This is a genomic window from Lysobacter sp. 1R34A (genome assembly GCF_051217035.1).
Lineage (GTDB): Bacteria > Pseudomonadota > Gammaproteobacteria > Xanthomonadales > Xanthomonadaceae > Lysobacter.
Map to the genome: position 1 here is coordinate 1 of NZ_JBPKJP010000002.1, position 57325 is coordinate 57325.

The following is a 57325-nucleotide window of genomic DNA, read 5'->3' on the forward strand; positions in this document are numbered from 1 at the left end:
GCGCGCGGTCGGCAGGGTGGCGCCGGCGCCGACCGCCGGCGGCAGCCCGCGCACGCCGCCGCTGGTCCAGGATTCCGACGGGAAGGCAATGCCGTCCAGGACCCTGTCCTGCTCCGGCTTGCCGGTGCCCGACAGCAACTGCGAGGTCGCCACCCGCGGTTTGTCGGCCAGGCCGACGATCGCGAGCTTCGGAACCAATGTGCGTGCGGCGCTGCCCTTGGTCGCCAGGAACACGGCGTCGACGCCGCCTTCCTTGGCCACGAACGGCGCCAGATCGGCGGTGCCTTCGCCGATGGTATCGGTGACCTGGGCGCCGCGCGCGGCCAGGCGTTCCTTGAGCGCGGCGATCGCGCGGCGCTGGCCTTCGTCGCCGCCGCCGATGGCGAGCACGCGCGCGACCTTGCGCTCGAGCAGGTAGTCGGCCGCGGCGATCCCTTCGTCCTCGGGCGTCAGCGAGAAGCTGACGTTGCCGCTGGGCGGAGCGACGTTGCCGCGGTTGAGCGCGAGCACCGGCACCGGCAGGGCGGTCTTGCCGAACAGGGCGCTGACTTCGTCGCGGCCGAGCGGGCCGATCACGAAGTCGTGGCCCGCGGCGGCGGCCTTGTCGTAGGCGGCGAGGGTGCCGCCGGCGGTGCCGGAGGTGTCGTAGAACGCGATCTCGGGACGGCGCCGGCTTTCGCCGTAGTAGCCGGCGAGCAGGCCGTCGCGCACCGGCGCCGACGCGGTCGCGAGCGCGCCGGTCAGCGGCAGCAACACCGCCAGCTTGACCGGCGGGCGGTAACCGTCGCTGTCGGCCGGCGGGCGCTGGCCGGCGGCGCTGAAGCTCCAGTTCGAGGTCTGGTCGAACGGACGCGGCAAGGGCAGGCCGCGCTGCATCAGCTGGCGGCCGAGGTAGTTGTAGAGCGGATCGCCTACCGGCACGGCATCGGCTTCGCGCGCGAGCGCGGCGTTGTCGAGTTGCGACAGCAGGCGTTCGATCTGTTGCTCGTTCTGGGTCCGCGCCGCGCCGCTGAGGCTGGCGTTGTTGCGGGCGAGGTGAGCCGCCTGGGCGATCAGCGGATTGGCCGCATTGATCGCGGCGACCGGACGGGTTTCGACCGTGGCGCAGCCGCCGAGCAGGGCGGTTGCGGCCAGAAGGCTGAACATCCATGTCATCGCGGGCCGGTTTTGCTTTGAATTCATCGGCTTGCATCCGCCGTCCAGCGGCGTTCCTGTGGGACCGGTTAGGATTCTACCCGCCCTTACCCTAAGCGTACGATGCAGACCTTCGGCACCCTTCATATTGTGGCAACCCCGATCGGCAACCTCGGCGACCTGTCGCCGCGCGCGCTCGAGACCTTGCGTACGGTCGCGGCGATCTGCGCCGAGGACACGCGCCACACCCGACAGCTGCTGGCGCACTTCGGCCTGGAACGGCCGCTGCTGGCGCTGCACCAGCACAACGAGGAACAGCAGGCGGCGCAGTTGGTGGCGCGCCTGCAGGCCGGCGATTCGCTGGCCCTGGTGTCCGATGCCGGCACGCCGCTGGTGAGCGATCCGGGCTTTCGCCTGGTGCGCGCCGCGCGCGCCGCCGGCATCCGGGTCTCGCCGGTGCCCGGCGCCTGCGCCGCGATCGCCGCGCTCAGCGTCGCCGGCCTGGCCTCGGATCGGTTCAGTTTCGAGGGTTTCCTGCCGGCCAAGAGCTCGGCTCGGCGCGAGCGCCTGACCCGGCTCGCCGCCGAGCCGCAGACCTTGTTGTTCTACGAGTCCTCGCACCGGATCGAGGACACCCTCGACGACATGGTCAACAGCTTCGGCTTCGAACGCCCGGCGGTGCTGGCGCGCGAGCTGACCAAGCTGTTCGAGACCGTGCTCGACGGCTCGCTCGGCGAGCTCGCCGCGCGGGTCAAGGCCGACCCGAACCAGCGCAAGGGCGAGTTCGTGGTGATCGTCCAGGGCGCCGGCGACGATGCCGACGCCAGGGTCGTCGAAGGCCTGCGCCTGTACGCCAAGTTGAAGGAGCATCTGCCGCCGTCGACCGCGGCCAAGCTGGCGGCGGAGCTCAGCGGCGCGCCGCGCAAGGCCTTGTACGGCAGCGGCGACTAAGGCGCCGATCCGTCCCGGGCGGCCGCGCGCTGGCGCTCGAGCGCGGCGACCAGCGCCTCGATCAGTTCTGCACCGGCCACGACCTGGAAGTTCCAGATGTCTTCGGAGACGAAGATCGGCCGGCCGTTGAGCCGCAGCACCCGTTCGCCGCCGTCGATGCCGAAGTTGCGTTCCAGCTCGGTCTCGCTGGCGCGGATCGCGCGGTAGGCCGGCCAGAACGCCTCGCGCAGTTCGCTTTCGCTCCACGAGGGCAGGCGCTCGGCCAGATCCTGGGCGCCGGCCAGCCCATGCCGGCGCAGCATGCCCAGGGGGTAGAGCGGGTAATGGTCTTCCGGGTCGTCGTGGTGCATGAGCTCGGCGCTCCTTTGCCCTGGATGAGTCCTTTCCGCCGGTTCGGCCCCTGCGCGTGCGACAATGCCGGCGCGGAGTCGGCCAGGCAGTCGCGTCATCGGATCGCAAGATCCGGTGCCGAGGAAAGTCCGGGCTCCACAGGGCACGGTGCCAGGTAACGCCTGGGCGGCGCAAGCCGACGGAAAGTGCAACAGAGAGTAGACCGCCGAACGGCCCGCAAGGGTGCGTGGTAAGGGTGAAACGGTGCGGTAAGAGCGCACCGCGAGTCTGGCAACAGACCGGCACGGCAAACCCCACCGGGAGCAAAACCAAATAGGGAGACTATGTCGCGGCCCGCGATGTCTCCGGGTAGGTTGCTTGAGCGTAACGGCGACGTTGCGCCTAGAGGAATGACTGTCCACGACAGAACCCGGCTTATCGGCCGGCTTCGCGCTTTTCCAGGCTGCGCCTGGAAAGTCCTAAAATTTGCGTTGCAAATTTCGGGCCCCGCTATGCGCTTCCAAATCCCCGCCCCGGCGGGGCGGCGTTCTTCGGGCAATGCCCTGAGAACCCCAAAGTTTGCTGCGCAAACTTCGGGCCCTGCTATGTACGTCCAAATCCCCGCCCCGTTGGGGCGCCCCCTTTACTAAAGGGGGCTCTCGATTGGGCTTTGGTTTGGGCTGGTTGCTTTGCTCGGTGCCCGCGTCGGCGATCGGGATGATCGCTGCGGTTTGTCTTCCTCTCCCGCTGGCGGGGGAGGTCGGGTGAGGGCGGGCTAGGGCTCGGCTGGCAGCCGCTTCCGGGTCCTGTTCTTCGGGCCCGGCGCTTGGCGGGTGATCGGCTTGCTGGCGCGATTTGGCCTCGATCCCCGGCACCGACCCTTTGGGCTGAACGGGTGCCGCAGGGCAGCAGCCATTGGCCGCCCATTCGCATGCGGATGTTCCGATAGTTGCGGCCGATCATGCCGGCAAATCCCGAGCTTCTGCGCTGATCGGCACGGCTTGCCGCTGCGCAACAAGACTTTAACAACTGTGACGGCCATCGCGCGAGGGTCACTTTGTGACGTGCTGAGTCTCAAAATGTGAGACGAAACAAAGGTTAGTGGATAAGTCTTGAATAAGACTCTGAAGTTTGCCGCAAGCCATTGATGTGCTTGGTGAAATTCGGCCCGGAAAGTTGTTGACAACCTTGTGCACCCTGCTAATGTGGACATCCGAGGGAAAACCTGGGTTTTTGTGGGTTTTCGAGGCCAGCCGTCCAGCCGGGCGGGTGAACTGAGGTGACCCGTCCGGTAGAGACGGGAACCACATAGGTGCGCAATGTTCCAGGGCGAAACCGCCATCACGATCGATGACAAGGGACGGCTGGCGGTACCCACCGCCTACCGCGACGTCGTCGCGCGCGAATGCGGCAACCGCCTGGTCATCACCTACAACCCGTTCGAGTCGGGTTCGCTCTATCTGTATCCGCTGTCGATCTGGGAACGCGTCCGCGACCAGGTCAACAAGCTGCCCAAGGCCAAAAAGGTCAACCGCAACATGCAGCTCAAGCTGGTCGGCGCGGCCGCCTTCGTCGAACTCGACGGCAACGGCCGCATCACCCTGCCGGGCAGCCATCGCGCCGCGGTCGGCATCGAGAAGAAAGCCGTCTTGCTGGGCATGGGCGACAAATTCGAGTTATGGAGCGAGCAGGCGCATCACGCGCAGATCCGTCAGACGATCACCGACGACGATCTGAGCGACGAGCTGCTCGACCTGCAGCTATGACGGGCGGTGGCATGGAACGCACGCACGCGCGATCCGGCCACCTTCCCGTGATGTACCGGCAGGTGCTGGATGGCCTGCGGGTGCTCGGGAACGGTGCCTATCTCGACGGCACGTTCGGACGCGGCGGGCATGCCCGCGGCGTGCTGGAGCTTTTGCAAGCGCGAGGCCGGCTGCTGGTGATGGACAAGGACCCGGAAGCGATCGCCGTGGCCGAACGCGAGTTCGGTGGCGACCCGCGCGTGTCGATCTATCGCGGCAGCTTCGCCGACCTGGCCCATTGGGACGAAACCGCCGGCGGCCTAGACGGCGTGCTGTTGGACTTGGGCGTGTCCTCGCCGCAGCTCGACGTCGCCGAGCGCGGTTTCAGCTTCGGCAAGGACGGCCCGCTCGACATGCGCATGGATCCCGACAGCGGCCAGAGCGCGGCGCAGTGGCTGGCCTCGGCCTCGGAGAAAGAGATCGCCGAGGTGCTGTGGACCTACGGCGAAGAGCGCCAGAGCCGCAAGATCGCCCGCACCATCGTCGCGCGCCGCAGCGAGCAGCCCTTGCTGCGTACCGGCCAGTTGGCCGACCTGATCGCCTCGGTGATGCCGCGCGGCGACAACAAGATCCATCCCGCGACCCGCAGCTTCCAGGCGATCCGCATCTTCATAAATCGCGAGCTGGCCGACCTCGAAGCCGGCCTCGACGCGGCGCTGGCCAGGCTCAAGCCCGGCGGCCGCCTGGCGGTGATCAGCTTCCACTCGCTCGAAGACCGCATCGTCAAGCAGTTCATCGCCCGCCACTCCAAGGCGCCGCCGGCCAACCGGCGCATGCCGATCGAGCTGGCGTTCACCCCGACCCTGCTGGCGATCGGCGGCGCGCAGAAGGCCTTCGACGAAGAAACCGCGAGCAACCCGCGCGCGCGCAGCGCGGTGCTGCGCGTGGCCGAGAAACTGGGACTCGGGACTCGGGACTCGGGACTCGGCCAGGAGCCGGGACTCGGGTTTCGGGACTCGGGACTCGGTCAAAAGCCGGATCTCGGGACTCAAGGCTCCGGATTCGCTCACGCGAGGACGGCCCCCGTGCCCCCGAAGCCGAAGCACCTTCATCAGTTAGAGGTCCAAGCGCCTTACCCAGTCCCGAGTCCCGAGTTCCGAGTCCCGGCTCTTGTGCGAGTCCCGAGTCCCGAAACCCGAGTCCCGACCATATGATGCGCCTGCTGCTCGCCCTGCTGATCGTCGCCAACGTGGTCTCGGCCCTGTTGGTGGTGTTCGCGCGCCATGAGCATCGCCAGTTGTTCGTGCAACTCAACAAGCTCCAGCGCGAGCGCGACGAACTCAACATCGAGTTCGGCCGCCTGCAGCTGGAACAGGCCACCTGGGCGGAGAGCAACCGCATCGACCAGGTCGCGCGCGAGCGCATCGGGATGAAGTTCCCGGAAGGCGCCGAAACCGTGGTGATCCGGCCATGAACGGTCGCAAGCCGCATCGCCCCACCCGCAGCGGGCCGCTCGATCGCGTGCTCGGCGAGCGCGGCCGCGGCGGCGGATTCGACCGCCTGGTCGAGGGCATCGGCGAGCGCTTCGCGCGCGCCCGCGAAGACCGCGGCTCGCGCGGCAACAAGCCGCGCGGTCGCGTCGCCCAGTTCAACCTGCGCAACCGCCTGATCCTGGTCGGCGGCTCGCTCGGCCTGTGCGCGGTCGCCCTGGTCGGGCGCGCGCTGGACCTGCAGGTCATCAGCAACGATTTCTATCGCCAGCAGGGCGATGCGCGTTCGCTGCGCGAGATCCCGATCCCGACCTCGCGCGGCATGATCACCGACCGCAACGGCGAGCCGCTGGCGGTGTCGACCCCGGTCGAGTCGATCTGGGGCAACCCCAAGGAGCTGGCCAAGAACCCCGAGCGCCTGCCGGAGCTGGCCAAGGCGCTGGGCGTGTCGCGCGACGAGCTGACCCGCAAGCTGGCCCAGCGCGCCGGCAAGGAATTCATGTACCTCAAGCGCCGGATCAATCCGGACGAGGCGCGCAAGATCCTGGCCCACAAGGTGCCGGGGGTGTTTTCGCAGCGCGAGTTCCGCCGCTTCTACCCGCAGGGCGAGGCGATGGCGCACGTGCTGGGCTTCACCAACATCGACGACCGCGGCCAGGAAGGCCTGGAACTGGCGTTCGACCACGAACTGCGCGGCAAGCCCGGCACCAAGCGGGTGATCCGCGACGGCGCCGGCCGCATCGTCGAGAACGTCGACCTGGTGCAGTCGGCCGAGCCGGGCAAGGACCTGACCCTCACTCTCGACCGCCGCATCCAGTACCTGACCTATCGCGAACTGCGCCGGGCGCTGGTCGAAACCGGCGCCAGCAGCGCCTCGGCGGTCGTGCTCGACATCGAGACCGGCGAAGTGCTGGCGATGGCGAACCTGCCGACCTACAACCCGAACCTGCTCAGCGCCGGCAACCGCGACACCCATCGCAACCGCGCGGTCACCGACGTGGTCGAGCCGGGTTCGACGATGAAGCCGATCACCGTCGCCGCCGCGCTCAACGCCGGCGCGGTCAAGCCCACGACCCTGGTCAACACCACGCCGGGCTGGATGCCCAATGGCCGCTATCGCATCACCGACACCCACAACAACGGCGTGCTGACCGTCACCGGCGTGATCACCAAGAGCTCCAACGTCGGCGCGGCCAAGCTCGCGCTGCCGTTGCCGAACGACTACTACTACAACTTCATCCGCGGCTTCGGTTACGGCCAGAAGCCCAACAGCGGCTTCCCGGGCGAGTCCTCGGGCCTGCTCGCGCCGCCGTCGCGCTGGAGCGGCACCACCAAGGCGACCATGTCCTACGGCTACGGGCTGTCGGCGACGCCGGTGCAGATCGCCATGGCCTACGCGGCGATGGCCAACGGCGGCCGGCTGATCCAGCCGACCTTCGTCAAGGGCCAGCGCAACGAAGCGCGGCAGGTGCTGGACCCGGCGGTGGCCGGCGAAATCATGCGGATGATGCAGACCGTGACCGAGCCGGGCGGCACCGCCAAGCAGGCGGCGATCCTCGGCTATCACGTCGCCGGCAAGACCGGCACCACCCGCAAGTTCAGCGCCACCGGCGGTTACTCGCGCAAGTACGTGTCCTTGTTCGCCGGCGTGGTGCCGGTGGAGAAGCCGCGCTTCTCGATGGTGGTGGTGGTCAGCGAGCCCGACCCGACCAAGCGCGGTTACTACGGCGGCTCGGTGTCCGGACCGGTGTTCCGCAACGTCATGGACGGCGCGCTGCGCCTGATGGACGTGGCGCCCGACGACATCGAAACCTGGCTGGCGGTGCAGGCCGCGGCCGAAGCCAAGCGCCTCAAGCAGAACGGCGGCAAGCCGAGCGGCCCGGTGCTTCCGGCAGCGACCCAGACCGTCGCGTCGCCGCCGCCGATCGCCGCGGGCACGATGATCCAGGGAGGGGCGCGATGAGCCGCCTGATGTCCCTGGCCGAACTGCTGCCCGACATCGCCGGCATCCCCGGCGATCTGCGTATCACCGGCCTGGTGATGGACAGCCGCGCGGTGCGTCCCGGCAATGCCTTCGTGGCGATCGCCGGGTTCGGCGCGCACGGCCTGGGTTTCGTCGAGCAGGCGCGCGCCAACGGCGCCAGCGCGATCCTGTTCGAGCCGCCCGCGCCCGACGAACTGCCGGCTCCGGCCGATGCGATCGCCGTGCCCGGCCTGCGCGCGCGCCTGGGCGAGATGGGCGATCGTTTCCACGGCCGCGCCACCGACGCGATGACCGTGGTCGGCGTGACCGGCACCAACGGCAAGACCTCGACCGTGCAGTTGATCGCGCAGGCCTGGGCCTTGCGCGGCATCCGCTGCGGCAGCGTCGGCACTCTCGGCGCCGGCCTGTACGGCGAAATCGTCCCGACCGGTTTCACTACGCCGCTGGTGCTGCAACTGCACGAATTGCTGGCCGACATGCACGAGGCCGGCGCCAGCGCGATCGCGATGGAAGTCAGCTCGCACGCGCTCGATCAGGGCCGCGTCGCCGGCGTGCACTTCGACGTCGGCGTGTTCACCAACTTGACCCGCGACCATCTCGACTATCACGGCGACATGGCGACCTACGGCGCGGCCAAGGCGCGTCTGTTCGCCTGGCCCGGCCTCAAGGCCGCGGCGATCAACCTCGACGACGAATTCGGCCGCGAACTGATCGCCAAGCTGCCCAAGTCGGTGCGCGCGGTCGGGCTGAGCTCGCGCGATCGCGACCACGCCGTCGTCCGCGCCGAGACCCTGAGCTTCGACAATCGCGGCATCGGCTTCGACTTGGTCGTCGACGGCCAGACCCACGCAGTCGTGTCGCCGCTGCTGGGCCGCTTCAACGTCGACAACCTGCTGGCGGTGGCCGGCACCCTGTATGCGCTCGGCGACAAGCCGGCGCAGATCGCCGAAACCCTGTCGCGATTGCAGCCGATCCACGGCCGCATGAACCGCCTCGGCGGCGACGGCGTCGCGCCCCTGGTCGTGATCGACTACGCGCACACCCCCGACGCACTGGAACAGGCGCTGGCCTCGCTGCGCTCGCATGCCGGCGCGCGCCTGATCTGCGTGTTCGGCTGCGGCGGCGAACGAGATCGCGGCAAGCGCCCGCAGATGGCGGCGATCGCCGAGCACGGCGCCGACCTGGTCATCGTCACCGACGACAACCCGCGCGGCGAAGACGGCGACGTCATCGTCGCCGACATCGTCGCCGGCCTGCGAGACCCGCAGCGCGCGGTGGTCCTGCGCGACCGCCGCGCGGCGATCGACCACGCCATCGCCCAGGCCGGCGCCGACGACATCGTGCTGATCGCCGGCAAGGGCCACGAGCCTTATCAGGAGATCCATGGCGTGCGCCATGCTTTCGACGACACCGACGTAGCCCGGGCCGCGCTGGAAGCTCGCGCGCCCCACACGGGTGTGCAGGCGGCGCGGGCCCAGGGTGGGCAGGAGCGACCATGAAGAGCCTGCGACTGTCCGAAATCGCACGTATGACCGGTGGCCGCCTGCATGGCGCCGATACGGCGATCGAACTCGTCGTCACCGACACCCGCGCGCTGCCAGAACGCGGCGCGGCGCTGTTCGTCGCGCTCAAGGGCGAGCGCTTCGACGGCCACGATCACCTCGCCAAGCTCGCCGGCACCACGGTCGCCGGCGCGCTGGTCGCGCGCGAGACCGATGCGCCGGTGGCCCAGGTCGTCGCCGCCGACAGCGAACGCGCGCTCGCCGACCTCGCCGCTGCAGTGCAGGCGCAGCGCAGCGGCAACACCGTCGTCGCGATCACCGGCAGCAACGGCAAGACCAGCGTCAAGACCCTGACCGCGGCGATCCTGGAGCGCGCCGGCCGCACCTATGCGACGCCGGGCAATCGCAACAACGAGATCGGCCTGCCGTTGGCGGTGCTCGACGCGCCGGAAGACGCCCAGTTCTCGATCTACGAAATGGGCGCCGGCAAGCCCGGCGACATCGCTTACCTGGTGGGCGTGGCGCGTCCGCAGGTGGCCCTGGTCAACAACATCGCCCCGGCGCACCTGGAGCGCATGGGCAGCCTGCTCGGCATCGCCGACACCAAGGCGGCTATCTACGACGCGCTGCCCGCCGACGGCGTGGCGGTGATCAACGCCGACGACGCCTTCGCCCCGTATTTCGGCGAACGCGCGGCCGGGCGCCGGGTCATTCGCTTCGGCCTCGAGTCCAGCGCGGACGTGAGCGCCCGGGATATTCGCGTCGGCACCGACGGTTCGAGGTTCGCGCTGGTGACGCCGCAGGGTCGGGCGGATATCGCCTTGAACCTGGTCGGCCGGCACAACGTGCGCAACGCGCTCGCTGCGACCGCGCTGGCGCTGGGCGCCGGCGCCGGGTTCGACGCGGTCGTCGCCGGCCTTAACGCCGCTCAGCCGGTCGAGGGTCGCCTGATCACCCACCGTCTCGACAACGGCGCGGTGTTGATCGACGACAGCTACAACGCCAACCCCGGTTCGACCGCGGCGGCGATCGACGCGCTGGCCGAAATCGGCGGCGAGAACTGGCTGGTGCTCGGCGACATGCGCGAGATCGGCAACGACGAAATCGCCATGCACGCCGACATCGGCCGCCGCGCCAAGGCCTCCGGCATCCGCCGCCTGTACGCGCTCGGCGCGCTCAGTACCGCCGCGGCGCAGGCCTTCGGCGAGGGCGCCAGCGTGCACGCGAGCCATGCCGAGCTCGCGCAGGCGCTGGCCGCCGATCTGCGCGAAGGCGTACGGGTGTTGGTCAAGGGGTCGCACAGCAGTGCGATGGATCGGATCGTGACGGCGTTGCTGTCCGCGCAGAAGCCCGCACAGGGGAAGGGGACGACGCATGTTGCTTGAATTGACTCGCTGGCTGGAACAACTGCAGAGCCTCTTCGGTCTGTTCGGTTATCTGACCTTCCGCGGCATCCTCAGCGCGCTGACCGCGCTGGCCTTGTCGTTGTGGTGGGGGCCGGCGGTGATCCGCAAGCTCGCCCAGTACAAGGGCGGCCAGCCGATCCGCCAGGACGGCCCGCAGACGCATTTCTCCAAGGCCGGCACTCCGACCATGGGCGGGGCGCTGATCCTGGTCACGGTGCTGGCCTCGGTGCTGCTGTGGGGCGACCTGCGCAACCGTTACGTCTGGCTGGTGCTGGCGGTGATGCTGGCGTTCGGCGCGATCGGCTGGTACGACGACTGGATCAAGATCGTCCACCGCGACCCCAACGGCCTGAAATCGCGCTGGAAGTATCTGCTGCAGTCGATCTTCGGCCTGGCCGCCGGCGCCTTCCTGTACTTCACCGCCGATCCCTCGACCGCGGCCAGCACGACCTTCTACGTGCCGCTGATCAAGGCCATCGCGATCCCGCTCGGCGCCGGCCTGATCGTGGTCGCCTATTTCTGGATCGTCGGCTTCTCCAATGCGGTCAACCTGACCGACGGCCTCGACGGCCTGGCCATCATGCCGACGGTGCTGGTCGCCTGCGCACTGGGCGTGTTCGCCTATGCCTCCGGCCATGCCGAGTTCTCCAAGTACCTGCAGATCCCGCAGGTGCCCGGGGCCGGCGAGCTGGTGATCATCTGCGCGGCGATCGCCGGCGCCGGGCTCGGCTTCCTGTGGTTCAACACCTACCCGGCGATGGTGTTCATGGGCGACATCGGCGCGCTCGCGCTCGGCGCGGTGCTCGGCACCATCGCGGTGATCGTCCGTCAGGAACTGGTGCTGGTGATCATGGGCGGCGTGTTCGTCATCGAGACCCTGTCGGTGATGATCCAGGTCGCCTCGTTCAAGCTCACCGGCAAGCGCGTGTTCCGCATGGCGCCGATCCATCACCACTTCGAGCTCAAGGGCTGGCCCGAGCCGCGGGTGATCGTGCGCTTCTGGATCATCTCGGTGGTGCTGGTGCTGGTCGGTCTGGCCACGCTCAAGGTCCGTTGATGGAAAATTCCGCACGCCAGGCAACGCGACTCGACGCCATCCACGGGCGCTACGACCCGTGGTTGCTCGCCGTGTCCGCGGCGCTGGCCTGCACGGGCGTGATCATGGTCGGCTCGGCCTCGCTCGGCGTGGCCGCGACCCATGAGGTCGATCCGTTCTACTTCCTGACCCGCCACCTGATCTTCCTGTCGGTCGGCCTGGGCCTGGGCTTCTGGCTGATGCGCACCGAGCTCAAGACCATCGAGCAGCACAACCAGTGGCTGCTGCTGGTCTGCGTGGTGTTGCTGCTGCTGGTGTTCGTGCCGGTGATCGGCAAGCAGGTCAACGGCGCCAAGCGATGGATCAACCTCGGCCCGGCCAGCTTCCAGGCGGTCGAGGCGGTCAAGCTGCTCTACATCGTCTGGCTGGCGAGTTATCTGAAGCGCTTCAGCGAAGACATCTCGGCCACCTGGGGCGCGATGCTCAAGCCGATCGGCGTGGCCGTGGTGCTGGTGGCCTTGCTGCTGATGCAGCCCGACTTCGGTTCGTCTTCGCTGCTGTTGGCGATCACCGCCGGCATGCTGGTGCTCGGCGGCGTCAACATGCCGCGCATGTTCGGCCCGGTGCTGATCGGCCTGCCGGTGCTGGCGATCGTCGCCATCGCCGAGCCCTACCGCGTCACCCGCCTGACCTCGTTCCTGAATCCCTGGGTCGACCCGTTCGGCACCGGCTATCAGCTGACCAACGCGCTGATGGCGGTCGGCCGCGGCGAGTGGACCGGGGTCGGCCTCGGCGCGTCGGTGCAGAAGCTGTCCTACCTGCCCGAGGCGCATACCGACTTCATCATGGCGGTGATCGGCGAGGAATTCGGTTTCGCCGGCGTCTGCGCGGTGGTCGGCATGTACGTGCTGCTGGCCGGGCGCGCATTGTGGATCGGGCTGAAGTGCGTCGAGATGCGTCGCCACTTCTCCGGTTACGTCGCTTTCGGCATCGCCCTGTGGATGGGGCTGCAGAGCTTCGTCTCGATCGGCGTGAACCTGGGCCTGCTGCCGACCAAGGGCCTGACCCTGCCGATGATTTCCTACGGCGGCTCCAGCGTGCTGATGAGCTGCGCCGCGCTCGGCGTGCTGCTGCGCGTGTCCTACGAACTCGACCGTGCCCAGCGCCAGGTCGCCCGCCTGCGCGGCGAAGCCGGGCAGGGCGCGGCAGCGCCGGCGGCGACGCCGGCGAACGCCGGTCCCGCGCCCTCGGCCAATGCGCGCAACCACGACAACGCGCGCGGCACCAGCCGGCTGCGCCAGCGCGTGGAGCCTTCGCTCGGGAGGTCGGCATGAGCGAGCTGCGCGCGAGCGAACGCCCGGTGATGATTCTCGCCGGCGGCACCGGCGGCCACATCTTTCCCGGCCTCGCAGTGGCCAAGGCCCTGCGAGGCCGCGGCGTCCCGGTGTGCTGGCTCGGCGCCGACGGCGGCATGGAAACGCGCCTGGTGCCGCAGCACGACGTCGCCATCGACACCATCGCGATCAGCGGCGTCCGCGGCAAGGGCCTGGCCACGTTGCTGCGCGCGCCGTTCCGCCTGCTGTCGTCGGTGCGCGCGGCGCAGCGCGTGCTGCGCCAGCGCCAGCCGCGCGCGGTGGTGAGTTTCGGCGGCTACGCGGCGGGCCCCGGCGGCCTGGCCGCGCGTCTGGCCGGCGTGCCGCTGATCGTGCACGAACAAAATCGCGCCCCGGGCATGACCAACCGGGTGCTGTCGCGTTTCGCGGGCAGCGTGCTGACCGGCTTTCCGGACACTTTCGCCGGCGGCCGCGAACAAGTGGTCGGCAATCCGGTGCGCGCCGAGATCGCGGCGATCGCCGCGCCGGCGCAACGTTTCGCCGAACGCAGCGGGCCGCTGCGCCTGCTCGTGCTCGGCGGTAGCCAGGGCGCGCGTGCGCTCAACGCCGGCGTGCCCGCGGCGATCGCCGGCCTGCGCGGCCGGGTGCCCTGCGAAGTGCGGCACCAGTGCGGCGAGAAGCTGCGCGAAGACGCCGAACGCGCCTATGCCGCGGCCGGCGTGGTCGCGTCGGTCGAACCCTTCATCGCCGACATGGCCGCCGCCTACGCCTGGGCCGACCTGGTGGTGTGCCGCGCCGGCGCGCTGACCCTGGCCGAGTTGTGCGCGGCCGGAGTCGGCAGCGTGCTGGTGCCGTTCCCGCAGGCGGTCGACGACCATCAGACCAAGAACGCGCGTTTCCTGGTCGATCGCGGCGCGGCGCAACTGCTGCCGCAGGCCGGCGACCTGGCCGAGCGCCTGTCGGCGACCATCGAAATCCTGGCCGAGCGCGGCGTGCTGTTGCAGATGGCCAACGCCGCGCGTGCGCTGGCCAAGCCCGACGCCGCCGAACGCGTCGCCGACGTGGTGCTGGAGGCGGGGCGATGAACGCTTGGCTACGGGACTCGGGACTCGGGACTGAGGACTCGGCCAAGCGCCGGGTTGCTTCGGATGTATTCGTAAGAGGAGCGGAAGTGGCGGTAGCAGGTTGGCAACACATCGGCGACGTATGCGCGTTTACGCGAGTCCCGGGTCCCGAGTCCCGAGTCCTGTTGAGGAAAGCAGTATGAGCACCGCACTTCGCCGCCGCCTGCAACATACCGGCGACCTGGCCAAGGCGTTTCCGCGCGTGCACTTCGTCGGCATCGGCGGCACCGGCATGAGCGGGATCGCGGAAGTCATGTGCACCCTCGGCTATCAGGTGTCCGGCTCGGACATGGCGGACAACGCGGTGACCCGCCGGCTCGAAGCGATGGGCGTCAGCGTCCACCGCGGCCATGCCGCGGCCAACGTGCTGGGCGCCGATTGCGTGGTGGTGTCGAGCGCGATCAAGCGCGACAACCCCGAGCTGATGGAAGCGCGCGCGCAGCGCATTCCCGTGGTGCCGCGCGCCGAGATGCTGGCCGAGCTGATGCGCTTCCGCCGCGGCATCGCGGTGGCCGGTACCCACGGCAAGACCACGACCACCTCGCTGACCGCCAGCGTGCTCGCCGAAGGCGGGATCGACCCGACCTTCGTGATCGGCGGCAAACTGCTCGCCGCCGGCGCCAACGCCGGCCTCGGCGGCGGCCAGTGGCTGGTCGCCGAAGCCGACGAAAGCGACGGCAGCTTCCTGCGTCTGAACCCGCAGATCGCCATCGTCACCAACATCGACGCCGATCACCTGGAAAACTACGGCGGCGACTTCGCCAAGGTCCAGGCCGCGTTCGAGGAATTCCTGCACCGCCTGCCGTTCTACGGTCTGGCCGTGCTGTGCATTGACGACGCCAACGTCGCCCGGCTCGCCGCGGAGACCCCGCGCCACGTCATGACCTACGGGTTCGACGAGACCGCCGATGTGCGCGCCGAGGACGTGAGCCAGCGCGGCGGGGCGATGTACTTCACCCTGTGCCTGCCGGACGCCTCGCGCACCGCGGTGACCCTGGCACTGCCCGGCCGCCACAACGTGCTCAATTCGCTGGCCGCGGCATCGGTGGCCTGGCAGCTCGGCGTGCAGCCCGATGCGATCGCGCGCGCGCTGGAGAAATTCGAAGGCATCGGCCGGCGCTTCAACCTGCTCGCCGAACTGCGTACCGACAAGGGCGCGTCGGTGCAGCTGGTCGACGACTACGGCCATCACCCGAAAGAACTCGAAGCGGTGTTCGCCGCGGCGCGCGGCGGCTGGCCGGACAAGCGCCTGGTAGTGGCGTTCCAGCCGCACCGCTACAGCCGTACCCGCGACCTGTTCGACGACTTCGCCGCGGTGCTGTCCTCGGTCGATGCGCTGGTGCTGACCGAGGTCTATCCGGCCGGCGAAGCGCCGATCGCCGGCGCCGACGCCAAGTCGCTGGCGCGCGCGATCCGTGCGCGCGGCCGCATCGATCCGGTCGTGGTCAGCGGCGCCGGCGATCTCGCCGGCGTGCTGCCCGACGTCCTCAACGACGGCGATCTGTTGTTGCTGATGGGCGCCGGCGACATCGGCGCCGCTGCCCAACAGCTCGCCAGCCAGGGTTTCCAGGGAGAATCGAAGTGAGCGTGGTGAGTGTTCAATTCGCGCCGTTGCGCGTCACCGATCCGGCGGTGTTCGGCCGCGTCGCCGTGCTCATGGGCGGCACCAGCGCCGAGCGCGAAGTGTCGCTGGATTCCGGGCGCGGCGTGCTCGAAGCGCTGCGTTCGCGCGGCGTCGAGGCGTTCGCGGTCGACGGCATCCCTGCGCTGATGGACGCGATCCGCGCCGGCGGCGTCGATCGGGTGTTCAACATCCTGCACGGCAACAAGGGCGGCGGCGAAGACGGCGTGCTGCAGGGCGTGCTCGAAGCGCTCGGCGTGCCGTACACCGGTTCCGACGTGCTCGGTTCGGCGCTGGCGATGGACAAGATCCGCACCAAGCAGGTGTGGATGTCGACCGGCCTGCCGACCCCGCGCTACAAGCGCATCGCCAAGGGCGACGACGTCCATGCGGCGGCGCGCGAGATCGGCCTGCCGGTGATCATCAAGCCGTCCAGCGAAGGCTCCAGCGTCGGCGTGTCGCGCGTGCTCAAGGACGCCGACATCGACGAGGCGGTGGCGCTCGCCGCGCGCTACCCGGGCGAGATGCTGATGGAGCAGATGGTGATCGGCGACGAGCTGACCGTGGCCGTGCTGGTCAATGGCGAGGGCTATAGCGCGCTGCCGTCGATCCGGATCGTGCCCAAGGGCGAGTGGTACGACTACCACGCCAAGTACATCGCCGACGATACCCAATACCTGTGCCCGGGCCTGGACGGCGTCGACGAGGACGAAATCCGCCGGCTGGCGATGGAAGCCTTCGTCGCCGCGGGCTGCAAGGGTTGGGGCCGGGTCGATGTGATGCGCGACCGCAGCAGCGGCCAGCTGTATCTGATCGAGGTCAATACCGCCCCCGGCATGACCAGCCATTCGCTGGTGCCGAAGGCCGCGCGCCAGGTCGGCATCGAGTACGACGAACTGTGCTGGCGCGTGCTCGAGGCGACCGTGGTCGCGCCGCCCGCCGTAGGAGGTGACGCGGCGTGAACGCCATGCTCCGCCTCGTCGGTTGGTTGCTCGCGCTGGCCTTGGTCGCGCTGCCGGTCGTGGCCGTGCTCAACGGCTGGGTCGGCGCGGACCAGTGGCCGCTCAAGCGCCTGCGCGTGACCGGCGAGTTCGAGCGGGTGGATGCGGGATCGCTGCGCAAGACCTTGTTGCCGTACGCCCGGCGCGGTTTCTTCGCGGTGGACCTGGCGGCGGCGCAGGACTCGGTGGCCAGGTTGCCGTGGGTTGAGCATGCCGAAGTGCGCAAGCGCTGGCCCGACGTGCTCGAAGTCAGCGTGATCGAACACAAGCCGTTCGCGCGCTGGGGCAAGGACCAACTGCTATCCGAGCAGGGACGCCTGTTCCCGGTCGACGGCATCCAGGTGCCGGACGGCCTGCCGCAGTTCGGCGGGCCCGACGCGCGGGTCGCCGACGTGGTCGCGCTGTACAACGAATCGCGCGAGCTGTTCGCGCCGGTCGGCATGGACGTCAGGCAGGTCGAGGTGGACCAGCGCGGCAGCTGGACGCTCGGTCTGGGCAACGGCGCGCAGATCGTGGTCGGGCGCAGCGAAGCGCGCGCCCGCCTGGGCCGCTTCGTCAGGTTGTTGCCGCAGTTGTTGGCCCAGCGCGTGCAAGTGCTCGCGCGCGCCGATCTTCGTTACACCAATGGTTTTTCGCTGTCCTGGGCGCCCGTGCAGGCGCCCGAGGCGGCACCGAAACAGCAGCAAGGACAGTCATGAACCGCAAAGGCGACAAGTCGCTGATCGTAGGCCTCGACATCGGCACCTCCAAGGTGGTGGCGTTGGTGGGCGAGTACACGCCTTCGGACGGCCGGCCCGGCACTCCGATCGAAGTCATCGGCATCGGCTCGCACGAATCGCGCGGACTCAAGCGCGGCGTCGTGGTCGACATCGAATCGACGGTGCAGTCGATCCAGCGCGCGATCGAGGAAGCCGAGCTGATGGCCGGCTGCGAGATCCGCTCGGTCTACGCCTCGATCTCCGGCAACCACATCCAGTGCCGCAACTCGCAGGGCATCGCGCCGATCCGCGACGGCGAGGTCACCTACGGCGATCTCGACCGCGTGCTCGAAGCGGCCAAGGCGGTGGCGATCCCGGCCGACCAGAAGATCCTGCATGCGATCCCGCGCGACTACGTGCTCGACGATTCGCAGGAAGGGATCCGCAACCCGGTCGGCATGACCGGCGTGCGCCTGGAAGTGCACGCGCACCTGGTCGTGTGCGCGCAGTCGGCCGCGGCCAACATCAGCAAGTGCGTCCAGCGCTGCGGCCTGCAAGTCGACGACCTGATCCTCGGCGTGCTGGCTTCCAGCAACGCGGTGCTGACCAGCGACGAGCGCGAGCTCGGCGTGGTCCTGGTCGACATCGGCGCCGGCACCACCGACATCGCGGTGTTCGTGCAGGGCGCGATCGCCCACAGCGCGAGCCTGCCGATCGCCGGCGACAAGGTCACCGAAGACATCGCCCACATGCTGCGCACGCCGACCCCGGAAGCCGAGCAGATCAAGGTCCGCTATGCCTGCGCGCTGGCGCAGATGGCCACGGCCGAGGAGTCGATCCAGGTGCCGAGCGTCGGCGACCGCCCGCCGCGCCGCATGCCGCGCCACTCGCTGGCGCAGGCGGTGCAGGCGCGCTACGAGGAAATCTTCGAAATGATCCAGGCCGAACTGCGCCGCTCGGGTTTCGAGCACCACGTGCGCGCCGGCATGGTCCTGACCGGCGGCGCCTCGAAGATGGAAGGCGTGGTCGAACTGGCCGAGGAAATGCTGCAGATGCCGGTGCGCGTGGGCATCCCGCAGCACGTCACCGGTCTGGGCGAGGTGGTCGGCAACCCGGTCCATGCGACCGGCGTCGGCCTGTTGTTGATGGGCAGCCAGATAGAGAACCCGCGCCGTCCGGTGATCTCCACCGGTCGCGCCGGCAGCTTCTTCAACAAGATCAAGAACTGGTATCGCGGCGAATTCTGACCGCCGCGGGCGGGACTCGGGAGTCGGGACTCGCAGAAGGGGAAGCGTTACAGGCGGCAGGTAAGGCAGTGGCACAGCGGTAGATCGAACGAGTTGTTCACCATTAGAAAAACAAAACGTCGACGGCGAAGACGCGGAACCGGGCTCTACGAGTCCCGAGTCCCGAGCCCCGAACCCCGGCACTAATAAGAGGACGAGAACATGGCACATTTCGAACTGGTTGAAAAAATGGCCCCGAACGCGGTCATCAAGGTCGTTGGCGTGGGCGGCGGCGGCGGCAACGCCGTGGCGCACATGGTCAGCGGCAACGTCGACGGAGTGGAGTTCATCACCGCCAACACCGACGCGCAGGCGATCAAGAACTGCGGCGCCAAGCTGCAGCTGCAGCTCGGCAGCAACGTCACCAAGGGCCTGGGCGCCGGCGCGAACCCGGAGGTCGGCCGCCAGGCCGCGCTGGAAGACCGCGAACGCATCATGGACGCGCTGACCGGCGCCGACATGGTCTTCATCACCGCCGGCATGGGCGGCGGCACCGGCACCGGCGCCGCGCCGGTCGTGGCCCAGCTCGCCAAGGAGATGGGCATCCTGACCGTTGCGGTCGTCACCAAACCGTTCCCGTTCGAGGGCCGCCGCCGCATGCAGGTCGCGCTGAAGGGCATCGAGGAGCTGTCGCACCACTGCGATTCGCTGATCACGATCCCGAACGAGAAGCTGATCACCGTGCTCGGCCGCAACGCGACCATGATCCAGGCCTTCCGCGCCGCCAACGACGTGCTGCTCGGCGCCGTGCAGGGCATCGCCGACCTGATCGTGCGTCCGGGCCTGATCAACGTCGACTTCGCCGACGTGCGCACGGTCATGAGCGAGATGGGCCTGGCGATGATGGGCACCGGCGCCGCGCGCGGCGACGACCGCGCCCAGGCCGCGGCCGAATCGGCGATCCAGAACCCGCTGCTCGACGACGTCAACCTGGCCGGCGCCAACGGCATCCTGGTCAACATCACCGCCGGCCCGGACTTCACCATGGCCGAGTTCGACGAAGTCGGCCGTACCATCGAGAACTTCGCTTCCGAAGACGCGACCGTGGTCATCGGCACCGTGCTCGACCCGGACATGCAGGACGAGGTGCGGGTCACCGTGGTCGCCACCGGCCTCAACCGGGTCGCCGTCAAGCAGTCGGTGCGCGGTCACGGCCACGACCGCGAGTCGCAGCGCGCGCCGATCCAACTGGTGCGCAACGCCACCACCGGCCAGCCCGAGTTCTCGGCGATGGACGACGTCGGCCACGCGCCGATGCCGAGCTTCGGCGGCAGCCTGCGCGGCAGCTCGCGCCAGGAACCGACCGGCCCGGCCGTGGCGGACTTCGGCAGCGACAGCAGCTACCTGGACATCCCGGCGTTCCTGCGCCGCCAGGCGGATTGAGCGAGGGGGTGAGTGCGCAGGAGTGAGTAATGAGCAGGGCTGCTGCTCCCACTCACTCCTCACTCTCTGAACTCGTTGCTGCTGCACGCATCACCCAAAGGGCCGGACTCGTCCCCGGCCCGAGGCATCTTGCCCCGGCGTAAAGCGCGGGGCCTTGGGCCGGTCGGCCCACCCCTCGGGGAGCCGACCGGTCAGTTTGACGAGCGCTGTTGACAACGGCGGGACAGTGTGTCCTTTTCGTTCAGGTTCAGGCTTGCGCGTGCTAATCTTGCGCGGCTTCGTTCCACCCCCATTCTTGGGTCGGTCCCCTCGCGTCCGCAGGTTTTGCGGACCGGCGACGACACCATCACTCCACGTCCGCGGAAGTCTCCCCACGACCATGCTGCGTCAGCGCACCCTCAAAAACGTGATCCGCGCCACCGGCGTGGGCCTGCACAGCGGAGAGAAGGTCTTTCTCACCCTGCGCCCGGCGCCGACCGATACCGGCATCGTGTTCCGCCGCGTCGATCTCGACCCGGTGGTGGAGCTGCCTGCGCGCGCCGACCTGGTCACCGAGACCACCCTGTGCACCGGCCTGACCTACGGCGCCGGCAAGGTGATGACGGTCGAGCATCTGCTGTCGGCGATGGCCGGCCTCGGCATCGACAATTGCTATGTCGAACTGTCGGCGCCGGAAGTGCCGATCATGGACGGTTCGGCCGGCCCGTTCGTGTTCCTGCTGCAGTCGGCGGGCATCGCCGAGCAGGACGCGCCCAAGCGCTTCATCCGCATCAAGCATCCGGTCGAAGTGCGCGACGGCGACAAGGTCGCCCGTTTCGAGCCCTTCGACGGTTTCTGCCTCGGTTTCACCGTGGTCTTCGACCATCCGGCGATTCCGGCGGCGCAGTCGCGCGCGCAGGTCGAGTTCTCGACCGAGAACTACATCCGCGAAGTCAGCCGCGCCCGCACCTTCGGTTTCATGCGCGATCTGGAATACATGCGCGAACGCAACCTCGGCCTCGGCGGCTCGATGGACAATGCGATCGTGCTCGACGAGTTCCGCGTGCTCAACGACGATGGCCTGCGCTACACCGACGAATTCGTCCGCCACAAGATCCTCGACGCGGTCGGCGATCTTTACCTCGCCGGCCACGCCATCATCGGCGCTTACGAGGGCTACAAGTCCGGCCACGCGCTCAACAACAAGCTGGTGCGCGCCTTGCTGGCCGAACGCTCGGCCTGGGAGCAGGTCACCTACACCGGCTCGGAGCCGACGCCGGTCGCTTACGGCGAACCCGTGCCGGCCTGATCGGGGCCCGCTGCGGCCCCGGTGCGGGCCTGATCCGCTCGCGCGATAGGCCCCGCCCGAATCGAGACTCTGCCCGCTGGCGGCACTCGAAACTGAATGCGGGACCGGCATTCGGTCCGAAAAGTTAAGAACGTTAACGCGATCACACTCGTGAACGGCGCGTGACGTCTTAACGTTTTAATAACGAAACCTTTCTGAAATGCTTCCGGCTCTTTAACAAAGCCGAGGGGTAGGGCCAGTAGGATTCCCCGACCCCGGCTCTCGGACCCCCGCCGGTTTGCGTCGACGACGCGGACCGCCCCGAGTGTCAGCCGGCGTCGCTGGGCCCTGACGGATCAGGTTTCTTCAGCGATGCCAGCGCGGCTTGCAGCGCTTCCAGCGTCGCAGCCGACATGGGTTTGGCCTTTCTGACCGGCACTGCCGCCGGGACGGGAATCGTCGTCTTGACGACGAATTCGGCCGCTTCCAGCCCGATGGATCGGGCTGCGTCGAGCAGTTCCGGAGCCGCGAGCCTGAGCTTGGCGCGCCACACCGGAGCATCGACGACATACACGAGCCTGCCGCGTTCGAAGTTGGCCAACCGCGCATGCGCGGCGAGCGAAGGCGGCAGGTAGGGGCGTAACCGACGGTCCAGTTCGTCGAGCCACAAGGCTCGGCGGATCGGGTTGCCAGCGGGGTCTTCGAGCAGTGCATCCAAGGCGATGCGCGGCTTCGAAGGGCCGCGCGACGGCGGCTTGGGCTTGGAATAAGACATCGGACACATGACCTATAAAACCATCGTAGACAACACACGAGCCAGGCTGGGCGAGTTCTTCCAGCAGGCCGGACGGATCGGCTCCCGCCGACCGGCGCTCGCCATCGCATTGCTGCTCGGCACCGGCGTCAGCATCGGCGCAGGCGCGGGCATCGCCGACAACCGCATGCTACGCGCGCAGTTGGCCCAGCAGCAGGCCCAGATCACCGCGACGCGCCGCGACGCGCAGCGCGAGATCAACGCCCTCGCCGCACGCATGGGCGAACTGCAGGCCGAAGCCAACCGTCTCAACGCGCTCGGCGAGCGCCTGACCCGGATCGGCCAGCTGCAGGACGGCGAATTCGATTTCGAAAAGCCGGTCGGCGTCGGTGGCGCCGGCCCGGTGCGCGACATGGCCAAGCCCGAGCTCGATGCCGGCATGGACCTGCTGGACCGCCAGTTCAAGGCCTCCGGCGAACAGCTCTCGGTGCTCGAGTCGCTGCTGTTCAACCGCCAGATCGACATGAACGCGGTGCCTTCGCGCGCGCCGATCGCCAACAGCTACATCACCTCCGGCTTCGGCGGCCGCGCCGATCCGTTCAACGGCGGCGCCGCGTTCCACAAGGGCATCGATTTCGAGGCCGACGTCGGCGACCCGGTGCTGGCCGTGGCCGATGGCGTGGTCAGCTATTCCGGCGTGCGTTCGGGCTACGGCAACGTGATCGAGATCGACCACGGCAACGGCTACGTGACGCGTTATGCGCACAACTCCAGCCTGCTGCTCAAGGTCGGCGAGCTGGTCCGCGCCGGCCAGGAAATCGCCAAGGCCGGCTCCAGCGGCCGCTCCACCGGCGCCCACGTGCATTTCGAAGTCTGGGAAGGCGGCCGGGTGGTGAACCCGCTGAAATTCCTCAACCAGCAATCCCCGCTGAGGGGGTGAGCCAAGCCCGCTCGCGAGCCATTGGCTCGCGGGCTTGGTGAACGCCCGCCGCGCTGCGGCGGGCCGGGCGAGCAAAACCAAGCGGGAGCACCCGCTCACTGCTGGTCGATCAGCCACCGAACAGCGCCCCGCTCGCGAGCCATTGGCTCGCGGGCTTGGTGAACGCCCGCCGCGCTGCGGCGGGCCGGGCGAGCAAAACCAAGCGGGAGCACCCGCTCACTGCTGGTCGATCAGCCACCGAACAGCGCCCCGCTCGCGAGCCATTGGCTCGCGGGCTTGGTGAACGCCCGCCGCGCTGCGGCGGGCCATCCGGGCATACGGGGTGTCAGTCCTGGCCTATCCCGCCGGCCCGCGGAACGAACGATCCAGCTCTACAGCCATCTACCGCCTCAAGCGAGCCGAAGCGCCTCCCACGCCGAGCGCCTAGTCCCCGGCTGACGACCTCGTCGAGCCCGCCGCGCACCGGGCCGGCCCCGTTCAAAAGAACCCGCCAAACCGCGGAATCGGGCAAAGTCCCACATTCGACCGGCGCCTATCCCCCTTGATACCGTTCAGGTCGCCCCCCACGCTAGAATGCGTGTGGCCAAAGACCAGGCTCGATTCGATCGGGGGCGCACGGCGCCTCCGATCGCGTTTTCGGGATGCCGAAACGCAAGGAGGGGCTGGTCGTCTGGATTCCTGGGGAACTTGCCGGCGGCGGCGCGCTCTTAAACCGTCCCGCCTGTGCCACCCCGTTCGCTTTACACGGACCCGTTCATGCTCAACAGCTTGCTTACCCGCGTTTTCGGCAGCCGCAACGATCGTCTGCTGCGTCAACTGCAACGATCCGTCGTCAGGATCAATGCGCTCGAGCCGGAGATGCAGAAGCTCTCCGACGCCCAGCTGCAGGCCAAGACGCCGGAGTTCCAGAAGCGCATCGCCGACGGCGAGTCGCTCGACAAGCTGCTGCCGGAGGCGTTCGCGGTCTGCCGCGAGGCCTCCCGGCGCGTGCTCGGCATGCGTCACTACGACGTCCAGCTGATCGGCGGCATGGTCCTGCACCTGGGCAAGATCGCCGAGATGCGCACCGGCGAGGGCAAGACCCTGGTCGGCACCTTGCCGGTCTACCTCAACGCGCTCGAAGGCCAGGGCGTGCACGTGGTCACGGTCAACGACTACCTCGCACGCCGCGACTCGGCGTGGATGGGCAAGCTCTACAACTGGCTCGGCCTGAGCGTCGGCGTGGTCTATCCGGGCATGCAGCACAGCGACAAGCATGCTGCCTACGCCAGCGACATCACCTACGGCACCAACAACGAATTCGGCTTCGACTACCTGCGCGACAACATGGCGCTGTCGAAGGAAGACCGCTACCAGCGCGGCCTGCATTACGCGATCGTCGACGAAGTCGACTCGATCCTGATCGACGAGGCGCGCACGCCCCTGATCATTTCCGGGCCGGCCGACGAATCGCCGGAGCTGTACATCAAGGTCAACCGCATCGTGCCGTCGCTGATCCGCCAGGAGAAGGAAGACGGCGAGGGCGATTACTGGGTCGACGAGAAGGGCAAGCAGGTGCACCTGTCCGAAGCCGGCCAGGAGCACGCCGAAGACTTGCTGCGCAAGGCCGGCATCCTGCAGGAAGACGAAGACTCGCTGTACGCCGGCCACAACATCAGCGTGGTCCATCACCTCAATGCCGCGCTGCGCGCCCATGCGATCTACCAGCGCGACGTGGACTACATCGTCCGCGACGGCGAGGTGGTGATCGTCGACGAGTTCACCGGCCGCACCCTGCAGGGCCGGCGCTGGTCGGACGGCCTGCACCAGGCGGTCGAGGCGAAGGAAGGCGTGCCGGTCCAGCGCGAGAATCAGACGCTGGCCTCGATCACCTTCCAGAACCTGTTCCGCATGTACAAGAAGCTGGCCGGCATGACCGGTACGGCGGACACCGAGGCCTACGAATTCCAGAGCATCTATGGCCTGGAAGTGATCGTGATCCCGACCAACCGGCCGATGCAGCGCAAGGATCACTCAGACCAGGTGTTCCTCAATCGCGCCGGCAAGTACCGCGCGGTGCTCGGCGAGATCAAGGCCGCGCACGAGCGCGGCCAGCCGGTGCTGGTCGGTACCACCTCGATCGAAGTCTCGGAGATGCTGAGCCAGCAACTCACCGAGGCCGGCGTCGCCCACGAAGTGCTGAACGCCAAGCAGCACGAACGCGAAGCCAACATCATCGCCCAGGCCGGCCGGCCCGGGGCGATCACCATCGCCACCAACATGGCCGGCCGCGGCACCGACATCGTGCTCGGCGGCTCGCTCGAAGCCGAACTCGCCGACCTGGCCGCGCAGAACGGCGGCGAACCGGTCGATGAGGTGACCCACCAGCGCCTCAAGGCGGCCTGGCAGGAGCGCCACGACCAGGTCAAGGCGTCCGGCGGCCTGCACATCGTCGGCACCGAACGCCACGAGTCGCGCCGCATCGACAACCAGCTGCGCGGCCGCGCCGGCCGCCAGGGCGACCCGGGCTCTTCGCGCTTCTACCTGTCGCTCGAAGACAATCTGATGCGCATCTTCGCGGCCGACTGGGTCCAGCGCGTGATGGCGCGCATGGGCCTGAAGGAAGACGACATCATCGAAAGCCCGCTGGTGACCAAGCAGATCGCCAACGCGCAACGCAAGGTCGAGGCGCACAACTTCGACATCCGCAAGAACCTGCTCGACTTCGACGACGTCAACAACGACCAGCGCAAGGTCATCTACGGCCAGCGCGACGAGTTGCTGGAAGCCGAGAGCGTGCAGGACAACGTGGTCGGGATCCGCGGCGACGTGGTCGCCGACATGGTCCAGCGCTACGTGCCGGCCAACTCGGTCGACGAGCAGTGGGACCTGCCCGGCCTGGAGGCGACGATCGCGCAGGAGTTCAACGTGCAGGTGCCGCTGGTCGAGCTGGCGCGCACGGCCGAGGAGCTCGATGCCGAGACGGTCGCGCAGACGGTGCAGGATGCGGTCGAGGCGCACTTCACGACCCGCGAGAGCCAGGTCGGCGCCGAAACCATGCGCATGCTCGAAAAGCACATCATGCTCAACGTGCTCGACCAGAACTGGAAGGAGCATCTGGCGCGCATGGACTATCTGCGCCAGGGCATCCATCTGCGCGGCTATGCGCAGAAGCAGCCCAAGCAGGAGTACAAGAAGGAAGCCTTCGAACTGTTCTCGGAGATGCTCGACAAGGTCAAGCGCGAGGTGGTGACCATCCTGGCCCGCGTGCGCATCCAGAACGAGCAGGAAGTTGCCGAGCTGGAGGCGCTCGAACGCGCCCAGGCCGAAGCGCAGGCGCGGCAGATGCAGTTCCAGCACGCCTCCACCGGCGGTTTCGGCGCCGATGAGGAAGCCGCGCAGGTGTCCGAGGAAGCCTTCGCCAATGCCGGCCGCAACGACCCGTGCCCCTGCGGCAGCGGCAAGAAGTTCAAGCACTGCCATGGGCAGTTGGGCTGAGTCAGGCGGGACTCGGGACTCGCGGCTCGGGACTGGCAAGGCCGATTCGGCCGCGAGTTCCGAAGCGGCCGCAGCCATAGCGGCAACGGCCGTTTCCGAGTCCCGAATCCCGAGTCCCCGGTTCCGGCCTGGCTCCGAGTCCCGGCTCGTAGAGGTCGTCGCGGGGGTGATCCGCGACGCGCGCGGGCGGGTGCTGCTCGCGCGCCGCACCGAAGGCCGCGACCTGGCGGGCCTGTGGGAATTTCCGGGCGGCAAGCGCGAGCCCGGCGAGACGCCCGAGGCCGCGCTGGCCCGCGAGCTGCACGAAGAACTGGGCATCGAGGCCGAAGTCGGCGCGGCGGTGATCCGCGTGCCTCAGGCTTACCCGGACAAGCGCCTGGTCCTGGATGTGCGCGAAATCCGCCAGTGGCGCGGCACCGCGCGCGGCCGCGAAGGCCAGGCCCTGGTCTGGGTGCCGCCGCACAAGCTCGCCAGCTATGCCATGCCGCCGGCGGATCGTCCGGTCGTCGCCGCGCTGCAGCAATCCGAACACTATCTGGTCACCCCCGAGCCCGGCGAGAGCGACGCCGTCTGGCTCGACGCGCTGTCGAGCTCGCTGCAGGCCGGCGTGCGCCGCGTGCAACTGCGCCTGCGCACCGTGACGGCCGAGCGCGGCCAGCGCCTGGCCGCGGCTGCGGTGGCGCGCTGTCGCGCCGTGCAGGCGGAAGTGCTGGTCAATGGAGACGCCGCCATGGCGAACGCATTGGGTGTGGGCCTACATCTGCGCGCGGTGCAACTGCGTGAGCTGGGCCAACGGCCGGTCCCGGCCGAGGTTCCCCTGGCGGCCTCGTGCCACGACGCCGATGAGCTGCGGGCCGCCCAGGCGCTGGGCTGCGATTTCGCCGTGGTCGGCTCGGTCAAACCGACGCCGAGCCACCCCGGGATGCCGGGCATCGGCTGGGAGGCGTTCTCGGCCTTGCGCGAGTCGGTGTCGCTGCCGATCTATGCGATCGGGGGGCTGGTCCCGGCCGAGCTGGCCGAAGCGCGGCACCACGGCGCCCAGGGCATCGCCGCCATTCGGGGCCTTTGGGACGTGGGCTGAGCCCGGCGGCGCCGGTGGTCGGTCAGTCGCCGGTAGAAGTCGCAGCCAGTGCCCGATAACGCCGGTCCAGGGCCGCGACCTGGGCCGCCAGGGCTTCGATCGGGCCGTCGTTGACGATCACGTCGTCGGCGATGGCCAGCCGCTCGCCCCGGCTCGCCTGGGCCGCGATCATGCGCAGGGCCAGTTCGCCGTCGATGCGGTCCCGCTGCATCACCCGGGTCTGTTGAACATCGACCGGCACGTCGACCACCAGCACACGGTCCAGCCAGGGATAGGCGTCGCGCCCACCGCCTTCGGCGAGCAAGGGAATCGCCGCGACGGCGTAGGCGCCCGGCGCGTCCGCACACTGGGCGCGCAGCATCGAGCGCACACGCGGGTGGACGATGGCTTCGAGCCGGCGTCGTGCGCCGTCGTCGCCGAATACGAGCTTGCGCATGGCGGCGCGGTCGAGCGCGCCCTGGGCGTCGAGCACCCTCTCGCCGAACTCGGCGACCACCTCGGCCAGGCCCGCGCTGCCCGCGGCGACCGCCGCGCGCGCGGCAAGATCCGCATCGGCCACGATGACGCCGAGTGCTTCGAATCGCCGGGTGACTTCGCTCTTGCCTGAAGCCACGCCGCCGGTGACGCCGACGCAGAACGCCGCCATGGCTCAGGCGAGACCGGAGAACTGCAGGTAGGCGTGGAGCAGGGACTCGCCCCAGAAGAAGGTCAGCCAGCCGGCGATCGCGAGGTAAGGGCCGAACGGGATCGGAATGCCCATGTCGCGGCCCTTGACCGCCAGCCAGATCGAGCCGATCACCGCGCCGACCAGGGACGACAGCAGGATCGTCGGCAGCACGCCCTTGAGGCCGACCCAGGCCCCGATCGCGGCGAGCAGCTTGAAGTCGCCGTGACCCATGCCCTCATGCGGGTCTTTGACCCGCCTGACCACCACCTGGTACTGCTTGTAGACCCAGTTGACCAGCCACAGGCTCATATAGCCGGCGATCGCGCCGAGCACGGCCGGCTTGGTCTGGAAATACAGGTTGTCGCTGCTGGCGACGATGCCCAGCCACATCAACGGCAGGGTCAGCTGGTCCGGCAGCAACTGAGTCTTGAAGTCGATGCCCGACATCGCGATGAGGAAGCCGGTGAAGACCATCGCGCCGAAGCCCTGCCAGCCGAAGCCGAAGCGCCAGACGCAGGCCACCATCAGCAGCATGGTCAGCAGCTCGACCGCCGGGTACTGGATCGAAATCGGGGTCTTGCAGTTGCGGCAGCGCCCGCGCAGCACCAGGTAACTGAACACCGGAATGTTCTCGTACCAGGACAACTGGTGTTTGCAATGCGGGCAGTGCGAGCGCTCGACCACGATCCCGGGCGGGGGCGGATCGTAGACCTCCGGCAGCTCGAGGATTTCGCGCGCGTCCTTCTTCCACTGCCACATCAGCCGCTTGGGCAGGCGCAGGATGACGACGTTGAGGAAGCTACCGAGCAGCAGCCCGAAACCGGCCGCGAGGGGATACCCGAGGCCGGGGTTCTGATCTAGGAATGCCATGCGGAAAGGATACTTCCCCGATCAGACTGTCGCTGCAAGTTTGAAAATCGGCAGGTACATCGCGACCACCATGCCGCCGACGATGACGCCCAGGATGATCATGATCAGTGGTTCCAACAGGCTCGACAGCGCGTCGACCGCGTTGTTGACCTCCTGCTCGTAGAACTCGGCGACCTTCACCAGCATGGTATCCAGGGCACCGGCTTCCTCGCCGATCGCGGTCATCTGCACCACCATGTGCGGGAACAGGTTGACCTGCTTCATCGCCATGTTGACCTGGTAGCCGACCGAGACGTCGTCGCGGATCCGGTACACGGCTTTTTCATAGACCACGTTGCCGGTCGCGCCGGCGACCGTGTCGAGAGCCTCCACCAGCGGCACACCGGCGCGGAAGGTGACCGCCAAGGTACGAGCGAAGCGGGCAATCGCGGCGTTATGCAAGATCTGCCCGACCACCGGAATCTTGAGCATGGCCCGGTCAAGGAAGTGGGCGAACGCGGGCGAGCGGTTCTTGGTCATGATGAAGGCGACGGCGGCGCCGACCACGAGCAGCAGGATCGCCCACCACCACTTGATCATGAAGTCGCTCATGCCTATGACCATCAAGGTGAACGCCGGCAAGTCGGCGCCGAAGCTCTTGAAAGTGGCCTGGAACTGCGGCACCACGAAGATCAACAGGATCGCGCTGACCAGGATCGCCACGGCGACCACGGTAGCCGGGTAGAACAGAGCCTTCTTGATCTTGCCCTTGAGGGTCTCGATGTTTTCCTTGTAGCTCGCGATAGTGTCGAGCACGGTTTCAAGTACGCCGGCCGATTCGCCGGCCTTGACCAGGTTGCGGTACAGTTCGTCGAACTGGACCGGGTGCTTGGACAGCGATTCATTCAGCGACGAACCGCTTTCGATGTCGGCACGTATGGTATTGAGCAAGGTCTTCATGCGCGGGTTCTTGTGGCCCTCGCCTATGATTTCCAGCGAAGTCACGATCGGCACGCCCGATTTCATCATCGTGGCGATCTGGCGGCTGAAGATGGCGATCTCGCCCGGCGTGATGCGTTTACCGCTCGCGCCGAACAGAGGTTTGCCCTTCAGCTTGACCACGGTCGGGGTGATGCCCTGTCGGCGCAGTTCGGCGCGCAGCAGGTTGGCGTTCTTCGCCGCCTGCTCGCCCTTCATGACGATGCCGCGCTTGTCGGTGCCCTGCCAGACGAACATGTCCAGCGGGTTGGCGCGGCGTACCGCAGGGGCTTGCTTGGTCGCGGTGCGGGTGGCGGATCGGGTCGCGGACATGGTTTAGTCCTTGGTTACGCGGTTGATTTCGGCCAGGCCGGTGACGCCGTTCATCACCTTGATCAGTGCGGAGCGGCGCAAGTCGTTCACGCCGGACTTGATGGCGGCGGCCGCGATCTGCATCGCGTTGCCGCCCTCCAGCACGATGGCCTGGATTTCGTCGGTCATGGGCATGACCTGATAGATGCCGGTACGTCCCTTGTAGCCTTCGGTGCAGTCCGGGCATCCCGCCGGCTCGTACAGCTTGAATCCGGACGCGATCTCTTCCGGGGTGAAGCCTTCGGCGAGCAGGGCGTGTTCCGGCAGATGCACCTCGCGCTTGCAGTCGTGCAGACGGCGGGCGAGGCGCTGGGCGATGACCAGGGTCACCGAGGAGGTGATGTTGTACGGCGCCACGCCCATGTTCATGAGGCGGGCGATGGTCTGGGGCGCGTCGTTGGTATGCAGGGTGGACAGCACCATATGGCCGGTCTGGGCGGCCTTGATCGCGATTTCGGCGGTTTCCAGGTCGCGGATTTCGCCGACCATGATCACGTCCGGGTCCTGGCGCAGGAAGCTGCGCAGCGCGGCGGCGAAGGTCATGCCGCGCTTGACGTTCATCTGTACCTGGTTGATGCCGGGCACGCGGATTTCGACCGGGTCTTCGACCGTGGAGATATTGCGCTGTTCGTCGTTGAGGATGTTCAAGGCGGTATACAGCGAGACCGTCTTGCCCGAGCCGGTCGGGCCGGTCACCAGCACCATGCCGTATGGCTTGGCGACGGCATTGATGAACAATTCTTTCTGGTGGTCCTCGTAGCCGAGCTTCTCGATGCCGAGGCGGGCGGCGCTGCCGTCGAGGATACGCAGCACGATTTTCTCGCCGAACAGGGTCGGCAAGGTACTCATGCGGAAGTCGATCTGCTTGGTCTTGGACAGATTGAGCTTGATGCGGCCGTCCTGCGGCACGCGCTTCTCGGCGATGTCGAGCTGCGCCATGACCTTCAGGCGCGCGGCGATGCGCGAATGCAGCTTGTTCGGGACCTTGGCGACCTGCTTGAGCAAGCCGTCGATGCGCAGGCGCACTCGATAATCGGTCTCGTAGGGCTCGAAGTGAATATCCGAGGCGCCGCGGCGGATGGCGTCGACCAGTACCTTGTTGATGAACTTGACCACCGGAGTGTCGTCGCCCTTGGCGTCGATGCCGGTGTCGCTGGTGGTGCTGAGGTCTTCGTCCTTGCCGATCTCCAGGGTGTCCAGCCCTTCGCCGTCGCCGACCGCGTTGGCGAGAGCGTCAGAGGTTTCGAGCCAGCGGTCCAGGGTGCGGCGGATCAGCTCATCATCGACCAGGATCGCCTCGACCGCGGCATTGGTCTGGAACTTGATCTCGTCCAGGGCGGCGGTGTTGGTCGGGTCGGCCAGCCCGATAAACAGCTTATTGCCGCGTTTGAACAATGGCAACGCGCTGTGTTTGCGGATCAGCTCCTCGCTGATCGCCCGGACCGCGGACTGACCGGGGTCCAGCGTGCTGGGATCGAACAGGGGCACGCCGAACTCGATCGAATTGGCGGCTGCCAATTGGGCAGAGGTGGCAAGACGATGCTCGGCGAGGTAGGCAGCCAAAGGCTTGCGCTCGGCGGTAGCCGCGGCCATGGCTTCGCGCGCCTTGACCTCGTCCAGGGCGCCATCCAAAACCAAACGCCGGGCAATGCCGGTGATACCCACCAAGTTGGCGGTCGCGACGCTGGACATTTCGGCCCTCAGTTTTCCCCACCCTGACTTTACCTCAATCTCAGGCCGCGGCGAGCTGACCGCTGTCGCTTTTCTGGAGTCGGGCGGTTTTAGCTCCAGTGCGGACAGGATATCCTGGCCCCTTGGGGAGACAACATGCACGTATCTGTAGTTTTGCCGGCCAAAAACGAGTCGGAGGGGCTTCGCCGCACCCTGCCGGCCCTGAGCCAGGTCCTGCCCGGGGCCGAGATCATCGTAGTCGACGACGGTTCGACCGACGACACCGCCGCGGTCGCCGCAGGCCTGGGCGCCAAGGTCCTCTCGTCGCCCTATTCGATGGGTAACGGCGCGGCGATCAAGCGCGGCGCCCGGATTGCCGGGGGCGACGTCATCGTGTTCATGGACGCCGACGGCCAGCACGACCCGGCTCATATTCCGTTGCTGCTAGAGCGCCTCGAGGCCGGCTACGATATGGCCGTAGGCGCGCGCAATTCCAGCGGTCAGGCCAGCGTCGGTCGGGGTGCCGCCAACGCGTTGTACAACCGGCTGGCCAGTTGGATGACCGGGCACAAGGTTCTGGACCTGACCTCGGGCTTCCGGGCGGTGCGCGCCGCCAAGTTCCGCGAGTTCCTTCATCTGCTGCCGAACGGTTTCAGTTACCCGACCACCAGTACGATGGCGTTCTTCCGCAGTGCGTATCCGGTGACCTATGTGCCGGTGGAGGTCGCCCGTCGGGTCGGTACCAACAGCCATATTCGGCCCTTGCGCGACGGCGTGCGCTTCTTGCTAATCATCTTCAAGATTGCCACTCTGTATTCGCCTTTGAAACTATTCGCGCCAACGGCGGTGAGCTTCGCACTGCTGGGGTTGGGACACTACGCCTGGACATACGCGATCCAGGGGCGCTTCACCAACATGAGCGCGTTATTGCTCAGTGCCTCGGTAATCGTCTTTCTGATCGGGCTGGTGTCCGAACAGATCACTTCTCTGACTTACAACAGCCGTATCGACAGCCCATGAGCCGGCTGCGAGCACTCGCAGCGCCGTTGAAGCGTACGCCCTTGCATCCGCAATGGCTGCTCGGTGGGCGCAAGCCTCCACGAGGCATCAAAGCGGCGGCAGGTCTGTTGCTCGACGTAGGCGCAGGCGACAGGTGGATTCAAGAGCATTTGCCGACGCAAGCCGAATACATCGCTCTGGATTATCCACTCACCGGACGCGATCTCTATCATGCCAAACCCGATGTATTCGCCGACGCGGCGCACTTGCCGTTCGCCGACGGCGTCTTCGATGCCGTGATCTGTCTGGAAGTGATCGAGCATGTGCGTGAGCCCGAGCGCGTTCTCGATGAAATCGCTCGAGTATTACGGCCTGGAGGAATTGCGTGGTTGTCGATGCCGTTCCTTTATCCTATTCACGATGCCCCCCACGATTATCAGCGCTTTACCGAGCATGGGTTGCGGCGCAGCGTACAGAACTCGAATCTGGTCGTCAGCGAGATCGACAGTGAACTGCATGCGCTGCGGGCGGCAGGATTGGTGGCCTGTCTGGGACTGGCTGGCTCCGCTAATGCCGCGGCCCGATGGCAGTGGCCGCTACTGCTGCCCTTGACCGCGCTTGCGGTGCTGACCGTCAATCTAGGCAGTTGGTTCATGAGCCTGCTGTGGCCCGATTGGCCTGCATTGAAGGCTGGCTATGTCGTCAAGGCAGTCAAGCCGTGAGTCGCGCCGATACGGCCCTATTGATCACCACCTCGTATGCCCATGACGGCGACGGAAGCGAAGCAGCCGGCGCATTTGTCGCCGATCTTGCCCAGGAACTCGCTAGCATTATGCCGGTGCGGGTGGTTGCGCCTGGAAGAGCGGAAAGCAAGCACATGCACGGCGCGGCCGAGGTCTGGTCGTTCGAAGCGCCTGACAAGCCACTGTCGCTGCTAAACCCGGCCGATCCACGCAATTGGTCGACGATCATACGAACTTTGCGTTCGCTGCGGCGAACGGTGTTAGCCGCGAATGGCGATGCACGTATCCGGAATGTGCTTGCATTCTGGGTGCTGCCCTCGGGATGGGCGGCGCGCGCGTTGAAACGCAAGAGCGGAATTCCGTATAGCGTGTGGGCCTTGGGCAGCGACATCTGGTCGCTCGGTCGAATTCCCCTGTTTCGATGGTTTTTGCGAGGTGTATCGCGTGATGCGGCTCAGGCTTACGCGGATGGTATGCGCCTGGGACAGGACGCCGAGCGGATTACGGGACGCCGTTTCGACTTTCTTCCGAGTACGCGGAAATTGAATGCGCTGCGATCGCGTCAGGTATCGAGGAGCGAGCCTTATCGTCTGTTGTTTCTCGGCCGCTGGCACCCGAACAAAGGGGTCGACCTATTGATAGACGCCTTGGCGCTTCTTGGCGACGAGGATTGGACGCGTATTAGCGAAGTTCATGTTGCAGGCGGAGGACCGTTGCAAGATAAGGTCATTCAGGGCGTCGCGGCGCTTCAGGCCGCTGGCCGACCGGTCCGTCTCAGCGGATATCTCGATCGCGAACAAGCTTCACGGGCGCTCGGCGAGGCGGATCGCTTGCTTTTGCCCTCGCGCATCGAAAGTATTCCGGTGGTGTACTCCGATGCGATGAAGTTCGCGCTCCCCGTGGTATCGATGCCGGTCGGCGATCTGCCCAGTCTAATCGGGGAGGGAACCGGATGGCTGGCGCGGAGTGTAGGTGCCGATGCCTATGCCGATGCGATTCGTGCCTGCCTTCATTCCGGGCACGACGATGTCGCTTTGGGTAGCATGAACGAACGCTTCTCGATAGAGAGGATCGCCCAGCGGATCGCCAGCCATGATTGACTTGGACTCGGATCATTGGACGGACGCGCTTCGCGATGGGCTCGATGCGCAGATACGCCGCCTGCCCGGACAGAAAGGTGGCTCGGTCGCCTGTTTTCGCGCAGGTCCTTTTCGGGTCGCTTATCCGGACTTCCTGGTCGGTGCACAGGACATCAGCGCGGAGGCCTTGGCAGCAAGAATCGATGCGGCCCGCGGATTGCGTGCAGACTTGATGCGGATCCAGGCGGAGCGTGTGTGCGAAGATGCTCGGGTTTTTGCCCGACATTACCTCGGCAGCATCGTCATTCCGGCTCTGGATGAATGGAACGAGCGCGGCTGGGAGAAAGCGCGTCGGGCAGCGAATCGCCTGGCCAGGTCGGAGTTGGAGATCCGGCCGGGACGACGGGGTGACGGTGTCCATCTGCATCGCTTGTATCTTTCGACGCTGCATCGCCATAGTGGCGCAGCGCGGTATACAGAGGCATATTTCGAGTCCATTGCGCCGCACGCCGCGCTGGTGGCGGTGTTGAATGGGACGATATCCGGCTTCGTCTGCACCGGATTTCGCGGTAAACGAGCGTGCTACATGCATGGCGCGCACTTGCCGGAAGCCCGTGGACACTACCCGTCCGATCAATTGTTCTTGGCGATGTTGCGCTGCGCGCGCGATGCCGGAATGAGCAGTTTCGATTTCCTGCCTTCGCCGGCCGGCCAAGGCAGTCTTGTGGCCTATAAACGCGCATGGGGCGGCAGCGACGCCCCGCTGGTGGTCAGCGACCTCGCGTTGAATCCCGTGCGAGCCCGGGCTTTCGCCGCCGCATTACGCTTGTCGAACAAGCTGGGTTCAATCCGTCGGGGTTTCACGGCCGGCTAGCACCTTCGCCAGCCGCGCCGCGTCGAGGCGGATTCCCCGGAGATAGCGGCTGCGATGGTCGTAGAGATTGTCGAAACCCAACAGATACAGCCCAGACAGGCCCTGCACTTCGAAGCGGCTGTTGAGCGGCACGTCGAATCTGTCGCGGGCGACGGGGTGGGGCAACAGATTGAGTAGCGCACGATACCCGGTCGCCATGATCACCGCAGCGGCATGCGCGCGTCGGCCGTCGTCGAGGAAGACCTCGCCGTTCTCGACTCGCGTGAGCATGGGCCACACCGCGATCTTTCCACTTTCGACCAATCTGCGACTGCGTCCTCCGTCCATTACCGGGTAGGAAGGGCGTTTGAGTCCGGGCCTCAATCGAGCTTGCAGCTCTTCCCAGAAGAAATAGACGGTTTCGCGAATGTTGGCAATGAAGCCGTGACGTCGGAATTCGATCGGCGAGCGCAAGCTCAATGCGCAAGGAATACCGCGATCATGCAGTTCCAGCATCAGTTGCCCAGCGGTAACCCGCCTGCCGACCACTACCACCGGCCGGTCGCCCGAACGCAATCGCTCCAGCTGATCATAGTCGTTGATCTCGGAGGCGTGCAGGATCCGAACGGAACCGTCTTCGATCAAGGGCGGGGATGGCCACGACGGCGAAAAGAAATAGCCGGTAGCCACCGCGACCGACGAATAACCGGGCGAGATGCCGAGTGCCGTGCGGACGTTCCAGTAGCCGTTGCCGTCCTGTTCGATCGCGAGGACTTCGCTGTTCTCATGGATTGTTCCGCATAGCCGCTTTGCGATGCGCAACAGGTGATCCAAGTATTCGCCTGCATGCGGTTTGCGAAACGGGTTCCCATGCAGTACCTCGCCGAACGACAGCACGTTCGTCCACCACGGACTGAGAACGCGCAGATCGGACGGCGCGGCCCGCCAAGTCGCCCCCAGCTCGCGAGCCTCGAACAATTCGTAGTTCAGGCCTAGCCGGTCGAGCGCCGTCGCAAGCGCGATGCCGGCCGGTCCGCCGCCTATGATCGCGATCATGTCCGGGCCTCAAATAGGACCTCGGCGTAATCCCAGGGCCAGATGCCGGTGACCGCCGCGATGCGGGCCTCTGCGGCACGCACCATCGGCCATAGCGCGCGAGGGATCAGCCCCCTGGCGATCAGCGGAGTGCTCGGAAAACGCCCATGCCGAAGCACGGAAGATCGATCCACGCTAAAGCCGGCCGAGCGCAGCAATGCCTGCCACTCCCCCCGGCTCCGTTGTACTTTCAGCCCCTTTTCGGTGATGCATCGGCGCGTTCGCGCCTGCTCTATCATGATCAGGGATCCGCCAGGCTTCATTGCGTTTCGAACGGACACGAGCAAGGCCCTGACTTGATCGTCGTTGACGAGGTAGCTCAGGACCACATAGACCACGACCCCATCGACCGTACCCGGGGCCAGCGGCAGTTGCTTGCCGTCGATAGCCACGAAAAGACAGTTCTGATCACCACATCGTGCCCGGGCATGCCGCAGCAGGTCCGCGGCGATATCGACTCCTAGCATGGTATAGCCGGCATCCAGCAAGGGCCGGGTGGAACTGCCGGTTCCGCAGCCGAGGTCGAGCAGGCAACCCGAGTCGATGCCGTGGCGTTTCAATGCGGCCAGAAATGCATTGTCGCGGATGGCCGCCAGATATTTGTTCTTGTGGCCGCGGAGGTCCAGGGGATCGATAATCGCCGCATCGGGATCGATTGCAGCCAACGAGTTCCAGTAGGCCCGCTGTTTTCGGTCAGCCCGGCTCACGTCGTGCCCCGAGCGTCCACGCACTGGCCAGTGCGGCGGCCGCGATTTCCGCGCCGAGAAACACCAGCCTGGCCAGGGTCGCGGTGACGGCCAGGGTCGCGGCATCCGCCCCGGTCAATCCGGGCGCCGCGACGAAAATCGCTTCGCGCACGGCGATGCCGGCGGGAACGACGAAAGCGGCCAAGGCGAGGATCGAAGCGCCGCCGTACCAGGTTCCGAGCAGCAGCCGCTCGGGCCAGTCCGCCAGGCCATGCAGCATGATCGCAAACGACGCGAAATAGAAAATCCATTCCGAACAGAGCAGCGCGGTGCCTCTCCAGGGCATCGGCGGCAACGGCCGGCTGCTCGTCAGCGGCGCCAGGCGAGGCAGAAAGCGGGACAGCTGTTTCAGCATCCAGGACTCGATGGCCGGATGACGATGCATCCATTCCACCGAAGCGATCACCGGAACGAGCAGCAACAGCCAGGCATGGGAGTAGCGAAAAGCGAACATCAGCGCGACGACCAGTCCCGCCGCGAGCGCATTGGTCGTGGCCATTTGCCATAAGTTGGCGATCACCACCTCGCTCGCGCGATGGGTGCCCGACATACGCTGGCTTTGGTAAACCATGCCCCAGACTTTGCCGGGCAGGTAGCGCACGATCTGGGCCTGCAGATAGATCGGCAAGCCGGTCCGGCGGGAACTGCGCTCGCCGGCGATGCGGTCGAGCAGACTCAGGTGGTAGCAGCCTTTGATGGCATACATCGGAATGGCGGCGAGCGCGGCCAAAACGACCTGCTGCCAGCCGATAGCGGCCATAGACCTGCGGACCACCGAGAGTTCCGGTGCGAGCGCGTGAGCCAGGAAGCCCAGCGCTCCCAGTACGAGCAGGCAGGTCAAGGCCTTACGGATTGGACCCGAAGATCGATCCGGGCGCGTCGGCGTCGCTGCGCCTGCGGGCTGGTCGGTGCGAAAGGGCGGAGTGGTCATAAAGCAGGTAGTCGCTGCTCGTCCGTCAGCTAGTCAGTGCACGCGTCACCGCGTCGACGACTCGGTCCAGGTCCGAGTCGCTGAGCTTGGGCGAAAGCGGCAGGCTTACAGTGTGCTGCCCGATCTTTCTGGCGTTCGGCCACTGGTCTGGGTCCCAACCGAAACGCTCGCGATAGTAGGGGTGCTCGGCGACGGACAAATAATGCACCCCAGTACCGACGCCGTGGGCATTCATACGGTTCAGGAAGGCGTCGCGTTCGATCCCGGTGCGGGTAGGGTCGATCATTACCGTGTAAAGGTGGTAGGCATGCCGGGTGTGACTTTCCGGGTCGGCGGGCAAGCCGAGCGGCAGCTCCGCAAGCGCATGGCCATAGCTTCCCCACAGAGCCTGTCTCCGGCGCCAGCTCTGCTCCACCCGAGAGAGTTGGTGCAGTCCGATCGAAGCTTGTAGATCCATCATGTTGTATTTGAAGCCGCACTCGACAACCTGATAGTGTTTGTAACCCTTGTCGCTGAAGCGGTGCCAGGCGTCCTGACTCATTCCGTGCAGCGCCAACATTCGTGCACGGGCGATTAATTCGGCGTTGCGTCCAACAATGAGGCCGCCTTCGCCGGTCACGACGTTTTTTGTGACATAGAAGCTGAAGCAACCGAAGTCGCCGAACGTGCCTGCTTTCTTGCCGCGATATTCGCTCTCGATGGCGTGCGCGCAGTCTTCGATCACCATCAGGTTGTGTTTGTTCGCAATCGCCATGATGCGATCCATGTCGCACGGGCGCCCGGCGAAGTGCACCGGGAGAATGGCTCGCGTGCGCGGCGTGATCGCGGCTTCGATCGCATCCGGATCTATGTTCTGGGTGACCGGATCCACATCGGCGAGGACCGGCACTAGGCCGGCATGGATGATGGAGTTGACGGTCGCACAAAAAGTCAGCGGCGTGGTGATTACCTCACTGCCAGGCTCTAAGCCCGCTGCGACCATGCTGACGTGCATGGCGGCGGTACAGGAGTTCACGCCTGCGACCATCTGCGGCTCAATGCCTTTGTAGCGGGCGAAGTCGGATTCGAAACGAGCGACCCGCGGGCCGGTTCCCAGCCAACCCGAGCGCAGGCAGGCCTCCACCTCCGCGATCTCGGGCTCCTGGATGTCCGGAGCGGCAAAGACCAGAAAAGGGCGCTTGGTTTCGGTCGAATTCATGGTGGATCGGTGTCCTCAATGGGGGCGCTCTACTGGGGTTGTTCGAGAGCACGCTCCGTCGGCGTCTAGGTCGGCCAAGCTTGCTCGTCTTGTGGATCGGCACGCTCTTCTTCGCGTTCGCGACCTGTCACGGTCGCCGTTCGATCGTATTGAAGTCGCGAATAGAGTATCTGGCCTGAAGTATGATGGATTTGAATACCAGGGACCGGCTGCAGGCAGCGGAGGATAGGCAGCGTCGTTCGTGAACTCTCAGTCGAAGCTGCCGAATACCGCTTTCGGACGCTGGTCCGCTCGGTCGCCCGTGGCCGGATCGGGTCGGGAGTGAATGTGTCGTCAAACAGGTGGAGGTTGTCGAAACCCATCGAATAGGCTGTGCTTGGCACCGCCGCATAAGGCAGCTGCCTGGCCTGCATCAAATGCAGACTCCGTCGACGGCGACCCAAGAAGCACTGCGGGGCATCGGTCTGACAGCCGCCGCGGTTTCATGGATAGGGCGTTTAGACTTCATTGCTGATCCAGCAAGGCTTTCGTCTTCGCGAGTTCCGCGCGCCCTTGCGTGTCATAGGATCCCATGCGCTGATCCAACACCGTCAGCAACCGCTCGGCTTCCGGACGCATCTTTCGGACCGCGTAGATATTCGCGAGCAGGGCACCAGTCGGCAGATCGCCGCTCGCCCTCCAGGCGAGTTCCGCCTGTTCCTGGGCTTCTGCCGTACGGCCGGCGTGCAGGAACATTTCCGCAGCCAGGAACCGGGTCAGCCATTTGGAACGCGAATAGTCCGGCTGATCCTTCGCTTTTTCGAGCATGACGGAAATGCCGTCGGCGATCGCCGAATCGGTGAGCCTGCCGCAGCCTTGTTCCTTGACCACGCGGGCGAGCAGGCGCAGGGCCGGAACCTCGGCCATGCTGAGCTTGGAACGAGCTTCGATAAGAGCGCGTTGCAGATCCGAGGGCGGAACATCGATGCCCCGCATGCAGTCCAGCGTCACCCAGCTGATCCTTCCAATGACCCGATTGCGTGGGTTCTTGCTGGCGAGCAGATCGGCGAAGGCATCGTAGGAGGCCTGAGTTTCGCCTGTTCTCAAGGCGATGGTGGCGCGGACTAGTTGGGCGCGCATCGAGTCCGGATGATGCTTGAGGCCCTGCTCCAAGATCAGGTCCTCGGCTTGCCAGACATGCGCGCGTCCGCCGGTCGCAAAGGCGAACGACAGGGCAAATCCTGCTGCGATGACCAGCCCCAATTGTCGAGGAGTGAAGACATTCGTAGGCAGGTCTTTCGGGACCAATGAAGTCAGGCCCACGACGGCCAGGATCAGGCCGAATGCGGGCAGATAGTTGCGATGTTCGAAGTACAGTTCCAGAGCAAGAATGCTCGATTCCACGCCGTGGGCAACGAGGAAGAAGAACCAACCGGCGAATACGCTGGGCGCACGTTTGCGCAGCGCGATGGCACCGGTGCTGATCGCCAGCAAGGCGAGCAGGGAGAACAGAGTCGTCGGCGGAGAGAGCAAGCCAGTGGATGGCTGGAAATCGTCGGTATAGAGACCGAGCAACGGTGTGCGGGGGATGAGTACCGTTCCGATGTAGTCCATCAGCACTCGCGTCTGCGACAGCAGCCGTTCGATCAGGGTAAAGTCTCGCTCGGCATAACCGCTCAGCAGGCGATCGGGTGTTGTGATCAACACGCCGATGACTGCCAGACCCGGAAGCAACAGGAACAGCCCGAAGAAGGCTTGGACGGTCCGATTGGACTTCGGGCGCGAAACGAAATAGGCCAGCTCGATCACGAGACATAGCGCAGGTGCTACGGCCGCGTTTTCCTTGCTCATCAAGCCGGCGAAGACCAGCAAGGGAAACAGCAAGAACAAGCCGAGCAAGGCTCTGCGAGTCTTGCCGTCGATCAGTTGGCGACGGGCGGCAAGGTAGGCCCACAGCGATGCCAGCACGAACAGCGTGCTTAGCTGCGCCATACGTTGAACCGAGTAGAGCACGGTGCTGACGTTGATCGGATGCAGCAGCCAAAGGGCAACGACGATGGTCGCGAACAGATCGGAGTTCGTAGACAACCGCTGATCCTGGGCGAGAAGCCGCCGGATCACCTGCCAGCCGAGGAATCCGCAGCCCAGGTGGATGGCGAGGTTGCCCAGCTTGTAGGCATAAGGGCTGTGACCGCTCAGTTCGGCGCTGAGCAGAAAGCTCGCCATCGACAACGGGCGTCCGAGCATGCCGGATTGGTTGCCGAACACCACCGATTGCCAGCTCAACTCGCCAGTCAGCCAACTCTGGACGGGATTGAGATTCGGCAGGTCGTCGAACAGGAACGGCCCCGACAGACCCGGCCAGTAAATCAAGCAGGTCAGGGTCATTGCGACCAACAGCACGATACGAGCGGGCATAGTCCGTTCCGCAGAAAGATTGGCGCTGACTATACGGGCCGGCCGAGGTTCTGCCGAGTGCTGCTCGTGCGCGCAGTGACCGAGCGCGCGATTTAGATCGCCCAAAGGGCAACGATTGCTTTCAACGACACTCGGCGGGTACTCGGGTCAAGTCGGTACCGCCCGGGACGCTGCAATCCCATTCTATGCGTCCGGCCTCCAAGGTCGGGCGTAGGGTAAAAGTTATCGGTACCCCGGAGTTCGGCGACGTCGTCGCGGTCACCACACCGTTCGCGCCGATCGCCACGCTGGCGCAGTAGCTAGAAGCCGCGAAACTGTAGCCCGTATTGGTTGCGGTGACTTGACTCAGCTGTCCCCGGTCTTGAGCTGTCTCGGAGACGGACAGCTTGGCCGCGGCCGCAACATTGAGGCATTCGGCGTTCTTGGTCCGGCTGACATAATCGAGGTAACCGGGCAGTGCGATTGCGATCAGGATGCCCAAGATCGCAACGACGATCATCAACTCGATCAAGGTAAAGCCTTTTTGCCGCTTCATAGCGTATCCCCCTGGATATTTGCTGCCGCGTGGGCCGGCTGTCATCGCCTTTGGCGAGACTTTTTTGCCACCTGATCAAGTACAAGCACAGGCTGTGCCAAGTTTCGTAAGTGAAACCGTGAAATGTGATCGAAAGCTCGATTTTCCCTTGTCGCGTGCAATTGTCCGAACAAAAGTACGAGGTATTCGTTTACAGATCGCTCGGTGATTGGTTTTTGCTGTGGGCAGTTAGATGAGATCGCATCTGCCCTGGGTGCAGGAGGCGTCATGGGATAGGACCCTTGCCGCCGACTGATGCGCAAAAAGAAGGGGCCCCGGTAGTCGGGGCCCCTGCTGGAAGCTATGACAATCGGTCGACTATTAGCGGCACTCGGCCGGCAGCTGCGACTTCTTGGCACCGCCGGTTTCATTGCAATCCCACTCGACGCGGCCGGAGGCCAGGGTCGGAACCAGCTCGAACTTGGCGAGCGTCGTGGCGCCGGTGGCCTGGGTGGTCGCGGTGATGGTGCCGCCCGAAGCGATGGTCACGCTGGCGCAGTAGCTCGAGGCAACGAAGCTGTAGCCGGTGATGGCCTGGCTGGTGATCGCAGCGAGATTGCCACGGTCCTGCGCAGTTTCCGACACGGCCAGCTTGGCGGCGGCGGCGACGTTGATGCACTCGGCGTTCTTGGTGCGGACGGTGTAGTCCTGGTACGCCGGCAGAGCGATGGCGATCAGGATGCCGAGGATGGCGATGACGATCATCAGTTCGATGAGGGTAAAGCCTTGCTGCTTCTTCATGGTGTTTCCCCTAGGAGTGATTGAGTTGCTTCACGTGCCTGCAGGCTCGAGTGTTCGATCCTTCGGCAGCCGTGCGTGCCGCACGTGCATGTAGGAGTACGCACATCCCATGCCAACCTCCGTAGTGATGAACCGGGGGATCGAAAGTGATAGTCAGGTCACGTAAAGCGAGCTGTAGCGGCCGGCGAGGGTGACGCATAAGGTCAGTCGAAGGGCGGTGAGGGTGACCTAATGCGTCATGTTGCACATTGCCTGGCCAGAAGTGGGGCGCCCGTCACGCACGGCTTGGCCGGTCCGGGAGCCAAGGGCAATGAGGCAGGAGAGCGAATCCGGAGTGCGTTGCGCGGTCGACATCCAGGGTCGGTTTTTGGCCGTTGTCGTCGGCTAAAGCTTTGCGCCATGGGCGATTGGCACCGTGCTCGCTGTCCTAATCCTCGCGCCCGCGGTGTTGCGTGGCGAAGGGACTGGATGGGGTTTGTCCACGCGATCGGCGGTGCCGATGCTCGCTCGATCGAGCGGCAGCGCACGCGATCTGCGCGTAGATTCGTGTGCCATGGCGAGGGGTTGCGATGCGGCGTGATCGCCTACGACAAGCTGTGCTTGTGATCACACTCTGCAGTCGCGAGAGCATCGCCGGCAGACAGCGGATGCCGCCGAACGACGCCGTCGTCCGGCCTAGCCCCGCGCGCGGCGATCAGTCGATCCCGAGCTTCTTGAGCTTGTAGCGCAGCGCGCGGAAGGTGATGCCGAGGGCGGCCGCGGTGCGGGTCTTGTTGTAGCGGTTTTCCTGCAGCGCCTGCTGGATCGCGGCGCGCTCGATCTCTTCTATATAAGAAGGCAGGGCGCTGGTCGCGGTGTCGCGCGGGTTAAGGGTGCGCGGGTCGACGGCGCCGGCGGATTGCTGCGGCGCTGCGCCTGGGGTCTGCGGTTCGTTCGGCGGAGCCTGGGTGGCCAGGCGCGGCAGGCGCAGGTCGCTGGCATTGAGGACTTCGCCTTCGGCCAGGGCCAGGGCGCGTTCGAGAATGTTTTCGAGTTCGCGCACGTTGCCCGGGAAGCCGTAGGCGCGCAGCGCATCCTGGGCGTCGTCGCCGAGACGCGGCACCGGACGGCCCTGGCTGCCGGCGAGGCGGTGCAGGATCTTCGCGGCGAGGCCGGGCAGGTCGTCGAGGCGTTCGCGCAGCGGCGGCACGCGCAGCTCGATCACGTTGATGCGGTAGTACAAGTCCTGGCGGAAGCGGCCTTCGGCGACGAGCGCGGCCAGGTCCTTGTGGGTCGCCGACAGGATGCGCACGTCGACGACGAGTTCGGCCTGGGCGCCGACCGGGCGAATGGATTTTTCCTGGATCGCGCGCAGCAGCTTGACCTGCATCGGCAGCGGCAGCTCGGCGACCTCGTCGAGGAACAGGGTGCCGCCGTCGGCGGCCTGGAACAGGCCGGGCTTGTCGACGTGGGCACCGGTGAAGCTGCCTTTCTTGTGGCCGAAGAACTCGCTCTCCATCAGCTCGGCCGGGATCGCGCCGCAGTTGACCGGGACGAACGGGCCGTCGGCGCGGCCGCCTTCGGAGTGGATGGTGCGCGCGACCAGTTCCTTGCCCACGCCGGACTCGCCGGCGATGTACACCGGAGCCTGGCTGCGGGCGACCTTGCCGATGGTCTGGCGTAGCTTGATCATCGCCGGCGATTCGCCGTACAGGCGCGAGCCGACCGCTTCGCTGGCGCTGCGGCGAGTGTCGTTGAGTTCGAGGGCGTGGCGTACCAGATCGCGCAGCACCGCCAGGTCGACCGGTTTGGCGACGAAATCGAAGGCGCCGGCCTTGAGCGCGTCGACCGCGGCCTCGACGTTGCCGAAGGCGGTGATCATCGCGACCGGGGTATTGGGGTATTTCTGGCTGATCTCGGCGACCAGGTCCATGCCCGAGCCGTCGGGCAGGCGCATGTCGGTCAGGCACAGGTCGTAACGATTGCGCAGCAGCTGGCTGCGCGCCTCGCCGAGGCCCGATGCGGTATCGCAACGCAGGCCCATCCGGCCCAAGGTCATGACGAGGAGCTCGCGGATATCGCGCTCGTCATCGACCACCAATGCACTACGAGTTTCTGCCATTGCGCCCTCCACCGCCCACGATAGCTTAACGAGGCCGTCGCGGCCAAGACGCACAGGATCGGGAATCCCAGACCGGGAATCCGCTCACGCAAGTATGGCTCAGACCAGGGACAGCGCGCTCGCTCCGGCGAGCCGGATGCGGAAACAGCCCCCGCCGCCGGGCACCGGGACGAAGTCGAGCGAGGCCTGGTTCGCTCGGCAGAGCTCGCGCGCGATGTACAGGCCCAGGCCGGTGCCGTGGCTGGAAGTGGTGAAGAACGGGCGGAACAGGCGTTCGGCGACCGACTCGGGAATGCCCGGGCCGCGGTCGAGCACGTCGATCGCCGGCAGGCCGACTTCATCGAAGTACACGTGCACGGTGACTCGCGCCGGCTGGCCCGGAATGCGGCCGTAGGTCAGGGCGTTGTGCACCAGTACGGTCAGGGCCTGGTGCAATTGCCTGGGATCGACCAGGGCTTCGACCTGGCTGCGCGGGCCGGTCGCGCGCAAGGTGTCCTGTTCGATCGGATGGCTGGTGCGGTATTCGTCGACGAACTGGCGCACGAACCCCATCAGCTCGACGTGCTCGGGCTTGGCCGGTTCGCGCCGGGCCATGCCGAGCACGTTCTCGACGATGCCGTTCATGCGCGAACCCTGCTGGCGCACGATTTCGAGCAGGCGGCGGTCGGAGATGGCGATGTCGTGCGACTCCTCCAGCAACTGCACCGCGTAGTTGATCGCGGCGAGCGGGTTGCGGATCTCGTGGGCGAGGCTGGCCGAGAAGCGGCCGAGCGCGGCCAGGGTGATCGACTCGGCATGGCGCGACACCAGCGAGGTGTCGTCGAGGAAGATCAGGGTCTGGTCGCTGCCGGCGAGCAGGCGGGTGAAGCGCGGCACCACCTCGGGCAGGTCCGGGGCGAGCTGCAGCGGGCTTTCGTCGGGCCGGCCTTCGGTGCGCCAGCGGCTCAGCCGGCGGGCCAGTTCGGGCGAGGCGATCGCCAGCACGCGGTGGCCGTGGCGCTGGCCGTCGTACTCGCCGGAGTCGCCTAGCAGGAGCATGGCCGCTTCGTTGGCCAGGCGCAGGCGCCCTTCGCCGTCGACCAGCAACACGCCGGTGCGCATGCGCCGGATGATCAGTTCGTTGATCTCGGCGTAGTTGGCGGCCTCGGCGCCGCGGCGCTCGGCCAGGTCCTGGGTCTCGCGCATCTGCCGGCCGAGGGCGTTGGTCAGCAGGGCGATCGAGAGGTAGCCCAGGGCGAACATGATCGGCTCGGCGACGGTGCGGCCGAGGCTTTCGCCGCCGATCTCGTTCCAGACCCACTCGCCGATCAGGCCGATGCAGGCCACCACCGCCGCGCCGATGCCGTAGCGGGCGCGCATCAGCAGGGCGGCGGCGCCGACGTTGAACATCAACATCAGGGCGATGCCGGTGCCGGCGCGCGGCAGCGCGTGGATCGCCAGGATGCCGAAGAACAGGTCGCTGGCGATGCCGGCGAAGACCTGGCTGCGCAACTCGCCGCGGCGACTGAACAGGAACAGCAGGCTGGCGATGAACAGATAGGACAGGGCCAGCGAGCGGGCGAACAGGTCGTGGCGCGGCGCTCCGATCAAGTCCGCGACCGGCCCGAACAGGAAGAACACCAGCAGGGCGGCTTCGAGCAACCGGTACAGGGTGAAGAAATAGAGTTCGCGGCGCAGCGCGAGGTCGGCATCGGCCGGACTGACGGGGGCGAGACCTGACGGCAAGCGGGGTTTCCCTGCGCGGGCGGAGTATTGATCAGTATAGGCGACTGGCTTGTCCTGGCCTGCGCCGATCCCGCAGCCGGGACTGCGCCGGGCGGGGAGGGCCGGATGGACGCAGGCCGGGCCGGCCAGGGTGGCCGGGCCGGCCGATCGACGGGTTTTGCTTCGGCCCGCCCCGATCGGCGACAATGCGGCCCCCTCGCGCGTGCTCCGGCTTCCGGCCGCATGCACCTGCGGGACGTCTTTCACTCCCCTCGGTGACGCATGAATTTTCACGAATATCAGGCAAAGCAGCTGTTTGCCGACTACGGCATCGCAGTGCCGGCCGGGCGCGTTGCGCGCACTCCGGATGAGGCCGTCGCGGCCGCCAAAGCCATTCCCGGCGACCTGTGGGTGGTCAAGGCCCAGATCCACGCCGGTGGCCGCGGCAAGGCCGGCGGCGTCAAGCTGGCCAAGAGCTACGACGAAGTGAAGCAGTACGCCCAGGCCATGCTCGGCACCAAGATGGAGACCTACCAGTCGGCCGGCGTCGCCCTGCCGATCGATACGGTGCTGATCTCCGAAGGCACCGACATCGCCAAGGAGCTGTACCTGTCGGTCCTGGTCGATCGCTCGACCAAGTCGATCACCTTCATCGCCTCGGCCGAAGGCGGCGTGGAAATCGAGAAGGTCGCCGAGGAAAACCCGGAAGCGATCAAGACCATCCACGTCAACTACGTGCAGGGCCTGCAGCCCTACCAGTGCCGCGAGCTGGGCTTCGCCCTCGGCCTCAACGCCAAGCAGGTCGGCCAGCTGAGCAAGATCATGCTGGGCCTGTACAAGCTGTTCAACGAGAAGGACCTGGCGCTGGTCGAACTGAACCCGCTGGCGATCCTGACCAACGGCGACCTCGCCGTGCTCGACGGCAAGGTCAACAGCGACGACAACGCGACCTTCCGCCACAAGGATCTCGCCGGCATGCGCGACATCCGCCAGGAAGACGAGACCGAGGTCCTGGCCAGCCAGCACGACCTCAACTACGTCACCATGGACGGCAACATCGGCTGCATGGTCAACGGCGCAGGCCTGGCGATGGCGACGATGGACGTCATCCAGCTCGAAGGCGGTTCGCCGGCCAACTTCCTCGACGTCGGCGGCGGCGCCACCAAGGAGCGCGTGACCGAAGCGTTCAAGCTGATCCTGAGCTCGGACAAGGTCAAGGCGATCTTCGTCAACATCTTCGGCGGCATCGTCCGCTGCGACATGATCGCCGAGGGCATCATCGCCGCGGTCAAGGAAGTCGACGTCAAGGTGCCGGTGATCGTTCGCCTCGAAGGCACCAACGTGGAAGCCGGCAAGGAACTGCTGAAGAACTCGGGTCTGGCCATCACTGCGGCGGACAACATCAACGACGGTGCCAAGAAGGCGGTTGCCGCCGTCGCGGGCAAGTGAGGCAGGACTGACATGAGCGTTTTGATCAACAAGAACACCAAGGTGATCGTGCAGGGCTTCACCGGCTCGCAGGGCACCTTCCACGCCGAGCAGATGCTCGAGTACGGCACCAAGGTCGTCGGCGGCGTGACCCCGGGCAAGGGCGGCACCGAGCACCTCGGCCTGCCGGTCTTCAATACCGTGCGCGACGCGGTCGACGAGACCGGCGCCGACGCCTCGGTCATCTACGTGCCGCCGCCGTTCGCGGCCGACGCGATCCTGGAAGCGGCCGACGCCGGCATCCGGGTCATCGTCTGCATCACCGAGGGCATCCCGGTGCTCGACATGCTGCGGGTGAAGAACACCCTCGACGGTTACGAGGACGTGGTCCTGGTCGGTCCGAACTGCCCCGGCGTGATCACGCCCGGCGAGTGCAAGATCGGCATCATGCCGGGCCACATCCACATGCCGGGCAAGATCGGCATCGTCTCGCGTTCGGGCACCCTGACCTATGAAGCGGTCAAGCAGACCACCGACGTGGGCCTGGGCCAGTCGACCTGCATCGGCATCGGCGGCGACCCGATCAACGGCACCAACTTCATCGACGCGCTGAAGTGGTTCCAGGACGACCCGCAGACCGAAGGCATCATCATGGTCGGCGAGATCGGCGGTTCGGCCGAGGAAGAAGCGGCCGAATTCATCAGCCAGTACGTGACCAAGCCGGTGGTCGGCTTCATCGCCGGCGCCTCGGCGCCGAAGGGCAAGCGCATGGGCCACGCCGGTGCGATCGCCTCGGGCGGTTCGGGCACGGCCGAAGGCAAGTTCGCGGCGATGGAAAAGGCCGGCGTCACCACGGTGAAGTCGCCGGGCGACCTCGGCGCGGCGATCGCCAAGCGTCTGGCCAAGTAAGCAGGTAACCGGCCGGTTCGCCGGTTCGCGAAAAGCCGCCTTCGGGCGGCTTTTTCGTTTGTAGCACTGCTGTGCTACATTGGTCTGGCTGCTACCGCTGGCCGAGGACGCCATGTCCACCACCACGATTCGCTTGACCGAAGAGCTCAAGGCGCGCATCGCCCGCGCCGCGGAACGCAGCGGCACCACGCCGCATGGGTTCATCCTCGGAGCGCTCGAGGAGAAGGTCGGCGAAGCCGAGCGCCGCCGCGATTTCGTCGACGAGGCCGAGCGTCGTTGGCAGGCCTTCGTCGCCGACGGACAGGTGTTCGCCTGGGAGGACATGCGTGAGTACCTCGCGCGCCGCGCCCAGGGAGAACGTCCGGCCTTGCCCGCCAAGAAGACTTTCGGGCGCGAGCCGTGACCCGAATCGTCCTGTCGCCCGGATTGGCGGAGGATTTCGCGCGGATTCTCGATCATCTGGACCGGCATGAGGCCGCGCAGCGAGAACAGCGTGTCGACGGCATCCTGCACGCGGTCGACGTGTTGACCGACAATCCCCTGATCGGGCGCTCGCTCGCCGGGGATCTGCGCGAACTGATCGTCGGCCACGATGCGCATGGATACGTCGCCCTGTACCGCCATCTCGGCGAGTTCGACACCGTTTTGATCATCGCCATCCGCGCTCAACGCGAGGCTGGCTACACCCACGACTGAAGCTTGGCACGACTGACCAGTCGCAACGAGAACCGCCGAATGTCCAAGACCCTGCGCATCGCCATGGCCCAGTTCGACTTCCCGGTCGGCGCGGTCGAAAAGAACGCCGAACGCATCGCGGCGATGATCGTCGAGGCGCGCGACCGCCACGGCGCCGAGGTGGTGCTGTTTCCCGAACTCGCGGTCAGCGGTTATCCGCCGGAAGACCTGCTGCTGCGTCCCAGCTTCCTCGCCGATTGCGAGGCAGCGCTGGAGCGGATCGCCCAGGCCGCGCGCGGGATTGTCGCGGTGGTGGGCTGGCCGCAGGCCGCAGGCGCGGTGGTCTACAACGCCGCCAGCGTGCTGCGCGACGGACGGGTCGAGGCGACCTACCGCAAGCGCGAGCTGCCCAATTACGCGGTGTTCGACGAGCGCCGTTATTTCGATGTCGACCCCGACGGCGAGGCCTGCGTGTTCGAGGTCAAGGGCGTCTGCGTCGGCCTGGTGATCTGCGAGGACCTGTGGTTCGCCGAGCCGCTCGCCGCGACCGCTGCCGCCGGCGCCGGGCTGGTGCTGGTGCCGAACGCCTCGCCGTTCGAGCGCGACAAGCACGCCCAGCGCGACGCCCTGCTGGAACTGCGGGCCAAGGAAACCGGGGTGGCGCTGGCCTATCTCAACGTCGTCGGCGGCCAGGACGCCCTGGTCTTCGACGGCGCCTCGGTGCTCGCCGACGGCAACGGCCAGGTGCATCCGGCCGCGAGCGCGTTCGAGGACCACTGGCTGGTCGCCGACTACCGCGACGAGGACCGCAGCTTCGTGCCGGTGGACTGGCCGGCCGAACCGGACGAAGGGCGCGATGCCCTGGCCTGGCGCGCGGTGGTTCGCGGCACTCGCGACTATTGCCGCAAGAACGGCTTCGACAAGGTCTGGCTGGGGCTGTCGGGCGGCATCGATTCCTCGCTGGTGATGGCCATCGCGGTCGATGCGCTGGGCCCGCAGAACGTCGTCGCGGTGCGCATGCCCTCGCGCTACACCGCCGACCTGTCCAACGACCTGGCCGCCGAGCAATGCGCGAGCCAGGGCGTGCGCCTGCTGGCGCTGCCGATCGAGAAGCCGTTCCAGGGCTATCTGGACACCTTGGCCGAGGTGTTCGCCGACAAGGCGGTGGACGTCACCGAGGAAAACCTGCAGTCGCGCACCCGCGGCGCGCTGTTGATGGCGATGAGCAACAAGTTCGGAGGCCTGCTGCTGACCACCGGCAACAAGAGCGAATACGCGGTCGGTTACGCCACCATCTACGGCGACATGTGCGGCGGCTATGCGCCGATCAAGGACCTGTACAAGACCGAGGTGTTCGCGCTCTCGCGCTGGCGCAACGCGGTCGCCGGCGCGCCGGTCATCCCGTGGGCGGTGATCGACCGTCCGCCCTCGGCCGAGCTGCGCGAAAACCAGAAGGACCAGGACTCGCTGCCGCCCTACGACGTGCTCGACGCGATCCTGCTGCGCCACGTCGATCAGGAACAGTCGCGCGACGAGATCGTAGCGGCCGGTTACGACCCGGCCACGGTCGACAAGGTGCTGCGACTGGTGCGTATCAGCGAATGGAAGCGGCACCAGGCCGCGCCGGGGCCGAAGGTCTCGCGGCGCGCGTTCGGTCGCGAGCGTCGCTACCCGATCACCAACGGTTACGTCGGTTGATCGCGTAGCGTTCCGCAGGGGCGGTAACCCCCGGCCCACAAAAAACGCCGCCCGAGGGCGGCGTTTTCGTTCGTGCTGCGTTGCGAAGCGGGCGCTTACTGCTTGCGCTTTTCTTCGTCGCGGTCGCGGTTGTCGACCGCCGACTTCTCGCCCGCGAACGGGTTGAGCTTGCGCAGGTTGCTCGGGTAGTCCGGCCAGTCTTCCGACAGCGCCGGATGAGTGGCGTCGTTCTGCTGCAGCACGCGCTTGGCGTCGGCGGCGAGGGTCTGGTTGCCCAGGCCTTCGTAGGCCTTCATCAGCACCGCGACCGCATCGTTCTGGTAGCGGCTCTGCGGATAGGTCTCGAGCAGGTACTTGGCGCGGTCGGCCGAGGCCACGAAGGCGGTGCGGCGCAGGTAATACAGCGACACGTCGAGTTCGTGGCGGGCGAAGGTGTCGCGCAGGGCGAGCATGCGCTTGCGCGCGTCCTCGGCGTAGCGGCTGTTCGGGTAGCGCTCGACCACCGCTAGGAAATCGTTGTAGGCCTGCATCGGCGTCGACAGGTCGCGGCGGCTGACGTCCAGGCGCCAGACCCGCTGCAGGAACACCGTGTCGCGGCTGGAGTTCACCAACCCGCGCAGGTAGTACAGATAGGCGATGTTGCGGTGGGTCGGATAGGTGCGGATGAAGCGGTCGATGCTGCTGATCGCGTCGTCGTGCTTGCCCGACTTGTACTGGGCATAGGCCGTTTCGATCAGGGCCTGCTCGGTGTAGGGGCCGTAGGGATACTGGGCGACCAGGCGCTTGAAGCTCGCCTCGCCCGAGGCCCAGTTGCCGTTGACCATCGAGCCGTGGGCCTTCTGGTAGATGGCCTCGACCGGCTGGCCTTCGTCCGCGTCTTTGTCCTTTTTGAACATCTTGCCGACGCGGCTGCAGCCGGAGGCGGCGAAAACCACGATCAACAGCAGGCAAAACAGGCGAACAAGTCCGCGGGAAGGGGCAAAACGTACAGTCATGGCAGGCATCGACGGGCGCCGGAGGCACGAAGCGCCGATAATAGCAGTCCGCGGGTCGTGCCCCTTAACCGATCCCGTCTCCCCGCCGCCGTATAGACCCCTCCGATGACCGAGCCCCGCCAGACCCTCACCGCCACCGTGCCCGACAGCGCCGCCGGGCGCCGCTTCGATGCGGTTCTGGCCGAACTGTTCCCCGATTATTCGCGCTCGCGCCTGGCCACCTGGATCAAGTCCGGCGACGCGCGCCTGAACGGCCGCGAGGTGCGTCCGCGCGATCCGGTCCAGGGCGGGGAGTCGGTCGAGCTGACCGTCGTCCTCGACATCCAGACCCGCGCCGAGGCCGAGGACATCGCCCTGGACGTGCTGTACGAGGACGCCGACGTGATCGTCCTCGACAAGCCGGCCGGGCTGGTCGTCCATCCCGGCGCCGGCAACCACGCCGGCACCCTGGTCAATGCCCTGCTGCACCGCGATCCCGGCCTGGCCACCCTGCCGCGGGCCGGCATCGTCCATCGCCTCGACAAGGACACCTCCGGGGTCATGGTCGTGGCCCGCACCCTGCCGGCGCATACCTCGCTGGTCGAGCAGCTGTCGGCGCGCGAAGTGCATCGCCAGTACCTCGCGGTGGTGGTCGGCGCGCTGGTCTCCGGCGGCACCGCCAACGCGCCGATCGACCGCCACCCGCGCGATCGCCTGCGCATGGCGGTGCGCGAGGACGGCCGCGACGCGGTCACCCACTTCCGCCTGCGCGAGCGCTTCCGCGCTCACACCCTGCTCGAATGCCGCCTGGAAACCGGGCGCACCCACCAGATCCGCGTGCACATGGCGCACCTGAAGCACCCGATCGTCGGCGACCCGCTGTACGGCGGCCCGCTCAAGCTGCCCAAGGGCGCCACCGACGGCCTGGTCGAGGCCCTGCGCGGCTTCAAGCGCCAGGCCCTGCATGCCGAGACGCTGGAGTTCGTCCACCCGGTCAGCGGCGAGCCGATCCGCTGCACCGCGCCGGTGCCGGCCGACCTGCGCCATCTGGTCGCCGAGCTCGGCGCCGACACCCGCGCCGCGGCCGAGGCCGGGCGATGAGCGAGGGCGCCGCCGCGCCGTGGATCGATGCCCAGTGGCCGATGGCCGGGTCGGTGCACGGGTTCACCACGCTGCGCGCCGGCCTCGGCGTGTCGCAGGCGCCGTTCGACCGCTTCAACCTGGGCACCCGCTACGGCAGCGATCGCGACGACCCGGCCGCGGTGACGCGCAATCGCGAGCTGTTGATCGAACACGCCGGCCTGCCGTCGCCGCCGCGCTGGCTGCATCAGGTGCACGGCATCGAGGTCGTGCGTTTCGACGGCCGCGGCCACGGCGACGAGGAACCGGTCGGCGATGCCTCGGTGACTTCCAGCCCCGGCACCGTGCTCGCGATCCTCACCGCCGATTGCCTGCCGGTGTTGTTCGCCGCCGAAGACGGCAGCGAAGTCGGCGCCGCCCACGCGGGTTGGCGCGGCTTGGCCGGTGGAGTGCTGGAGGCGACGGTCGCGGCGATGCGCACCACGCCGGGGCGCCTGCGCGCCTGGCTGGGCCCGGCGGCGGGGCCGCAGCGCTACGAAATCGGCGCCGAGGTGCGCGAGGCCTTCGTCGCCGCCGATGCCCAAGCGGCCTCGGCCTTCGTCGCCACCCGCCCGGAGCATTGGCGGGTCGATCTGTACGCCCTGGCGCGGATGCGTCTGGCGCAGGCCGGCCTGGCGGCCGATCATATCCACGGCGGCGGGTTGTGCACGATTTCCGAACCCGACCGCTTCTATTCCCATCGCCGCGACCGCCGCACCGGCCGCATGGCGACCCTCATCTGGATGCAATGATGACTCTCATGGCCCAACGGACGGTCCTGTCCCTGTCTTTATCCCTCGGCGCGCTGCTCTGCACCGGCGCGTTCTGCGCCGACGCCGCGGCGGCGGATTGCCAGTCGCGCGTTTACGATCTGCTGCGGGCGGCGTACCCCGGCAGCACCGGCGAAACCGGCGACGAGGGCGAGCTGCTGCGCACCGCCGGCTCGCCCACGCGCTGGATCAACCTCGGCGAGGTGGCCTGCAAGGTCTGGCCGGCCTCGCCGGACAAGACCCTGCTGGCGGTGCGGCTGCGGCATGACGCGGCGACCGGTATGGACAGCGAGACCGCCGACCTGGAAGTGCTGGTCGCCGATTCGGCGCGCCCGCGCATCCTGCAGCGTTACCGCGAAGACGGAGCGCTGCAGTCCGATGCGGTGCGGATCAGCTCGGTGACCCTGGATACCGCGCGTTACCGCCTCAACGAAAGCACCACCGCCTTCGGCGTGCGGATCGGCTACACCGGTTCGTCGCGCGCCAACCCCTACGGCAGCACGGTGATGAATCTGTACGTCGCCGACGGCGCCGCCCTGCGGCCGGTGCTGAGCAAGCTCGAAGTGTCGAAAGAGCGCGGCGAATGGGACACCAACTGCGCCGGCGAATTCGAGAACGTGCAGCGCACTGTCGCGATCGACGCCAAGCGCGACCATGGTTACGCCGGCCTGCGCATCAACAGCATCGAGGAAAGCACCCGCAACGAACTCGACGACAAGGACTGCAACGAGCTGCCCGGCCCAACCAAGAAGAGCAGCGTGCGCCTGGCCTACGACGGCCGCGAGTACGCGGTGCCGGACGATCTGCGCGGGCTGTGATGCGAAACCAGGCAGTCCACCGGGCGTCGGCATCGGTCGAGGCGGCGATAGGCGCGCGCGAAGGCATGTACCCGCGCGCGCTGGGGGTGCGTTTCGTGTTCCTGCCGCGGACCCTGCGGCTGCTGCACGGCCGCGGCGGGCGCCGGGTCTATCGCGGCGAGGCCCAGGTCGAGCGCGGCCGCGGGTTGTGCTCGCGGCTGTTCGCGCGCATCGCCCGCCTGCCCAGGGCGCATGCCGGGCCGATCGAGGTCGAGATCGACGCCCACGCGCGCGGCGGGACCTGGACCCGGCGCTTCGGCACGTCGGCGATGCGCTCGCGGCTGGTCGAACGCGACGGCCTGGTATACGAACGTCTGGGACCGATGCGCTTCGCGTTCGCGCTGGAACTGGTCGGCGAGCTGCCCGATGCGGCCGCCTCGGGGGTGATGTCGCTCGGCGCCGGTACGCAGGTGACGGTGTCCTCGGCGGTGATGCCGGCCCAACTGGCCGACGAGCCGATGGGCGCTGCGGGCGATAAGGCCGAATCGGAGATGGACGATCCGGGCCTGTCGTGGCGACTGATGCGGGTGCGCGCGCTCGGCCTGCCGCTGCCGTCGGGCTGGTTCGCCGGCGTGCGTGCGCGCGAATTCGAGCGCGACGGGCGCTACCACTTCGATGTCGGCGCGCGGTTGCCGGTCATCGGCCTGCTGGTGCGCTATCGGGGCTGGCTGGACGTCGAGGATTGAGCCCAAGTCCGGCCTCCGTCGTGGCGGCGAGTTTCGCCGGTGCGTTGCGGCATGAGCCGATAACCCATTCGCCTCCTTCGCACCGCCCCAAGCCGGCCGATTGGCGGCACACTCGCTGTTGCGAACGGATCGCAGAGCCGCCGGCACGGAAGCGCCCATTCCTGCGTCCCGAGTAGCTTCGATGAGTGCCATGAACCCTATTCCGTCAGCCCTGTGTTTCTATTTTTCCGACAATCGTTTAGCGGTCTTTTTTCGTCAGGCGGCATTTGCCGGTAGCGCGGGGCACGTAGAGCACCAGCGCTTGGCTCCGGGTTCCGATCGGGCGGTCCCCGCGGGTGGTCCGGATGGGGGACGCGGCCGATGAACGCCGATACCCCGCGTAAGCAGCGCTCTTGGTTGGTGGCCGGCGATCTCAACGGCTTCTTCGGTCTGGTCGTCGACAACCTGTCGATCCTGGGTTTCATCTCCGCGGCGCTGATCGGCATCTTCGGTTTCCCGGCCGACGTCATCTACACGCGCATGTTCCCGGGCACCGCCTTCGGCGTGCTGGTCGGCAACCTGATCTACACCTTCATGGCGCGGCGCCTCGCGGCCAAGAGCAGCCGCGACGACGTCACCGCAATGCCGCTGGGCCTGGATGCGCCGACCAGCATCGGCATGGCCTTGCTGGTGCTCGGCCCGGCCTTCGTCGGTTTCAAGCAGCAGGGCATGGACGAGCAGGCCGCGGCGATGGCCACCTGGCACCTCGGCATGGCCTCGCTGGTGGTCATGGGCGTGCTCAAGTTCGTGCTGTCGTTCGCCGGCGATACCGTCACCCGGCTGATCCCGCGCGCCGGCCTGCTCGGTTCGATCGCCGGTGTCGCCCTGGTGCTGATGGGCTTCCTGCCGCTGATCGAGACCCTGCGCTCGCCGATGGTGGGCTTCATCACGCTGGGGCTGTTGCTGTACGTGTTGATCGCGAAGGGAC

The 57325-nt window shown here is 66.9% G+C and carries 49 protein-coding genes, 1 other RNA gene and 1 pseudogene (1 of these 51 cut by a window edge); 34 read left to right on the top strand and 17 right to left on the bottom strand.

The annotated features are described in order from the left end of the window. The coding region (locus ACSAMQ_RS01190; RefSeq protein WP_435393892.1) for a penicillin-binding protein activator at positions 1–1146 on the bottom strand (1146 nt) is incomplete at its 3' end. 111 nt (positions 1147–1257) lie between these two features. Here ACSAMQ_RS01190 and rsmI point away from each other — a divergent pair. Further along, positions 1258–2085: a 16S rRNA (cytidine(1402)-2'-O)-methyltransferase gene (gene rsmI / locus ACSAMQ_RS01195; protein WP_435393893.1), complete on the top strand. Its 828-nt coding sequence runs from the start codon at positions 1258–1260 to the stop codon at positions 2083–2085. Here rsmI and ACSAMQ_RS01200 read toward each other — a convergent pair. After that, positions 2082–2435: a hypothetical protein gene (locus tag ACSAMQ_RS01200; protein WP_435393894.1), complete on the bottom strand. Its 354-nt coding sequence runs from the start codon at positions 2433–2435 to the stop codon at positions 2082–2084. The two genes, rsmI and ACSAMQ_RS01200, sit on opposite strands and share 4 nt — an antisense overlap. Before the next feature lie 74 nt (positions 2436–2509). On the opposite strand from ACSAMQ_RS01200, the gene rnpB reads away from it, so the two are divergent. The 16 genes and pseudogenes from rnpB (at position 2510) to lpxC (ending at position 21313) form a co-directional block, all read left to right on the top strand. Continuing rightward, positions 2510–2869, top strand: an RNA gene (gene rnpB / locus ACSAMQ_RS01205) — RNase P RNA component class A. Positions 2870–3734: 865 nt separating this feature from the next. Beyond that, positions 3735–4181: a division/cell wall cluster transcriptional repressor MraZ gene (gene mraZ / locus ACSAMQ_RS01210; RefSeq protein WP_057916931.1), complete on the top strand. Its 447-nt coding sequence runs from the start codon at positions 3735–3737 to the stop codon at positions 4179–4181. 11 nt (positions 4182–4192) lie between these two features. Next, complete coding sequence (gene rsmH / locus ACSAMQ_RS01215; protein WP_435393895.1) at positions 4193–5374, top strand: 16S rRNA (cytosine(1402)-N(4))-methyltransferase RsmH; 1182 nt, start codon at positions 4193–4195, stop codon at positions 5372–5374. Then, complete coding sequence (ftsL, locus tag ACSAMQ_RS01220; RefSeq protein WP_031371593.1) at positions 5371–5634, top strand: cell division protein FtsL; 264 nt, start codon at positions 5371–5373, stop codon at positions 5632–5634. The genes rsmH and ftsL overlap by 4 nt, the downstream gene beginning before the upstream one ends. Further along, positions 5631–7613: a peptidoglycan D,D-transpeptidase FtsI family protein gene (locus tag ACSAMQ_RS01225; RefSeq protein ID WP_435393896.1), complete on the top strand. Its 1983-nt coding sequence runs from the start codon at positions 5631–5633 to the stop codon at positions 7611–7613. The genes ftsL and ACSAMQ_RS01225 overlap by 4 nt, the downstream gene beginning before the upstream one ends. Continuing rightward, entirely contained in the window at positions 7610–9133 is a 1524-nt protein-coding gene (locus ACSAMQ_RS01230; RefSeq protein WP_435393897.1) for a UDP-N-acetylmuramoyl-L-alanyl-D-glutamate--2,6-diaminopimelate ligase, read from the top strand. The genes ACSAMQ_RS01225 and ACSAMQ_RS01230 overlap by 4 nt, the downstream gene beginning before the upstream one ends. Beyond that, positions 9130–10521, top strand: coding sequence for a UDP-N-acetylmuramoyl-tripeptide--D-alanyl-D-alanine ligase (locus tag ACSAMQ_RS01235; RefSeq protein ID WP_435393898.1), 1392 nt, complete (start codon positions 9130–9132; stop codon positions 10519–10521). The genes ACSAMQ_RS01230 and ACSAMQ_RS01235 overlap by 4 nt, the downstream gene beginning before the upstream one ends. After that, positions 10511–11599: a phospho-N-acetylmuramoyl-pentapeptide-transferase gene (gene mraY, locus ACSAMQ_RS01240; protein WP_223619731.1), complete on the top strand. Its 1089-nt coding sequence runs from the start codon at positions 10511–10513 to the stop codon at positions 11597–11599. Before ACSAMQ_RS01235 ends, mraY begins: the two co-directional genes overlap by 11 nt. After that, positions 11599–12912 (top strand): putative lipid II flippase FtsW, encoded by a 1314-nt coding sequence (gene ftsW, locus ACSAMQ_RS01245; protein ID WP_435393899.1) that lies wholly within the window; start codon positions 11599–11601, stop codon positions 12910–12912. The genes mraY and ftsW overlap by 1 nt, the downstream gene beginning before the upstream one ends. Further along, positions 12909–13997, top strand: a complete 1089-nt coding sequence (gene murG / locus ACSAMQ_RS01250) for an undecaprenyldiphospho-muramoylpentapeptide beta-N-acetylglucosaminyltransferase (protein WP_435393900.1) — start codon at positions 12909–12911, stop codon at positions 13995–13997. The genes ftsW and murG overlap by 4 nt, the downstream gene beginning before the upstream one ends. Positions 13998–14175: 178 nt before the next feature. Then, entirely contained in the window at positions 14176–15621 is a 1446-nt protein-coding gene (gene murC, locus ACSAMQ_RS01255; protein WP_435393901.1) for a UDP-N-acetylmuramate--L-alanine ligase, read from the top strand. Positions 15622–15626: 5 nt separating this feature from the next. After that, entirely contained in the window at positions 15627–16619 is a 993-nt protein-coding gene (locus ACSAMQ_RS01260) for a D-alanine--D-alanine ligase (RefSeq protein WP_435393902.1), read from the top strand. Further along, positions 16616–17344: pseudogene (locus tag ACSAMQ_RS01265) on the top strand (cell division protein FtsQ/DivIB); the annotation flags it as partial. The gene ACSAMQ_RS01260 and the pseudogene ACSAMQ_RS01265, both read left to right, overlap by 4 nt. Positions 17345–17352: 8 nt before the next feature. After that, the gene (gene ftsA, locus ACSAMQ_RS01270) at positions 17353–18603 is read left to right on the top strand and encodes a cell division protein FtsA (RefSeq protein ID WP_031371603.1); all 1251 of its coding nucleotides are present in this window, start codon (positions 17353–17355) and stop codon (positions 18601–18603) included. Between the two features lie 201 nt (positions 18604–18804). Next, entirely contained in the window at positions 18805–20025 is a 1221-nt protein-coding gene (gene ftsZ, locus ACSAMQ_RS01275; protein WP_435393903.1) for a cell division protein FtsZ, read from the top strand. 379 nt (positions 20026–20404) lie between these two features. After that, a complete protein-coding gene (lpxC, locus tag ACSAMQ_RS01280) occupies positions 20405–21313 on the top strand; it encodes a UDP-3-O-acyl-N-acetylglucosamine deacetylase (protein ID WP_435393904.1) in 909 nt (302 codons plus the stop codon). 307 nt (positions 21314–21620) lie between these two features. Here the strand turns inward: lpxC and ACSAMQ_RS01285 are convergent, their stop codons facing one another. After that, positions 21621–22067 (bottom strand): DciA family protein, encoded by a 447-nt coding sequence (locus ACSAMQ_RS01285; RefSeq protein WP_435393905.1) that lies wholly within the window; start codon positions 22065–22067, stop codon positions 21621–21623. 7 nt (positions 22068–22074) lie between these two features. Between ACSAMQ_RS01285 and ACSAMQ_RS01290 the strand changes: the two genes are divergently transcribed. From ACSAMQ_RS01290 to ACSAMQ_RS01300, 3 genes are all read left to right on the top strand, one after another. After that, positions 22075–22986 (top strand): M23 family metallopeptidase, encoded by a 912-nt coding sequence (locus tag ACSAMQ_RS01290; RefSeq protein ID WP_435393906.1) that lies wholly within the window; start codon positions 22075–22077, stop codon positions 22984–22986. A gap of 756 nt (positions 22987–23742) precedes the next feature. Beyond that, positions 23743–26463, top strand: coding sequence for a preprotein translocase subunit SecA (secA, locus tag ACSAMQ_RS01295; RefSeq protein WP_435393907.1), 2721 nt, complete (start codon positions 23743–23745; stop codon positions 26461–26463). Positions 26464–26569: 106 nt separating this feature from the next. Further along, entirely contained in the window at positions 26570–27544 is a 975-nt protein-coding gene (locus tag ACSAMQ_RS01300; RefSeq protein ID WP_435394014.1) for a Nudix family hydrolase, read from the top strand. 22 nt (positions 27545–27566) lie between these two features. Here ACSAMQ_RS01300 and coaE read toward each other — a convergent pair whose 3' ends face one another. Genes coaE through pilB form a run of 4 tightly spaced genes read right to left on the bottom strand, consistent with a single transcriptional unit; the run spans position 27567 to position 32102 of the window. Next, positions 27567–28190, bottom strand: coding sequence for a dephospho-CoA kinase (coaE, locus tag ACSAMQ_RS01305; protein WP_435393908.1), 624 nt, complete (start codon positions 28188–28190; stop codon positions 27567–27569). 3 nt (positions 28191–28193) lie between these two features. Next, positions 28194–29081, bottom strand: coding sequence for a prepilin peptidase (locus tag ACSAMQ_RS01310; RefSeq protein ID WP_435393909.1), 888 nt, complete (start codon positions 29079–29081; stop codon positions 28194–28196). A 21-nt stretch (positions 29082–29102) separates the two neighbouring features. Then, positions 29103–30371 (bottom strand): type II secretion system F family protein, encoded by a 1269-nt coding sequence (locus ACSAMQ_RS01315; protein WP_435393910.1) that lies wholly within the window; start codon positions 30369–30371, stop codon positions 29103–29105. Between the two features lie 3 nt (positions 30372–30374). Continuing rightward, positions 30375–32102, bottom strand: a complete 1728-nt coding sequence (gene pilB / locus ACSAMQ_RS01320; protein WP_435393911.1) for a type IV-A pilus assembly ATPase PilB — start codon at positions 32100–32102, stop codon at positions 30375–30377. Positions 32103–32237: 135 nt separating this feature from the next. Here pilB and ACSAMQ_RS01325 point away from each other — a divergent pair, with 135 nt between their 5' ends. From ACSAMQ_RS01325 to ACSAMQ_RS01340, 4 genes are read left to right on the top strand one after another with little or no spacing between them, the layout of a single operon-like run. Then, positions 32238–33101, top strand: coding sequence for a glycosyltransferase family 2 protein (locus ACSAMQ_RS01325; RefSeq protein ID WP_435393912.1), 864 nt, complete (start codon positions 32238–32240; stop codon positions 33099–33101). After that, positions 33098–33802 carry a class I SAM-dependent methyltransferase gene (locus tag ACSAMQ_RS01330; protein ID WP_435393913.1) on the top strand — a complete coding sequence of 235 codons (705 nt, stop codon included), beginning with the start codon at positions 33098–33100 and terminating at the stop codon, positions 33800–33802. The genes ACSAMQ_RS01325 and ACSAMQ_RS01330 overlap by 4 nt, the downstream gene beginning before the upstream one ends. Beyond that, complete coding sequence (locus tag ACSAMQ_RS01335; protein WP_435393914.1) at positions 33799–34923, top strand: glycosyltransferase; 1125 nt, start codon at positions 33799–33801, stop codon at positions 34921–34923. The genes ACSAMQ_RS01330 and ACSAMQ_RS01335 overlap by 4 nt, the downstream gene beginning before the upstream one ends. Continuing rightward, the gene (locus ACSAMQ_RS01340) at positions 34916–35776 is read left to right on the top strand and encodes a GNAT family N-acetyltransferase (RefSeq protein ID WP_435393915.1); all 861 of its coding nucleotides are present in this window, start codon (positions 34916–34918) and stop codon (positions 35774–35776) included. The genes ACSAMQ_RS01335 and ACSAMQ_RS01340 overlap by 8 nt, the downstream gene beginning before the upstream one ends. On the opposite strand, the gene ACSAMQ_RS01345 is transcribed toward ACSAMQ_RS01340, so the two are convergent. From ACSAMQ_RS01345 to ACSAMQ_RS01385, 9 genes are all read right to left on the bottom strand, one after another. After that, positions 35747–36811 carry an NAD(P)-binding domain-containing protein gene (locus ACSAMQ_RS01345; RefSeq protein WP_435393916.1) on the bottom strand — a complete coding sequence of 355 codons (1065 nt, stop codon included), beginning with the start codon at positions 36809–36811 and terminating at the stop codon, positions 35747–35749. The genes ACSAMQ_RS01340 and ACSAMQ_RS01345 overlap by 30 nt on opposite strands. Next, positions 36808–37515 carry a class I SAM-dependent methyltransferase gene (locus tag ACSAMQ_RS01350; RefSeq protein WP_435393917.1) on the bottom strand — a complete coding sequence of 236 codons (708 nt, stop codon included), beginning with the start codon at positions 37513–37515 and terminating at the stop codon, positions 36808–36810. The genes ACSAMQ_RS01345 and ACSAMQ_RS01350 overlap by 4 nt, the downstream gene beginning before the upstream one ends. Before the next feature lie 28 nt (positions 37516–37543). Further along, positions 37544–38437, bottom strand: coding sequence for a hypothetical protein (locus tag ACSAMQ_RS01355; RefSeq protein ID WP_435393918.1), 894 nt, complete (start codon positions 38435–38437; stop codon positions 37544–37546). Between the two features lie 115 nt (positions 38438–38552). After that, a complete protein-coding gene (locus tag ACSAMQ_RS01360) occupies positions 38553–39725 on the bottom strand; it encodes a DegT/DnrJ/EryC1/StrS family aminotransferase (protein ID WP_435393919.1) in 1173 nt (390 codons plus the stop codon). A 504-nt stretch (positions 39726–40229) separates the two neighbouring features. Next, the gene (locus ACSAMQ_RS01365; protein WP_435393920.1) at positions 40230–42122 is read right to left on the bottom strand and encodes a hypothetical protein; all 1893 of its coding nucleotides are present in this window, start codon (positions 42120–42122) and stop codon (positions 40230–40232) included. A 121-nt stretch (positions 42123–42243) separates the two neighbouring features. Continuing rightward, positions 42244–42657: a pilin gene (locus ACSAMQ_RS01370; protein WP_435393921.1), complete on the bottom strand. Its 414-nt coding sequence runs from the start codon at positions 42655–42657 to the stop codon at positions 42244–42246. A gap of 360 nt (positions 42658–43017) precedes the next feature. Beyond that, positions 43018–43437: a pilin gene (locus ACSAMQ_RS01375; protein ID WP_435393922.1), complete on the bottom strand. Its 420-nt coding sequence runs from the start codon at positions 43435–43437 to the stop codon at positions 43018–43020. Positions 43438–44131: 694 nt separating this feature from the next. Then, the gene (locus ACSAMQ_RS01380; protein ID WP_435393923.1) at positions 44132–45538 is read right to left on the bottom strand and encodes a sigma-54-dependent transcriptional regulator; all 1407 of its coding nucleotides are present in this window, start codon (positions 45536–45538) and stop codon (positions 44132–44134) included. A gap of 99 nt (positions 45539–45637) precedes the next feature. Further along, on the bottom strand, positions 45638–47263 hold the full coding sequence (locus ACSAMQ_RS01385) for a sensor histidine kinase (RefSeq protein WP_435393924.1): 1626 nt from the start codon (positions 47261–47263) through the stop codon (positions 45638–45640). 261 nt (positions 47264–47524) lie between these two features. On the opposite strand from ACSAMQ_RS01385, the gene sucC reads away from it, so the two are divergent. The 5 genes from sucC (at position 47525) to ACSAMQ_RS01410 (ending at position 51952) form a co-directional block, all read left to right on the top strand. Beyond that, positions 47525–48691, top strand: a complete 1167-nt coding sequence (gene sucC / locus ACSAMQ_RS01390; RefSeq protein ID WP_435393925.1) for an ADP-forming succinate--CoA ligase subunit beta — start codon at positions 47525–47527, stop codon at positions 48689–48691. A gap of 12 nt (positions 48692–48703) precedes the next feature. After that, entirely contained in the window at positions 48704–49579 is an 876-nt protein-coding gene (gene sucD, locus ACSAMQ_RS01395) for a succinate--CoA ligase subunit alpha (protein ID WP_435393926.1), read from the top strand. Between the two features lie 112 nt (positions 49580–49691). Beyond that, positions 49692–49982, top strand: coding sequence for a CopG family ribbon-helix-helix protein (locus ACSAMQ_RS01400; RefSeq protein ID WP_435393927.1), 291 nt, complete (start codon positions 49692–49694; stop codon positions 49980–49982). Next, positions 49979–50275, top strand: coding sequence for a type II toxin-antitoxin system RelE/ParE family toxin (locus ACSAMQ_RS01405; RefSeq protein ID WP_435393928.1), 297 nt, complete (start codon positions 49979–49981; stop codon positions 50273–50275). Before ACSAMQ_RS01400 ends, ACSAMQ_RS01405 begins: the two co-directional genes overlap by 4 nt. A gap of 39 nt (positions 50276–50314) precedes the next feature. Further along, positions 50315–51952 carry an NAD+ synthase gene (locus tag ACSAMQ_RS01410; protein ID WP_435393929.1) on the top strand — a complete coding sequence of 546 codons (1638 nt, stop codon included), beginning with the start codon at positions 50315–50317 and terminating at the stop codon, positions 51950–51952. A gap of 95 nt (positions 51953–52047) precedes the next feature. Here the strand turns inward: ACSAMQ_RS01410 and ACSAMQ_RS01415 are convergent, their stop codons facing one another. Next, entirely contained in the window at positions 52048–52947 is a 900-nt protein-coding gene (locus ACSAMQ_RS01415) for an outer membrane protein assembly factor BamD (RefSeq protein WP_435393930.1), read from the bottom strand. Between the two features lie 105 nt (positions 52948–53052). On the opposite strand from ACSAMQ_RS01415, the gene rluD reads away from it, so the two are divergent. From rluD to ACSAMQ_RS01440, 5 genes are all read left to right on the top strand, one after another. After that, positions 53053–54027, top strand: coding sequence for a 23S rRNA pseudouridine(1911/1915/1917) synthase RluD (gene rluD, locus ACSAMQ_RS01420; protein ID WP_435393931.1), 975 nt, complete (start codon positions 53053–53055; stop codon positions 54025–54027). Then, positions 54024–54797 (top strand): peptidoglycan editing factor PgeF, encoded by a 774-nt coding sequence (pgeF, locus tag ACSAMQ_RS01425; RefSeq protein WP_435393932.1) that lies wholly within the window; start codon positions 54024–54026, stop codon positions 54795–54797. The genes rluD and pgeF overlap by 4 nt, the downstream gene beginning before the upstream one ends. An 8-nt stretch (positions 54798–54805) precedes the next feature. After that, positions 54806–55633, top strand: a complete 828-nt coding sequence (locus tag ACSAMQ_RS01430; RefSeq protein ID WP_435393933.1) for a hypothetical protein — start codon at positions 54806–54808, stop codon at positions 55631–55633. Then, complete coding sequence (locus ACSAMQ_RS01435) at positions 55633–56358, top strand: DUF4166 domain-containing protein (protein ID WP_435393934.1); 726 nt, start codon at positions 55633–55635, stop codon at positions 56356–56358. Before ACSAMQ_RS01430 ends, ACSAMQ_RS01435 begins: the two co-directional genes overlap by 1 nt. A 360-nt stretch (positions 56359–56718) precedes the next feature. After that, on the top strand, positions 56719–57325 hold the 5' portion of the coding sequence (locus ACSAMQ_RS01440) for a hypothetical protein (RefSeq protein WP_435393935.1). It continues 1001 nt past the right edge of the window; 607 of the gene's 1608 nt are visible here — the first part of the coding sequence; it begins with the start codon at positions 56719–56721; its stop codon lies off the right edge, out of view.

Bases quoted from the DNA above. Each gene is read 5' to 3' on its own strand.
- ACSAMQ_RS01430 (WP_435393933.1), top strand. From the start codon at position 54,806: ATGGCCCAACGGACGGTCCTGTCCCTGTCTTTATCCCTCGGCGCGCTG.
- rluD (WP_435393931.1), top strand. From the start codon at position 53,053: ATGACCGAGCCCCGCCAGACCCTCACCGCCACCGTGCCCGACAGCGCC.
- ACSAMQ_RS01365 (WP_435393920.1), bottom strand. From the start codon at position 42,122: ATGCCCGCTCGTATCGTGCTGTTGGTCGCAATGACCCTGACCTGCTTG.
- ACSAMQ_RS01410 (WP_435393929.1), top strand. From the start codon at position 50,315: ATGTCCAAGACCCTGCGCATCGCCATGGCCCAGTTCGACTTCCCGGTC.
- ACSAMQ_RS01230 (WP_435393897.1), top strand. From the start codon at position 7,610: ATGAGCCGCCTGATGTCCCTGGCCGAACTGCTGCCCGACATCGCCGGC.
- ACSAMQ_RS01345 (WP_435393916.1), bottom strand. From the start codon at position 36,811: ATGATCGCGATCATAGGCGGCGGACCGGCCGGCATCGCGCTTGCGACG.
- mraY (WP_223619731.1), top strand. From the start codon at position 10,511: ATGTTGCTTGAATTGACTCGCTGGCTGGAACAACTGCAGAGCCTCTTC.
- ACSAMQ_RS01360 (WP_435393919.1), bottom strand. From the start codon at position 39,725: ATGAATTCGACCGAAACCAAGCGCCCTTTTCTGGTCTTTGCCGCTCCG.
- mraZ (WP_057916931.1), top strand. From the start codon at position 3,735: ATGTTCCAGGGCGAAACCGCCATCACGATCGATGACAAGGGACGGCTG.
- rsmI (WP_435393893.1), top strand. From the start codon at position 1,258: ATGCAGACCTTCGGCACCCTTCATATTGTGGCAACCCCGATCGGCAAC.
- ACSAMQ_RS01325 (WP_435393912.1), top strand. From the start codon at position 32,238: ATGCACGTATCTGTAGTTTTGCCGGCCAAAAACGAGTCGGAGGGGCTT.
- ACSAMQ_RS01340 (WP_435393915.1), top strand. From the start codon at position 34,916: ATGATTGACTTGGACTCGGATCATTGGACGGACGCGCTTCGCGATGGG.
- sucD (WP_435393926.1), top strand. From the start codon at position 48,704: ATGAGCGTTTTGATCAACAAGAACACCAAGGTGATCGTGCAGGGCTTC.
- ACSAMQ_RS01435 (WP_435393934.1), top strand. From the start codon at position 55,633: ATGCGAAACCAGGCAGTCCACCGGGCGTCGGCATCGGTCGAGGCGGCG.
- pgeF (WP_435393932.1), top strand. From the start codon at position 54,024: ATGAGCGAGGGCGCCGCCGCGCCGTGGATCGATGCCCAGTGGCCGATG.
- sucC (WP_435393925.1), top strand. From the start codon at position 47,525: ATGAATTTTCACGAATATCAGGCAAAGCAGCTGTTTGCCGACTACGGC.
- pilB (WP_435393911.1), bottom strand. From the start codon at position 32,102: ATGTCCAGCGTCGCGACCGCCAACTTGGTGGGTATCACCGGCATTGCC.
- ACSAMQ_RS01225 (WP_435393896.1), top strand. From the start codon at position 5,631: ATGAACGGTCGCAAGCCGCATCGCCCCACCCGCAGCGGGCCGCTCGAT.
- ftsW (WP_435393899.1), top strand. From the start codon at position 11,599: ATGGAAAATTCCGCACGCCAGGCAACGCGACTCGACGCCATCCACGGG.
- ACSAMQ_RS01290 (WP_435393906.1), top strand. From the start codon at position 22,075: ATGACCTATAAAACCATCGTAGACAACACACGAGCCAGGCTGGGCGAG.
- secA (WP_435393907.1), top strand. From the start codon at position 23,743: ATGCTCAACAGCTTGCTTACCCGCGTTTTCGGCAGCCGCAACGATCGT.
- lpxC (WP_435393904.1), top strand. From the start codon at position 20,405: ATGCTGCGTCAGCGCACCCTCAAAAACGTGATCCGCGCCACCGGCGTG.
- ACSAMQ_RS01330 (WP_435393913.1), top strand. From the start codon at position 33,098: ATGAGCCGGCTGCGAGCACTCGCAGCGCCGTTGAAGCGTACGCCCTTG.
- ACSAMQ_RS01200 (WP_435393894.1), bottom strand. From the start codon at position 2,435: ATGCACCACGACGACCCGGAAGACCATTACCCGCTCTACCCCCTGGGC.
- ACSAMQ_RS01375 (WP_435393922.1), bottom strand. From the start codon at position 43,437: ATGAAGAAGCAGCAAGGCTTTACCCTCATCGAACTGATGATCGTCATC.
- ACSAMQ_RS01400 (WP_435393927.1), top strand. From the start codon at position 49,692: ATGTCCACCACCACGATTCGCTTGACCGAAGAGCTCAAGGCGCGCATC.
- ACSAMQ_RS01235 (WP_435393898.1), top strand. From the start codon at position 9,130: ATGAAGAGCCTGCGACTGTCCGAAATCGCACGTATGACCGGTGGCCGC.
- ftsZ (WP_435393903.1), top strand. From the start codon at position 18,805: ATGGCACATTTCGAACTGGTTGAAAAAATGGCCCCGAACGCGGTCATC.
- coaE (WP_435393908.1), bottom strand. From the start codon at position 28,190: ATGGCGGCGTTCTGCGTCGGCGTCACCGGCGGCGTGGCTTCAGGCAAG.
- ACSAMQ_RS01285 (WP_435393905.1), bottom strand. From the start codon at position 22,067: ATGTCTTATTCCAAGCCCAAGCCGCCGTCGCGCGGCCCTTCGAAGCCG.
- murG (WP_435393900.1), top strand. From the start codon at position 12,909: ATGAGCGAGCTGCGCGCGAGCGAACGCCCGGTGATGATTCTCGCCGGC.
- ACSAMQ_RS01380 (WP_435393923.1), bottom strand. From the start codon at position 45,538: ATGGCAGAAACTCGTAGTGCATTGGTGGTCGATGACGAGCGCGATATC.
- ACSAMQ_RS01415 (WP_435393930.1), bottom strand. From the start codon at position 52,947: ATGACTGTACGTTTTGCCCCTTCCCGCGGACTTGTTCGCCTGTTTTGC.
- ftsL (WP_031371593.1), top strand. From the start codon at position 5,371: ATGATGCGCCTGCTGCTCGCCCTGCTGATCGTCGCCAACGTGGTCTCG.
- ACSAMQ_RS01310 (WP_435393909.1), bottom strand. From the start codon at position 29,081: ATGGCATTCCTAGATCAGAACCCCGGCCTCGGGTATCCCCTCGCGGCC.
- ACSAMQ_RS01315 (WP_435393910.1), bottom strand. From the start codon at position 30,371: ATGTCCGCGACCCGATCCGCCACCCGCACCGCGACCAAGCAAGCCCCT.
- murC (WP_435393901.1), top strand. From the start codon at position 14,176: ATGAGCACCGCACTTCGCCGCCGCCTGCAACATACCGGCGACCTGGCC.
- rsmH (WP_435393895.1), top strand. From the start codon at position 4,193: ATGGAACGCACGCACGCGCGATCCGGCCACCTTCCCGTGATGTACCGG.
- ACSAMQ_RS01370 (WP_435393921.1), bottom strand. From the start codon at position 42,657: ATGAAGCGGCAAAAAGGCTTTACCTTGATCGAGTTGATGATCGTCGTT.
- ftsA (WP_031371603.1), top strand. From the start codon at position 17,353: ATGAACCGCAAAGGCGACAAGTCGCTGATCGTAGGCCTCGACATCGGC.